The organism is Bacillus sp. AFS041924 (assembly GCF_002577195.1).
Lineage (GTDB): Bacteria > Bacillota > Bacilli > Bacillales > Bacillaceae_G > Gottfriedia.
This window is the reverse complement of record NZ_NULG01000025.1, coordinates 1-57,671: the sequence shown is the minus strand read 5'-3', so window position 1 is coordinate 57,671 and position 57,671 is coordinate 1. Positions and strand designations below refer to the sequence as shown.

General features: G+C 33.8%; 59 protein-coding genes, 1 riboswitch and 4 other annotated features (1 of these 64 running past the window's edge). Of the genes, 50 read left to right on the top strand and 9 right to left on the bottom strand.

Features of this window, described 5'->3' with window-relative positions; genetic code table 11:
• Positions 1-1,022: the 5' portion of an APC family permease gene (locus tag COC46_RS09070; protein ID WP_098809394.1), read on the bottom strand. The gene continues 316 nt to the left of window position 1, outside the view; only the first 1,022 of its 1,338 coding nucleotides appear in the window; its start codon is at positions 1,020-1,022; its stop codon lies off the left edge, out of view.
• A gap of 362 nt (positions 1,023-1,384) precedes the next feature.
• On the opposite strand from COC46_RS09070, the gene COC46_RS09065 reads away from it, so the two are divergent.
• The 4 genes from COC46_RS09065 to COC46_RS09055 all read left to right on the top strand — a co-directional run bounded on the left by COC46_RS09065 (position 1,385) and on the right by COC46_RS09055 (position 3,712).
• Positions 1,385-2,086 carry an MBL fold metallo-hydrolase gene (locus COC46_RS09065; protein WP_098809393.1) on the top strand — a complete coding sequence of 234 codons (702 nt, stop codon included), beginning with the start codon at positions 1,385-1,387 and terminating at the stop codon, positions 2,084-2,086.
• A 173-nt stretch (positions 2,087-2,259) separates the two neighbouring features.
• Positions 2,260-2,457 carry a hypothetical protein gene (locus COC46_RS21900; protein WP_141550887.1) on the top strand — a complete coding sequence of 66 codons (198 nt, stop codon included), beginning with the start codon at positions 2,260-2,262 and terminating at the stop codon, positions 2,455-2,457.
• 95 nt (positions 2,458-2,552) lie between these two features.
• Complete coding sequence (locus COC46_RS09060) at positions 2,553-3,437, top strand: LysR family transcriptional regulator (RefSeq protein WP_098809392.1); 885 nt, start codon at positions 2,553-2,555, stop codon at positions 3,435-3,437.
• 83 nt (positions 3,438-3,520) lie between these two features.
• On the top strand, positions 3,521-3,712 hold the full coding sequence (locus tag COC46_RS09055) for an SDR family NAD(P)-dependent oxidoreductase (protein WP_098809391.1): 192 nt from the start codon (positions 3,521-3,523) through the stop codon (positions 3,710-3,712).
• Between the two features lie 45 nt (positions 3,713-3,757).
• On the opposite strand, the gene COC46_RS09050 is transcribed toward COC46_RS09055, so the two are convergent.
• From COC46_RS09050 to COC46_RS09035, 4 genes are read right to left on the bottom strand one after another with little or no spacing between them, the layout of a single operon-like run.
• Positions 3,758-4,393 (bottom strand): DUF47 domain-containing protein, encoded by a 636-nt coding sequence (locus COC46_RS09050; RefSeq protein WP_098809390.1) that lies wholly within the window; start codon positions 4,391-4,393, stop codon positions 3,758-3,760.
• 59 nt (positions 4,394-4,452) lie between these two features.
• Entirely contained in the window at positions 4,453-5,553 is a 1,101-nt protein-coding gene (locus COC46_RS09045) for a Ger(x)C family spore germination protein (RefSeq protein WP_098809389.1), read from the bottom strand.
• A complete protein-coding gene (locus COC46_RS09040; RefSeq protein WP_098809388.1) occupies positions 5,550-6,641 on the bottom strand; it encodes a GerAB/ArcD/ProY family transporter in 1,092 nt (363 codons plus the stop codon). The genes COC46_RS09045 and COC46_RS09040 overlap by 4 nt, the downstream gene beginning before the upstream one ends.
• Complete coding sequence (locus COC46_RS09035; protein ID WP_255294854.1) at positions 6,638-8,113, bottom strand: spore germination protein; 1,476 nt, start codon at positions 8,111-8,113, stop codon at positions 6,638-6,640. Before COC46_RS09035 ends, COC46_RS09040 begins: the two co-directional genes overlap by 4 nt.
• A gap of 238 nt (positions 8,114-8,351) precedes the next feature.
• Positions 8,352-8,602 (top strand) — a binding site (T-box leader).
• Positions 8,603-8,644: 42 nt separating this feature from the next.
• Positions 8,645-8,897, top strand: a binding site (T-box leader).
• Positions 8,898-9,006: 109 nt separating this feature from the next.
• Here COC46_RS09035 and trpE point away from each other — a divergent pair.
• The 28 genes from trpE to COC46_RS08895 all read left to right on the top strand — a co-directional run bounded on the left by trpE (position 9,007) and on the right by COC46_RS08895 (position 38,304).
• A complete protein-coding gene (gene trpE, locus COC46_RS09030; RefSeq protein ID WP_098809523.1) occupies positions 9,007-10,377 on the top strand; it encodes an anthranilate synthase component I in 1,371 nt (456 codons plus the stop codon).
• Positions 10,361-10,972 carry an anthranilate synthase component II gene (locus tag COC46_RS09025; RefSeq protein ID WP_098809387.1) on the top strand — a complete coding sequence of 204 codons (612 nt, stop codon included), beginning with the start codon at positions 10,361-10,363 and terminating at the stop codon, positions 10,970-10,972. Before trpE ends, COC46_RS09025 begins: the two co-directional genes overlap by 17 nt.
• On the top strand, positions 10,944-11,972 hold the full coding sequence (trpD, locus tag COC46_RS09020) for an anthranilate phosphoribosyltransferase (RefSeq protein WP_098809386.1): 1,029 nt from the start codon (positions 10,944-10,946) through the stop codon (positions 11,970-11,972). The genes COC46_RS09025 and trpD overlap by 29 nt, the downstream gene beginning before the upstream one ends.
• Positions 11,973-12,761, top strand: coding sequence for an indole-3-glycerol phosphate synthase TrpC (gene trpC / locus COC46_RS09015; RefSeq protein WP_098809385.1), 789 nt, complete (start codon positions 11,973-11,975; stop codon positions 12,759-12,761).
• Positions 12,758-13,363, top strand: coding sequence for a phosphoribosylanthranilate isomerase (locus COC46_RS09010; protein ID WP_098809384.1), 606 nt, complete (start codon positions 12,758-12,760; stop codon positions 13,361-13,363). Before trpC ends, COC46_RS09010 begins: the two co-directional genes overlap by 4 nt.
• Positions 13,364-14,563 (top strand): tryptophan synthase subunit beta, encoded by a 1,200-nt coding sequence (gene trpB / locus COC46_RS09005; RefSeq protein ID WP_098809383.1) that lies wholly within the window; start codon positions 13,364-13,366, stop codon positions 14,561-14,563. It abuts the gene before it with no gap.
• Complete coding sequence (gene trpA, locus COC46_RS09000; protein WP_098809382.1) at positions 14,563-15,351, top strand: tryptophan synthase subunit alpha; 789 nt, start codon at positions 14,563-14,565, stop codon at positions 15,349-15,351. The genes trpB and trpA overlap by 1 nt, the downstream gene beginning before the upstream one ends.
• Before the next feature lie 516 nt (positions 15,352-15,867).
• Entirely contained in the window at positions 15,868-17,043 is a 1,176-nt protein-coding gene (locus tag COC46_RS08995; RefSeq protein WP_098809381.1) for a hypothetical protein, read from the top strand.
• 83 nt (positions 17,044-17,126) lie between these two features.
• Positions 17,127-18,074 carry an NAD-dependent epimerase/dehydratase family protein gene (locus COC46_RS08990; RefSeq protein WP_098809380.1) on the top strand — a complete coding sequence of 316 codons (948 nt, stop codon included), beginning with the start codon at positions 17,127-17,129 and terminating at the stop codon, positions 18,072-18,074.
• Positions 18,058-18,996, top strand: coding sequence for a lysylphosphatidylglycerol synthase transmembrane domain-containing protein (locus COC46_RS08985; RefSeq protein WP_098809379.1), 939 nt, complete (start codon positions 18,058-18,060; stop codon positions 18,994-18,996). The genes COC46_RS08990 and COC46_RS08985 overlap by 17 nt, the downstream gene beginning before the upstream one ends.
• Positions 18,996-20,453: an alkaline phosphatase family protein gene (locus tag COC46_RS08980; RefSeq protein ID WP_098809378.1), complete on the top strand. Its 1,458-nt coding sequence runs from the start codon at positions 18,996-18,998 to the stop codon at positions 20,451-20,453. The genes COC46_RS08985 and COC46_RS08980 overlap by 1 nt, the downstream gene beginning before the upstream one ends.
• 1 nt (position 20,454) lies before the next feature.
• Entirely contained in the window at positions 20,455-21,249 is a 795-nt protein-coding gene (locus COC46_RS08975) for a glycosyltransferase family 2 protein (RefSeq protein WP_098809377.1), read from the top strand.
• A gap of 54 nt (positions 21,250-21,303) precedes the next feature.
• A complete protein-coding gene (locus COC46_RS08970; protein ID WP_098809376.1) occupies positions 21,304-22,059 on the top strand; it encodes a hypothetical protein in 756 nt (251 codons plus the stop codon).
• A gap of 46 nt (positions 22,060-22,105) precedes the next feature.
• Complete coding sequence (locus COC46_RS08965; protein WP_098809375.1) at positions 22,106-23,017, top strand: FTR1 family iron permease; 912 nt, start codon at positions 22,106-22,108, stop codon at positions 23,015-23,017.
• A 74-nt stretch (positions 23,018-23,091) separates the two neighbouring features.
• Positions 23,092-24,570 carry a glycosyltransferase family 39 protein gene (locus tag COC46_RS08960; protein WP_098809374.1) on the top strand — a complete coding sequence of 493 codons (1,479 nt, stop codon included), beginning with the start codon at positions 23,092-23,094 and terminating at the stop codon, positions 24,568-24,570.
• Between the two features lie 181 nt (positions 24,571-24,751).
• A riboswitch (TPP riboswitch) is annotated at positions 24,752-24,862 on the top strand.
• Between the two features lie 138 nt (positions 24,863-25,000).
• Positions 25,001-25,807, top strand: a complete 807-nt coding sequence (gene thiD, locus COC46_RS08955) for a bifunctional hydroxymethylpyrimidine kinase/phosphomethylpyrimidine kinase (protein WP_098809373.1) — start codon at positions 25,001-25,003, stop codon at positions 25,805-25,807.
• Complete coding sequence (cytX, locus tag COC46_RS08950) at positions 25,800-27,038, top strand: putative hydroxymethylpyrimidine transporter CytX (RefSeq protein ID WP_098809372.1); 1,239 nt, start codon at positions 25,800-25,802, stop codon at positions 27,036-27,038. The genes thiD and cytX overlap by 8 nt, the downstream gene beginning before the upstream one ends.
• Entirely contained in the window at positions 27,022-27,834 is an 813-nt protein-coding gene (thiM, locus tag COC46_RS08945) for a hydroxyethylthiazole kinase (RefSeq protein WP_098809371.1), read from the top strand. The genes cytX and thiM overlap by 17 nt, the downstream gene beginning before the upstream one ends.
• Positions 27,825-28,460 (top strand): thiamine phosphate synthase, encoded by a 636-nt coding sequence (gene thiE / locus COC46_RS08940; protein ID WP_098809370.1) that lies wholly within the window; start codon positions 27,825-27,827, stop codon positions 28,458-28,460. Before thiM ends, thiE begins: the two co-directional genes overlap by 10 nt.
• Positions 28,461-28,662: 202 nt before the next feature.
• Positions 28,663-29,643 carry a quinone oxidoreductase family protein gene (locus COC46_RS08935; protein ID WP_098809369.1) on the top strand — a complete coding sequence of 327 codons (981 nt, stop codon included), beginning with the start codon at positions 28,663-28,665 and terminating at the stop codon, positions 29,641-29,643.
• Between the two features lie 603 nt (positions 29,644-30,246).
• Positions 30,247-31,392 carry an acyl-CoA dehydrogenase family protein gene (locus tag COC46_RS08930; RefSeq protein ID WP_098809368.1) on the top strand — a complete coding sequence of 382 codons (1,146 nt, stop codon included), beginning with the start codon at positions 30,247-30,249 and terminating at the stop codon, positions 31,390-31,392.
• An 11-nt stretch (positions 31,393-31,403) separates the two neighbouring features.
• Positions 31,404-32,744: an acetyl-CoA carboxylase biotin carboxylase subunit gene (locus COC46_RS08925; RefSeq protein ID WP_098809367.1), complete on the top strand. Its 1,341-nt coding sequence runs from the start codon at positions 31,404-31,406 to the stop codon at positions 32,742-32,744.
• Between the two features lie 11 nt (positions 32,745-32,755).
• A complete protein-coding gene (locus COC46_RS08920) occupies positions 32,756-32,977 on the top strand; it encodes an acetyl-CoA carboxylase biotin carboxyl carrier protein subunit (protein ID WP_056469678.1) in 222 nt (73 codons plus the stop codon).
• 12 nt (positions 32,978-32,989) lie between these two features.
• A complete protein-coding gene (locus COC46_RS08915) occupies positions 32,990-33,901 on the top strand; it encodes a hydroxymethylglutaryl-CoA lyase (RefSeq protein ID WP_098809366.1) in 912 nt (303 codons plus the stop codon).
• Positions 33,902-34,678, top strand: a complete 777-nt coding sequence (locus COC46_RS08910; protein ID WP_098809365.1) for an enoyl-CoA hydratase-related protein — start codon at positions 33,902-33,904, stop codon at positions 34,676-34,678.
• Between the two features lie 4 nt (positions 34,679-34,682).
• Positions 34,683-36,212: an acyl-CoA carboxylase subunit beta gene (locus tag COC46_RS08905; RefSeq protein ID WP_098809364.1), complete on the top strand. Its 1,530-nt coding sequence runs from the start codon at positions 34,683-34,685 to the stop codon at positions 36,210-36,212.
• 330 nt (positions 36,213-36,542) lie between these two features.
• Positions 36,543-37,805: a DUF2157 domain-containing protein gene (locus COC46_RS08900; protein WP_098809363.1), complete on the top strand. Its 1,263-nt coding sequence runs from the start codon at positions 36,543-36,545 to the stop codon at positions 37,803-37,805.
• A complete protein-coding gene (locus tag COC46_RS08895; protein ID WP_098809362.1) occupies positions 37,795-38,304 on the top strand; it encodes a GDYXXLXY domain-containing protein in 510 nt (169 codons plus the stop codon). Before COC46_RS08900 ends, COC46_RS08895 begins: the two co-directional genes overlap by 11 nt.
• 41 nt (positions 38,305-38,345) lie before the next feature.
• Here COC46_RS08895 and COC46_RS08890 read toward each other — a convergent pair whose 3' ends face one another.
• Positions 38,346-38,912, bottom strand: a complete 567-nt coding sequence (locus tag COC46_RS08890; RefSeq protein WP_098809361.1) for a biotin transporter BioY — start codon at positions 38,910-38,912, stop codon at positions 38,346-38,348.
• 331 nt (positions 38,913-39,243) lie between these two features.
• Positions 39,244-39,472: a binding site (T-box leader), on the top strand.
• A 51-nt stretch (positions 39,473-39,523) separates the two neighbouring features.
• Positions 39,524-39,754: a binding site (T-box leader), on the top strand.
• 468 nt (positions 39,755-40,222) lie between these two features.
• Here COC46_RS08890 and COC46_RS08885 point away from each other — a divergent pair.
• The 10 genes from COC46_RS08885 to COC46_RS08840 all read left to right on the top strand — a co-directional run bounded on the left by COC46_RS08885 (position 40,223) and on the right by COC46_RS08840 (position 48,572).
• A complete protein-coding gene (locus COC46_RS08885) occupies positions 40,223-41,959 on the top strand; it encodes an aromatic amino acid hydroxylase (protein ID WP_098809360.1) in 1,737 nt (578 codons plus the stop codon).
• Positions 41,960-42,078: 119 nt separating this feature from the next.
• Positions 42,079-42,447 (top strand): VOC family protein, encoded by a 369-nt coding sequence (locus COC46_RS08880; protein WP_098809359.1) that lies wholly within the window; start codon positions 42,079-42,081, stop codon positions 42,445-42,447.
• 173 nt (positions 42,448-42,620) lie between these two features.
• Positions 42,621-43,610: a GNAT family N-acetyltransferase gene (locus COC46_RS08875; protein ID WP_098809358.1), complete on the top strand. Its 990-nt coding sequence runs from the start codon at positions 42,621-42,623 to the stop codon at positions 43,608-43,610.
• Positions 43,611-43,652: 42 nt separating this feature from the next.
• Positions 43,653-44,195 (top strand): GNAT family N-acetyltransferase, encoded by a 543-nt coding sequence (locus COC46_RS08870; RefSeq protein ID WP_098809357.1) that lies wholly within the window; start codon positions 43,653-43,655, stop codon positions 44,193-44,195.
• A 25-nt stretch (positions 44,196-44,220) separates the two neighbouring features.
• On the top strand, positions 44,221-44,664 hold the full coding sequence (locus tag COC46_RS08865; protein ID WP_098809522.1) for an SRPBCC family protein: 444 nt from the start codon (positions 44,221-44,223) through the stop codon (positions 44,662-44,664).
• Between the two features lie 2 nt (positions 44,665-44,666).
• The gene (locus COC46_RS08860; protein WP_098809356.1) at positions 44,667-45,785 is read left to right on the top strand and encodes a GAF domain-containing sensor histidine kinase; all 1,119 of its coding nucleotides are present in this window, start codon (positions 44,667-44,669) and stop codon (positions 45,783-45,785) included.
• 13 nt (positions 45,786-45,798) lie between these two features.
• On the top strand, positions 45,799-46,446 hold the full coding sequence (locus COC46_RS08855; RefSeq protein WP_098809355.1) for a response regulator: 648 nt from the start codon (positions 45,799-45,801) through the stop codon (positions 46,444-46,446).
• 69 nt (positions 46,447-46,515) lie between these two features.
• Entirely contained in the window at positions 46,516-47,469 is a 954-nt protein-coding gene (panE, locus tag COC46_RS08850) for a 2-dehydropantoate 2-reductase (protein ID WP_098809354.1), read from the top strand.
• Between the two features lie 134 nt (positions 47,470-47,603).
• The gene (locus COC46_RS08845; RefSeq protein ID WP_098809353.1) at positions 47,604-48,152 is read left to right on the top strand and encodes an NADPH-dependent FMN reductase; all 549 of its coding nucleotides are present in this window, start codon (positions 47,604-47,606) and stop codon (positions 48,150-48,152) included.
• Positions 48,153-48,170: 18 nt separating this feature from the next.
• Entirely contained in the window at positions 48,171-48,572 is a 402-nt protein-coding gene (locus tag COC46_RS08840; protein ID WP_098809352.1) for a VOC family protein, read from the top strand.
• Positions 48,573-48,679: 107 nt separating this feature from the next.
• Here COC46_RS08840 and COC46_RS08835 read toward each other — a convergent pair whose 3' ends face one another.
• A complete protein-coding gene (locus tag COC46_RS08835; protein WP_098809351.1) occupies positions 48,680-49,099 on the bottom strand; it encodes a YmaF family protein in 420 nt (139 codons plus the stop codon).
• 175 nt (positions 49,100-49,274) lie between these two features.
• On the opposite strand from COC46_RS08835, the gene COC46_RS08830 reads away from it, so the two are divergent.
• The 4 genes from COC46_RS08830 (at position 49,275) to COC46_RS08815 (ending at position 51,707) form a co-directional block, all read left to right on the top strand.
• Positions 49,275-49,745 carry an Lrp/AsnC family transcriptional regulator gene (locus COC46_RS08830; RefSeq protein WP_098809350.1) on the top strand — a complete coding sequence of 157 codons (471 nt, stop codon included), beginning with the start codon at positions 49,275-49,277 and terminating at the stop codon, positions 49,743-49,745.
• Positions 49,746-49,754: 9 nt separating this feature from the next.
• Entirely contained in the window at positions 49,755-50,369 is a 615-nt protein-coding gene (locus COC46_RS08825) for a LysE family translocator (RefSeq protein WP_098809349.1), read from the top strand.
• Positions 50,370-50,499: 130 nt separating this feature from the next.
• Positions 50,500-50,928 carry an Rrf2 family transcriptional regulator gene (locus COC46_RS08820; protein ID WP_098809348.1) on the top strand — a complete coding sequence of 143 codons (429 nt, stop codon included), beginning with the start codon at positions 50,500-50,502 and terminating at the stop codon, positions 50,926-50,928.
• Between the two features lie 137 nt (positions 50,929-51,065).
• Positions 51,066-51,707 (top strand): NAD(P)-dependent oxidoreductase, encoded by a 642-nt coding sequence (locus tag COC46_RS08815; protein WP_098809347.1) that lies wholly within the window; start codon positions 51,066-51,068, stop codon positions 51,705-51,707.
• 223 nt (positions 51,708-51,930) lie between these two features.
• Here COC46_RS08815 and COC46_RS08810 read toward each other — a convergent pair whose 3' ends face one another.
• Positions 51,931-52,335, bottom strand: coding sequence for a permease prefix domain 1-containing protein (locus COC46_RS08810; protein WP_098809346.1), 405 nt, complete (start codon positions 52,333-52,335; stop codon positions 51,931-51,933).
• Positions 52,336-52,577: 242 nt separating this feature from the next.
• On the opposite strand from COC46_RS08810, the gene COC46_RS08805 reads away from it, so the two are divergent.
• From COC46_RS08805 to COC46_RS08795, 3 genes are all read left to right on the top strand, one after another.
• Positions 52,578-53,882: an NAD(P)-binding protein gene (locus COC46_RS08805; protein WP_098809345.1), complete on the top strand. Its 1,305-nt coding sequence runs from the start codon at positions 52,578-52,580 to the stop codon at positions 53,880-53,882.
• Between the two features lie 20 nt (positions 53,883-53,902).
• The gene (sigJ, locus tag COC46_RS08800) at positions 53,903-54,787 is read left to right on the top strand and encodes an RNA polymerase sigma factor SigJ (protein WP_098809344.1); all 885 of its coding nucleotides are present in this window, start codon (positions 53,903-53,905) and stop codon (positions 54,785-54,787) included.
• A 534-nt stretch (positions 54,788-55,321) separates the two neighbouring features.
• Entirely contained in the window at positions 55,322-56,110 is a 789-nt protein-coding gene (locus COC46_RS08795) for an EcsC family protein (RefSeq protein WP_098809343.1), read from the top strand.
• A gap of 70 nt (positions 56,111-56,180) precedes the next feature.
• Here the strand turns inward: COC46_RS08795 and COC46_RS08790 are convergent, their stop codons facing one another.
• Positions 56,181-56,837, bottom strand: a complete 657-nt coding sequence (locus tag COC46_RS08790; RefSeq protein WP_098809342.1) for a glycosyltransferase — start codon at positions 56,835-56,837, stop codon at positions 56,181-56,183.
• Between the two features lie 226 nt (positions 56,838-57,063).
• Between COC46_RS08790 and COC46_RS08785 the strand changes: the two genes are divergently transcribed.
• A complete protein-coding gene (locus COC46_RS08785) occupies positions 57,064-57,642 on the top strand; it encodes a VanZ family protein (RefSeq protein WP_176545102.1) in 579 nt (192 codons plus the stop codon).
• Positions 57,643-57,671: the final 29 nt, after the last annotated feature.

The following is a 57,671-nucleotide window of genomic DNA, read 5'->3' as shown; positions in this document are numbered from 1 at the left end:
GCTAATGCTAAAATAATTTGAAAGACTGTAGACCCTACTGGCGTGTTAAATTTAGGGTGAATTCTAGATAATACGTTTGAACCAGGTAGGAAATTGCGCTCTGCCATAGCAAATGTAATCCTTGGGAATGTAAGAATTTTGCCATTTAAACAACCAAAGATTGAAACCAAAATTCCGATCGCGAGAATTTTCCCACCAATATCCCCAAATAATGAGGAAGCTGCTGCAGTCGCTGCATTAGGACCTAATTCAACTATTTTACTTGCAGACAAAACATGCAACAAAGCAATATTTACAGAAAGATACGCTAAAATAACAATGACAATACCAGAAATAATTGCTCTAGGAAGAGTTTTTGAAGGATTCTTCATTTCTCCTGCCATAAAACCTACATTCATCCAACCGTCATAAGCCCATAGAGTCGCTAATACTGCTGCTCCCATACTAAGTGCTTGTGTAGAGCTACCGCTCTTGGCGTTAAAAACTGAAACGTCCCCTTGAAGAATACCAAAAACAGCTATTAAAATAATCGGGACTAGCTTTCCTGCAGTTGAAATTGTTTGAATAAATCCACCGAATTGTGTGCCCAATATATTTAGGCCACCAAGTAAAATAATCGTAATAATACCAATAATAACTTTACTATTTTCATGAAAACCGAAAAAATCTGCCATTAATGAGCCGAAATAAAGACTAAGTGCACCCATAACAGCCGGTCCATAGACGAGGGTTTGTACCCAACCACATAAAAATCCCCACATCTCACCATAAACCTCTTCTATGTAAGCATATAAACCACCAGTTCTTGGGATTTTTACACTTACCTCAGCGATCGTTAATCCACTTGCTAGTGTAATAACGCCACCGATAATCCATGCCAAAAGAGCCATAGTGGAGTTAGCAGTTGAGGACAGTACGATCCCGGGTTTCATAAAGATTCCTGAGCCGATTACTGTACCGATTACTAAAGACGTTGATACGAAAAAGCCAATATTTTTCTTTAAATTTAGTTCTTTTTCCACATTTTACTCTCCTTCCAGGATTATATTTATAAAATTAAAAAGATTATAACACACTAACTTTTCTAACTATTTTTTTCTGAAAAGTTAAACTTATCATTTGGAAGACTACTGATGTTTAAATGTTTGTTGATTAAATAGAGATACAAAAGTACTTTTGAAGCCTAAAGTAAACAAACTGCCTAAAAATAGTTTGAAATAAAATAAGACTGGTTTTCTAGTAATTGAAAGGTAAATCTAATAGGTTCTTAATACATATGCAAAGTATTGGGAGGTATCTATTCAAAGATAAAGAATAATATGATATAGGAATTATTTACTAGTAAGCAAAAAAATCCGGTATTTCTATATTAGGAGAGAAGAAAATGGATTATCTTTTTGAAAATATACAAGAAAATATCTATGTATTGGCTATTTGGGATCGCGAATGGAAAACTTATAATAACTGCTATTTTATTGTCCAGGATAAAGGAATTACTTTAATTGATTCTTGTAAAAAAATTCATACAAACTACTTAAAAATAGCCTTAAGAGAATTAGGAAAATCAAAAGAAGATGTAAATCTCTTTTTGGCTACTCATGGACATGAAGATCATATTGAAGGTTCAGCTATTTTTGAAGATGCTAAAAAATTTATCCATTCAAATGAAAATGGATTGATTGAGTCACTGGAAAAAACGCAGTTTAGTAATGACTTGTCAGCATCTGAAGTAATACAGGAGTTTGATTATGATTTAGTTGGATATCATACTTCCGGTTCGGTCATATTTTATCACCGCCCATCAAAAATCATTTTTACTGGCGATTTCTTATGTTTCTTTGGAGATCCTTTATCAAAAGATGGTCTAGTCTCTAATGGGAATGATTTGAGAAATGAGTGGATAAAATATTTGAGAGATGGCGGGGTATCAAAAGAACATTTAGTTCAATTTCTTGGTGGATTACATAAAATAAATCAGTTTAATAGTAGCGTAATGTGTACTGGACATGGTGGTGTCCTAGTAGGAAATATTAATGAGTTTATTAATGATCTAATCGATATAGGAGTTCAATCTAGTAAAGTTTAAGGTCGGCTGATTTACATAAATCAGTCTTTTTTTATAAAAGTTTTGCATAGAGGAAACATAGTTTTGTACTTTAGAAGGGTTAAAATGGAATATTCTAACCAACAATGGATTATATAGACTATAAAAGGGTTTTTATAAAATACTTAAAACCACTTTAATGGGAGTGCATTGTAATGAAGTTCAAGACACTAATTGGTTTATTAATAGGTTCATTGGTAACATTCTTTATTTTAAGTCTTCCAAGCAATAAACTAACCAATAAAGAGTATTGGTTCTATGCATCAATTTATCTCGTATTTATGGTTTTAGCCTACTTAGCAATAAATTTAATTAGAAAAGTTAAGTCCTCAAACAAGACCGATTCACTTTGAATCAGTCTTTTATATTTTTATCAATTCGCTTATGATAAGAAAAATAAATGATTATAATATCGATAATAAGTAAATCTAATACTAGGAGATAGAGTATGGATCAAATTCTTTTAGTTTTTATGGCAGTCGCTGATAAGAGAAATTTTTCAAGAGCAGCAGAAGAACTTCATATGACCCAGCCATCCGTTAGTCAGCAAATTCAGCTACTAGAGAAGCATATTGGCGCGAAGCTATTTATTAGAACGAATAAATATGTTCAGTTAACTAAAGCTGGAGAAATTGTTTATTTACATGCAAAGGAAATTACTAGCTTGTATAAGCGTATGTCGACACTAGTAAATGATTTGATGAATGAAGCTAGTGGTCATCTTAAAATTGGAGCAAGTTATACATTTGGTGAATATGTACTACCACAAATTTTAGCTGAAATGAAGAAGCTATATCCGAAAGTTATCCCATCAGTTCAAATAGGTAATACACGAGAAATTGTGCAAGCTGCTCTTAGCTACCAAATTGATGTTGGCATTGTTGAAGGAGAAGCAACTAACCAAAGTTTAACGATACAGCCTTTTGCGAATGACGAAATGTATATCATTGCTGGAACTAAGAGTGAAATATTCTCTAAAGAAATTGTGACATTGGAACAAATTGAAAATGAGACTTGGATTGTCAGGGAGGAAGGATCCGGAACAAGGGAAGCGACTGAGCGATTATTCGAATTATTAACGATATACCCTAAAAATATCATTGAATTTGGTAGTACACAATTGATTAAAGAAGCAGTAGAAGCTGGAATGGGAATTACCTATCTATCCGAACTAGCAATAAAAAAAGAAAAACGATTAAACACCATTGATTACCTTAAAGTAAATGGAACGCCTATTCAACGGAATTTTTCAATTATCACAGATAAAATCGAACTTCAAACTAAATCGATGGAGATATTTATTGAGTTGGTTAAAAAGTACTTTGATAAGTAAAGTACTAATCCTTTTTTCTGTAAATGAACAGATAGTAAAACGAAAAGTATGTTTCATAAAAAGACAAAAAGGATAAATAAACGATGACTTTCAAAAACCAAAAGCGTCAAACTGTATTAATTACAGGAGCAACAAGTGGAATAGGCTATGAATTAACAAAGTTATTTGCAAAAGATCATTTTAACCTAATATTAGTAGCAAGAAATAAATACAAATTAGAAGATATAGCTAGTTCATTCGAAAACTTGCAAAAAAAACGATTAGAACAAAAATAAAAAATACAGTCTAATTATTAGGCTGTATTTTTTAGTGAGTAGTTATTAAGCGTTTCCCATAATAATCTGTTCGAGTGTATTCGCTACATCTTGTGCGCTATCAGAAACTGCTTCTAGCATTTCATAAATCTCTTTGAACTGAATTATTTTTATTGGATCTTTCTCATTTTTAAATAACTCTTTAATGGAAGTACGTAATAATGCATCACATTGTGATTCGTAATCCTTTACCTGGATTGCATGTACACGCATTTCCAATAATTTTTTTCTAGAGAGTAATTGAACGGCCTTTAAAATTTCATTTGCTGCAGCACGTATATTTTTAACAAATTTCACCATGAAATCGTCTATTTGAATGATGGAGTACATTTCAAATGTTGCCGAACACTGCTCCATACCGTCTAATACATCATCCATCTTATTAGCAAGTTCAAGAATATCTTCACGTTCGATGGGGGTAATAAACGTTTTGTTTAATTCAACGATAATTTTATGAATATATGTATCACCTTTTGTTTCGTAAGCTTTCATTTCTGCTGAAAATGTTTTTAAATCAGTAGCATTTTTTATTTTAAAGTCATCAAAATAAATCGAGCATTCATTTACATTATTTGCAATATTTAAGAGCATTTCAAAGAAAGTGTCATTTTTTTTGCCGAGTTTCAATATGGTTCCTCCTATAATACGGATCGTTTTTTTATTCTTACTTTATGTTGCACTAAATATTATAGAAATTATCCTTAAAACACAGGACCAGTTCGTTCAATTTTTGCCTTTACGGATGTTTTAAACTTAACATCCTTATAACTCTTTTCCCAATTTATTTTTTTCCATAAATCTGGATAAGAACTAGATAAAATTCCTCCGATTCCTAATGCGTCACAATTAGCTTCCAGTAAAGAATTAGTAATTTCGTCAGACTGTTTAGTAAGGTTTTGTGAGATTTCCTTATTTAACTTTTCTTTGTTTAGTTTTTCGCCGACCTTTCCTGAATAACTAATAACTGTTAAATCAAGGGTTAAATTTAACTTACATGTTATTTTTTTTGTCTTTTTATCTACTTTTATATCTAAATTCCTTTTCTCTTGTTTAACTCTAAAAGAAATTGATTGCTGTTCGTCTAACTGTACAACCATTTCGCTATACTTCGTTAATCGATCCATTAGTAGCAATAAAAGACTTCCCTTTTCATTAGGTAAGCTAATTCCTGAAAATTTGTCCCCATTAAATAAGTCTATTCCACCGATTGTGATTTTATCAGTTTCATCCTTTTTTACAAAAGGTAAAACGATATCTCGACCTGTATCTGTAATTTGCGTCCAAGCTGTAAAAGCAGTTTCTTTCGGAATCTTTGTTGTTTCTTCAGCAGTTTCTAGTCCTTTTAATACGACAAATGCAATAGGGCTTGTTCCAGGGTCGGTAGTAATAATGTCTGAAGCCTTATCTTCTGCTATTACAACTCTAGTAGAAATATAGGCTTGTCTAGGGCGATAAAAGAGCTCTAAAAAAGGATAAATTCCTTTTTTAGCAAGGTCTCTCCCGATTAAGATAATATGTGCTTTACTTACATCTATTTGGCCAGGAAGCTTACTGTTAATGTCAATTTCCATTCCTGATAAAGTTGGTCGCTTTACTTTAACAAGTTCGTCCTTAACTTCAAACTGTCCGCCACCTTTATTTTCAATATTTAATGCTCTAACTGTAGCTAAAATATTATCGTCTTGATCTAAATCGAAGCTAATGCCATTAACCATTTTTTTATTTACTAATAGATTTTGATCCCAGCAGCTAGCTAAAAAAAATGTAAACAAGCATAAAGTGACTAAGAAGGCTTTTCTTATAGCTGTTCACTCCTTTCAGTTTTAGAAATGAGGAAGGATAAGCAAAACAGAATGAGTGGGAGACCAAATACAACCACGTAGCTTAAATAAGTTACATATTTGTCAAAGAGAACGAGTTGATCCTCATCAAATGGTAAAATTGTAATGATAAAAATTAAGATTCCGCTTATAAAAACATTTTTTTTATATGTTTTTTCATTACTAATACTTTTAGCTGATAAAAATAAATAATTAATGACTGATGTTGTCATTGGTACGATCCAGACCGATAAAAAAATTAAATCTAAACGGTCTAACATTTCAAATGAAAGTACTTTAAATAAGTATAAAACTGGTTCACGAATTTGCATAAGTTGCGTTGGACTAAAGCTAATTAGACAAAGAAAAGTGAAAAATGTATAGAAAATTGTCACAGAAAAATTGGCAAAACTCATTGTTTTTAATATTTCTTTTTCTGAATCAAGTACGAAAGGAAAAATTAGTAGAAGACTTTCGAATCCCAACATTGAGAGTAATGATTTATGACTTCCAAGCAGTATATTTTTCACCCCAGAATGTCCGACTGGTAGAATGAAGCGAAATTCTTTTGGTATATAAAAAGTAAAGAATGAAAGTAAAAATAATAGGATGATTAAAACTGATGCTAAAACAAAAAATCTTGATATGATCCTTAAGTCACTAATTGTCAAATAAATGCTTGATAAAATAATAATTAATGAAAGTACCCACATTGGAGTAAGGGGAAGTAGCCATAACGTTATACTTCTTATAAAAAGAGCACAAGCAAGACCCCCAATCATAATGAAATAGAGATATATAAAAACATTACAGAACTTCCCTACATATTTTCCTAAAATTTTTTTTGTGATTTCTGTATAGATCGCATTTGGGTATTTTTTTAGTAATAGCCAATAAATGATTAATGTAATTTGAACGGCCATTCCTGCGATAAGTGTAGAAATCCACCCATCACCTTTAGCGGTGCCTTGAACTACATTCGGTAATGCGAGTAGTCCAATACCTATTTGACTCTGGATAATAAAAAAATAAAGCTGTAATTTAGAAATCGAATTTATATTCGTTATCATTTTTTCTTCCACGTCCTAGACATTCTTTGCCGATCAAGTTTTTGGGGTAGTGCATCAGTAGGTCTTGTACTTTGTTTCCACATAGGAAGCCTGATAAACGTATCCTTTATATCTTCCTTTCTAAAAGGTGCCATTGGTGAAAAGTATGGCATACCAAAAGATTTTAATTTACACATGTGCATAAAGATTAACATTAAACATAAAGTAATCCCAAAAAATCCTAGGATCGAAGCCATAATCATAGTTGGAAAACCTAATAATCTCATACTAGTTCCCATTTCACTGACAGGGGCTACAAATGATGCAATTGCTGTAAATCCAATTACAACAATCATCGTATTTGATACTAAATGGGCTTCAACAACTGCCGTTCCAATAACTAGTCCGCCTACAATCCCAATTGTTTGAGCAATAGGAGATGGAAGTCTAATAGAGGCTTCCTTCAATAGCTCCAATATTATTTGCATCATAAACGCTTCTACGAGGGGTAGAAATGGTACAAACTCTAAGGAGACCCTAATTGAATAAAGAATACCAATTGGTAGTACCTCAGAATGGAAAGACACAATCGCAATGTAGATTGCAGGCAGACAAATTGCAATAATAAAGCTAAATACTCTAATAATCCGAAAAAACGATCCAATCAACCATCGGTGATTATAATCATCTGGAGCTTGATAAAAAGCAAAAAAAGTGATTGGTACGATTGACACCATAGGGGTTCCATCTACTAGTAAATTTACTTTTCCGTCTAAAAGATAGGATACAGCTCGATCTGGTCTTTCTGTATTCAATACTTGTGGAAATGGTGAAAAAGTATTATCCTCGATTAATTCTTCTAAATGTCCTGTAGATTGAAGGCTGTCTACCTCAATACTAGTAATTCTTTCTTCTATTACTTCAACAAGCTTTCGATTTGCAATTGAATCGAGGTAAACCAATGCAACCTTTGTATTCGTAATTTTACCAATCGTAAAATACTTGACCTTTAATTCAGGTGAATGTATTCGTTTTCTCAATAATTGTATATTTGTATTGATATTTTCGACAAAACCATCATGAGGCCCCTTAATATTTTGTTCATTTGCTGGTTCTTGAATTGCTCGTTCTTTATCATCAGCAGCAGCAGCTAAAATCCCGATCGAATGATCTTCTTCTAAAATAAGACAAAATCCGTCTAATAAACTTTCTCCTAATTCGGAAATATTTGTTGAGTTTTTTATTTCATACGATTTGACGATGTTACCTGTTTCATCTTTTTTTTCTCTTAAAATGGGTTCAATAATGAAAGCTTGCAGTGCCTCTATTTTTACCATCGATTCAAGAAACAAAATAGCAAAAATCTGAGCATTTTTATGTATAATCTTAACAACCAAATCTTCTGTATGACATAAATATTCTTGAATCATTTCAATATTATTTTTTAGATTATTTGTCAAAACTTCTTCTTTATTTGTTGTATTAGTACTCAAATTGATACCTCCTAGATGGACGGTCTAATTGTGTTTATTCTTTCCACAATTTGGTTACATATGCAAGGAAGATTCATTTGAAAAACATTGTCCGAATTCAATTTTTTTAGATTAAGAAAAACGTAGGATGTCAGTTTGTGGATAGCAGAAAAATCGAATCTTGTAGAAAGAAACCTGTTGACTTTTTATTTTTCGCATAATAATATAAGGACAATTAATTTAAATGAACATCCATATTTCCTTTGCGTTGACGAAGAGTAGTAACGATTACGGAAACTTAAGAGAGCTGATGGTTGGTGCGAATCAGTGTGAAAGTAATCGCGAATGGACTTCCGAGCATTCAAACCGAACCTTAAAAAAGTAGTAGGCTTTGGCGAGTAGTCTTCTCGTTACAAAAGACGGGTATTCAATCTAAATTCGATTGGATACTGACAAAGCGAGCTGTTAATCAGCTAATGAAGGTGGCACCACGGGTCTCTCGTCCTTTTTAAGACGAGGGGCCCTTTTTGTATTTCTTTTTAATTAAATAATCTTAAATCGTTGAGTAAGAAGAGTAAATATTGGTGAATGTTACAGAGAGTTAGACAATGGTGGGAGTCTAATACAGGAACCTATATCGAATGGGCTTACGAGAGGCATCTTGAACATTAAAGTAGGGATGCACGGATTTCCACCGTTAAAAGGATAGGATATCGGAATTAATTCCCGTATCTGAAAAGTGGGATTCAGATCAATCTGAACCAAGCTGAGGTGGCACCGCGGTAGCAAACTAATCGTCCTCTATATGCACAATCTTTGTGCGTATAGGGGACTTTTTTATATTCATCACTAAATTTTTGGGGGCGAACAAATTGTCAGTACAAAACAAAGCAGAAATAATCATTGAAACAATAATGGGGGATCTGTTTACACCGATTTCAATATTTAAGAAACTGACTGGCAGTAAGAAGTTTTTATTTGAAAGTTCGTTTAAGCATCAAGATTCTGGGCGGTATTCTTTTGTTGGTTCAAAACCTGCTTTTGAATTGATTGGAACAAATCTTGGTGGCCAAATCATTCATAAAAGTGGTCGCAAAGAGGAGTTTGTTGGAAATCCACTTTTAAAACTTAAAGAAATCATGCCAGAGCAGAAACATTTGGCAGCAGTGGATATTCCTTTCATTGGAGGAGGAATTGGCTATGTTGGCTATGATATGATCCGCCAATTTGAAGACATCGGTGAGGAGTTAGATGACGCTCTTGGGATGCCGGATCTCCACCTGATGTTTTTTGAAATCATTATTGTATTTGATCATTTGGAACAGAAAATTTATTTAATTGGAACTAAACTTTCGGATGAAACAACAATAGAAGGCCTGAAATTAGAAATTCAGAAGCTTAAAGAAGTGATTTTAGCCGACTCAAATCAAGAGGATGTAGTGAAACCGACAGTATTTTCTACTTTCAAGTCTGAGGTTAGTAAAGCCGACTATATGTCAAAGGTAGAAAAGGCAAAAGCATTTATCCAAAAAGGAGATATTTTTCAAGTCGTTCTCTCTCATCGAATGGGAGCAAAATTTGAAGGGAATCCATTTGATTATTATCGAAAATTACGTATCCAAAATCCTTCCCCGTATATGTATTATATCGATTTTGGTGATGGTGCTGTTGCTGGCACTTCACCTGAAAGCTTGATAAAAGTGAAAGGCAATCAAGTCATAACAAATCCAATTGCCGGTACAAAGAGAAGAGGGAAAACAAAGGAGCATGATTTAATCATCGAAAGAGATTTATTACAGGATGAGAAGGAATTAGCCGAACATAAAATGCTAGTTGATTTAGGAAGAAATGATCTAGGAAAAATTTGTGAGTTTGGAACAATCAAACTAGAAAAATATATGAGCGTTGAAAGATACAAATACGTTATGCATATCGTATCCGAAGTTAGTGGGCAAATAAAAAATCCAAATACATCACTTGATGCTCTAATTGCTTGCTTACCAGCTGGAACTGTATCAGGTGCACCTAAAATTAGGGCAATGGAAATCATTAACGAATTAGAGACATCAAAACGAGGTGTATATTCTGGTGCTGTTGGTTACGTATCAGTAAATGGAAATCTTGATTTTGCACTAGCGATTCGAACGATGATTTTAAAAGATCAAATGGCCTATATTCAAGCCGGCGCGGGAATTGTATATGACAGTAAACCAGATCAGGAATATGAGGAAACCATTAATAAACTAAAAGCATTTTTGGAGGAAAATCATGATTTTATTAATTGATCACTATGACTCATTTACTTACAATCTATATCAATTTTTAGGCGAGCTTGGCGAAGAAACGAAGGTCGTTAGATACGACAAAATTTCAATTGACGAAATAAAGGAAATGAATCCTAAAGCAATTATTCTTTCTCCAGGACCAGGTAAGCCAGAAGAGAAGCAAGAAACAAACGAAATCATTCGAACTTTTTATAAGGCTGTCCCAATATTAGGTATTTGCTTAGGACATCAAGCAATCGGGTATGCATTCGGTGCAAATATCATAAAAGCTAGGCAAATTAAGCACGGAAAAACATCAAAAATTAGACATGATGGTAGCAATTTATTTGCTTATATGTTACAGCCATTAAAAGTGATGAGATATCACTCATTAGTAATAGAAAAAGAAACGATTCCTCCGTTATTTGAAACATTAGCATTTGCCATGGACGATCAAGAAATTATGGCCATTAAACATCGGAAATTTCCAGTTTACGGGATGCAATTTCATCCAGAATCAATTGGAACTGAGTACGGAAAGCAGCTGTTAATAAACTTTTTAAATGAAATTAAGGAGGATTTGAAAAATGAAAGAGTATTTACAACGTTTAGCTAATCGCGAGTCCTTTACTGCAGAAGAAATGCATATAGTTGTCGGGCGTATTCTACAGGATGATCAAATAACAGATAGTGAAATCGCAGCATTTCTAGTTGCATTGAAAACAAAAGGTGAAACAGTAAATGAAATAGCTGGACTAGTAAATGCAATTCGAAATCACACGTTGGGTTTTACTAGGAGGTTTCCAAACGTAATTGATAATTGCGGGACAGGTGGAGATAACTCATTGAGCTTTAATGTGAGTACAACTTCAGCATTTGTTATTGCCGGAAGTGGAATACCAATTGCAAAACATGGAAATCGCAGCATGTCTAGTAAAACAGGTAGCGCAGACGTATTAGAACAATTAGGTGTGGAGTTATCAATTCCAACTCAAGGCTCTGAGGAACTCTTAGATGAAATAGGAATTGCCTTTTTATTTGCACCATATGTTCATCCACGATTGAAAAAAGTAATGAAGGTTAGACGTGAGCTACAAATTCCAACCATTTTTAACTTAATTGGACCTCTAACAAATCCCGTTGAATTAGAAACTCAATTATTAGGAATTTACCGAAGAGATTATCTAGAAGTATTTGCAGAGGTGCTAAAAAAATTAGGACGCAAACGAGCGATTGTATTAAATGGTGCAGGACATTTAGACGAAGCATCATTAGCTGGTGAAAATCACATTATTCTACTTGAAAACAATGAGTTGAATAAAATGACTCTTCGTCCGGAAGAAGTTGGATTAGGTTATTACCCAAATTCGGAAATCAAAGGTGGCGACGCAAAAAGAAATGCAGATATTCTTCTTCAAGTTCTACAAGGAGAAAAGGGAGCTTTTAGAGATACTGTTTTATTAAATGCAGGTTTAGCAATCTATACTTCAGGTATTGTTGATCAAATTGAAGATGGAATTAAAAAGGCAAAGGAGAGCATCGATTCTGGAGCTGCTTACGAGAAATTAATAAAACTAGTTGAAAAAACTAGCAAACTAAAAAGAGAGGTCATATAAATGGAAACTATTTTAGATCGAATTATTTCTCAAAAACAAATCGAAATCAAACATTTAAAAGCAATTGGAAGACAAATTTCGAGTTATTCACAAAATTTATCATTCATCGAACAGTTAAAAGCCGCAGACCAATTATCGATTATTGCAGAGTTTAAACGAGCTTCTCCTTCAAAAGGTGATATTAATATCAATCTGAATCCAGTAGAACAAGCGAAGAAATATGAAGAAAATGGTGCGGCGGCAATATCTGTATTAACCGATACGACTTTCTTTAAAGGTTCCTTTAAAGATTTGAAAATGGTACGTGAAGCAGTTAATATTCCGATTTTGTGTAAGGATTTTATCATCGATCAAGTTCAAATTGATATCGCAATAGAGCATGGAGCAAATATTATTTTACTAATAGCTGCTGCTTTACCTTATACAGAACTTAATGATCTATATCACTATGCTAAGCAGCAGAATCTCGAAGTGTTGATGGAAGTCCATGATGAGGAGGATTTAGAAAAAGCATTAAAAATTGGTCCACAATTAGTTGGTATTAATAATCGAAGCTTAAAAACATTTGAAGTGAATCTAAACGTAACTGAAAGATTAGCTCCACTTATTCAAGCAAATGGAGGTTTCATTATTAGTGAAAGTGGAATTTTCAATCAGGCTGATGCGAAACGTGTAAGAGATGCTGGGGCAAATGGAATTTTGGTCGGAGAGGCATTAATGAGGAGCAATGAATTATCAGCAAATATGAAAGAGCTAATGGTTCCTATTTTTAAGGAGGCTAAGCAGTGAAGGTGAAAATTTGTGGTATCACAGATTTAAAAACAGCTCAGATTGCAATAAATGCAGGAGCGGATGCAGTTGGATTTGTATTTGCCGAGAGTAAACGTCAAATCGAAATTGCTGAGGCGAAAAAGATTATCAAATCACTACCAGATTCGATCTTAAAGATTGGTGTTTTTGTAAATGAAACGAAAGAAATAGTAGAGTCCATATTTCAGGAAGTCGGTTTAACACATTTGCAATTGCACGGAGATGAAACGCCTGAATTTTGTCGTTCATTATCCTTTCCAGTAATTAAAGCGTTACGTGTTCAATCTGAAAAGGACGTTGAAAAAATAGCAGAATATGATTGTGATTATATTTTAGTAGATAGCCCAAGTGGAAAATATCGTGGCGGAAACGGAACAACTTTTAACTGGGAGCTTTTAAACTCAAAAAAAATTGATAACTTGATATTAGCTGGTGGATTGACGATTGATAATGTCATACCTGCTAGTAGCATTGTAAAACCAATAATGGTTGATGTTAGTAGTGGAGTTGAAACGAACGGTAATAAAGACGAAGAGAAAATAAAAAGTTTTATAAAAAAAGTAAAATTAGGAGGAATTTAAATGTCTACGTACACACTTCCAGATTTGAAAGGTCACTTCGGTATGTATGGAGGAAAATATATACCTGAAACGCTTGTTCAAGCCATAACTGAATTAGAAGAAGCATATTCAAAAATGAAAGACGATCCAACATTTATTGAGGAAATTAAAAGATTGTCAAAGGATTATGTAGGTCGCCAAACACCTCTTTACTTCGCAGAAAATTTAACTAAGTATGCAGAAGGAGCCAATATTTATTTAAAACGTGAGGATTTAAATCATACTGGTGCTCACAAAATTAACAACGCGATTGGTCAGGCTTTGCTTGCGATTCGAATGGGGAAACGAAAAATCGTTGCTGAAACAGGAGCGGGGCAACACGGTGTAGCAACCGCAACAGTTTGTGCCCTATTAAATTTAGAATGTGTTATTTTCATGGGTGCTGAAGATGTTCGAAGACAAGAACTGAATGTTTTCCGAATGGAATTACTAGGCGCAAAAGTGATTAGTGTTGAATCAGGAAGTGCGACATTAAAGGATGCGGTAAATGAAGCGCTTCGTTACTGGGTTGCAAATGTAGACGATACACATTATTTATTAGGATCAGTAATGGGGCCACATCCTTTTCCTATGATCGTACGAGATTTCCAAAGCGTAATCGGAAAAGAAACAAGACAACAATTTTTAGCGAAGGAAGGTAAACTTCCGGATGCAGTAGTTGCTTGTATTGGTGGAGGAAGTAATGCGATTGGTATGTTCCATCCATTTATTACAGATGAAAGTGTAAAATTATTCGGAATAGAAGCAGCCGGACATGGTATCAATACCGATAAACAAGCAGCTTCATTAACAAAAGGAGTACCAGGTGTATTACACGGTGCATTAATGTACTTACTTCAAGATGAAGATGGTCAAATACAAGAAGCCCATTCTATTTCTGCAGGGCTTGACTACCCGGGGGTAGGTCCTGAGCATTGTTATTTGAAGGATATCAAGCGAGTGAAATATGAATCGATAACTGATAAAGAAGCACTTGATGCATTCCAATTACTAGCAAGATTAGAAGGAATTATCCCAGCATTAGAAAGTGCACATGCAGTTGCATATGCAATAAAGTTAGCAGCAACGATGAACAGAGATGAAAATTTAGTGATTTGTTTATCTGGTAGAGGCGATAAAGATGTTCATACTGTTCGTGAGCTATTAAAGGAGGCTAAATGATGAATCGAATTGAATTCCAATTTTCAGAACGACTTAAAAAAGGTGAAAAGCTATTTATTCCTTATGTAATGGCAGGAGATGGTGGTCTTGAAGTATTAGGTGGAAGACTAGCTTTACTAGAAAAGTTTGGCGCATCAGCAATTGAAATTGGTATTCCATTTTCTGACCCAGTAGCAGACGGACCAGTCATTCAACAAGCGGGAATTCGAGCATTACAAGCTGGCACAACTTTAAAAGCTGTACTTGAAAAAATAAAAGCAGTACGTAAATTAATCTCTGTACCTTTAATCGTCATGACATATATGAATCCCATTTTAGCTTATGGAATTGACAGATTTGTATCTGACCTTAGTCAAGCAGGAGTAGATGGCTGTATTATTCCTGATCTACCAATCGAGGAAGAAGGAATGATCATTCATCAACTTGAAGGATTTGGAATAGAACTAATTCGATTAGTCACAATGACTACACCAAAAGATCGAATGATAAAAATAGCTGAAAAAGGAAGAGGTTTCTTATACACAGTAACCGTAAAAGGGATTACTGGCGTTCGAAATGAGTTAGACGCAAGCCTGTCATCCTTTTTGCAAAGTGTTAAAGAAGTTAGTAATAAACCCGTAATAGCTGGATTCGGTGTATCGAACCCAGAACAAGTAAAGGAATTAAGCCAAGATTGCGATGGAGTCATTGTTGGAAGTAAAATTGTTGATTTATTTAATCAAAATAAGATCAATGAAATTAAACTTTTAATGGAATCAAGTTTAGTAAGTGAAGAAGTCATTAAATAAATAGTGAATCAGGCTATTACAGTGGCCTGATTTTTTACGGTATGTTATTGATCATCATCCTGTTTAGCTCTGAAATAAAGTAAATAGTAGTTGAAGATATATTCGTTTCTAACTTAAAAGTAGGAGATATTTTTCTCATTAGTTATTAAGGTGCATATGGTAGGGCGATTGCTCATCATGATTTTCTAAGTAACTCGCATCCACAACTTGTTTACATTGAACATAATCATGGATAAAACATGTCGAAAGCAATTAAGAAAGTAAAGAAATAGGTTAATAGAATATTAAAAAGTTGGGGAAGTGTTCCTCAACTTTTTTTGGTGATTACTCTAGTGTGTTCATATCATTTTTATTACCTTGCAGTGATCTTAACCATTAATAGTTCTTAAAAGAACATTAAAATTTCATGTGAATACTACAAAAAAACATTGACAGTGAGAATCATTCATTATTATAATCTTATTGGAAATGAAATTCATTATCAATGAGAAAGCTTATCTAATTGGGGGCATAATAATGAGAAAAAAAGATTTGTCTATAGTTTTTGCTAGTTTCTTAATGGCAGGTTCTATTCTAACTGGTTGTAATAATGAGGAAAAAACATCAAGTAGTGAAAACAAACAAGAGCAAACTGAAAAGAAAGAAAATACTGCTAAGGAAGAAAAAGTAGACTATGCAGTGTCATTTAAAGAAGCAGTTACTGAATTAGAAAAAGCTAAAGAAGGTAAAGAAGTAGATTTTGATAAAGTAACAGAAATTTACACAAAAGATTTACAAGAGTTAACACAAAAAAGAGATACTGAATTTGAAGATAAAATTGATCAGCACATTACAAATGCCCTACAAGCAGGTAAAGATGGATCAATGAATCCAGTTGTAGTAAAACAAATTTTTGATAAATTAATGCAAAAAGTATTCTATACTTCAATTAAACATGATTTCAAAGAAATTGAAGAGATGTGGTCAGATAAAGAAGTCGTAAAAGAAGAATTAGAAGAAGCAAAAGGATATTATGCAATTCTTCAATCAACAGTTGAAAAACGCGATGCTGCTAATGGTACTAAATTAGTAGATGCAATTGCTGGCGGATTTAGTGAAATTGAAAAAGCTATTGAAGCTGATGATCTGTTAGGATTCCAGCTTGGTAAACAAGTCGTAGACAAAACAATGATTAAAACTTTCTATTTAGCAACAGGAAATAATCCTAATGGATATGCTTACAAAGCTGCTGAAGCTGCTAAATCTGATAAAGATGAAGCGATTGTAGAGCAAGCTGAAGGTTGGGCATTCTATCAGTCAATTTATAGCTACTTAAATGGTCATGCACCTGAACAAGCTGCTTTAATTTTAGAGCAATTTGATTTGCAAAATGATGTTTCAAAATTAGATGCTGAAAAAGTAAATAAAGCTTTCGTAAGTGGATATGCAAAGGTAGCTCTTGATGAGTATGCAGAAAGCCAAGAATTATGGGGCGAAGATAAATCTGTTATCACAGCTTTAGAAGGTGCTTTATTTATTGATACAATTGATAAGGACTTAATTAAATTACTAGGTGAAGAAGGATTCAATAAGTTACATGAGACTGCTAGTAAATACCTTGAAGCTGCAAAAGCAAAAGATAAGGCTACTGGCGAAACATTAATGAAAGAGCTTCAATCAACTTTACAAACAGTAATTGAAAAGGCAAAATAAGGATAATATATACATGGAAAAAACCTTGTAAAAAACAAGGTTTTTTCCCATGTATATGTATATTAATGATTGAGGTGTTTTAAATGAAGATAATCGTTACTGGTGGTGCGGGGTTTATTGGTAGCCATCTCGCAAAAAGATTAATAGAGGAAAACCATGATGTATATATTATTGATTGCTTACATACTTACTATTCGACCGATAGAAAACAGCAGCAATTAGATTGTATTAATCAATACGGTTCTTTCCATTTCTTTCAAAAAAATTTATTAGATGAAAAAGAAATAATGAATCTTTTTAAGGAAATATCACCAGATGCAGTCATTCATTTAGCAGTTCTACCAGGCGTTTCATATTCAATTGAAAAACCACTATTATATGTAGATTATGATATAAAAGCTACTATTAATGTACTTGAGGCCTCAGGTAAAGCAGGTGTATCAAAAGTAATTTTTGCTTCTTCCTCTTCTGTATATGGCAATCAAGAAGGTCCATTTAAAGAAGAGATGGCTAATGGAAATGTCATTTCACCATACGCAGCCTCAAAATTTTCAGCAGAATCATTCTGTAAAGTATATGAATATCTTTATGGCTATCAAATAAATATTTTAAGATTTTTTACTGTGTACGGGCCATGGGGAAGACCAGATATGGCTATTGGAAGTTTTATAAAGAAGTTAATACGGAATGAGGAAATTACGATTTTTGGAGAAAATAGCGCCAGAGATTATACCTATATAGATGACATTATTAATGGAATATACTTGTCACTAGTAAAATTGGAAAAAAGTGAAATTATTAATATTGGAAATGGTAATCCGGTTTCAATGAGTGAGTTATTAAATGAATTTAAGAATTATTTTCCGACTATGAGAATCAAAAAAGAAGATTCACGTGTTGGAGATGTAGGAGAAACTTGGGCAAACATTGAAAAAGCGAAAACTCTACTAGGGTATGAACCAAAGATTCATATTAAACAAGGTCTATCTGAGACAATAAAATGGGCAATAGCAAATGAAAAATTACTTTAAAAAAAGTATTAAGTTAACAATTGGAATAGTAGTCATCTTAAACTTTATCTTTTTAACTCTTAACTATTTTGATTCTGAAAGAATATGGAATAGTATAGTGAGAATTTTTCATCATCCAATTTTATTACTATCAATTTTTTTTATCTATTTTCTGTCGTTTTATTGTAAAGCATTTGCTTGGAAGCTTTATTTACGAGGAAGAGCACGGCTATCGACATGTCTGATTGGTATCTTCTATAGCTTGTTTGTTAATCATTTACTGCCGATTAAGATTGGTGATTTGCTACGTATTAAGATCATGATCACAAGGGATAAACAGATTACAACTGGTGAGGTATTTCAATCCGTATTTCTTTTAAGAGTATTGGACATGATGTCATTAATTTTTATGGCATTGATTGGATTGATCAGTTTGAGAGTTAAATTTATCTTCCCGGTTTGGACGGTACTTTTTAGTGCAGTGGTTTGCCTTCTAATTATTTTTATGCTTAAAAAATATGCTCCAATATTTTTGAATGAGCATATTTCAATATTTAAAAATGCTCTTTTAAATAGAAATGGCCTAGCGATTGTTTTATTTACTTTTATGAGTTGGGTGTTAGAAGCAGGTGTGATTTATTTTACTGTAAAGTCCCTTTCAGGTGATCTTACGATATTAGAATCTATATTTGCTAACAGTGTAACAATTGCTGGGCAGATTTTTCAAATTACACCTGGGGGATTAGGGAATTACGAAAGTTTTCTAGCATTTGCATTAGGTGTAGTTGGATTTACGATTAAGGAAGGTTATACGATTGCAATTGTAACACATTTTATTAAATTTTTATTTTCTTATATAGTGGGTGTTGTCATTTTAGTAAGCTATCCAATCTCAGTACAGACATTTAAAGATTGGATTAGGGTTAGAGGAGTGAAAAGTTAATGAAAAGTGCATCTAAATTTGAAAAAGTTGCTGCACGTTGTTGGAATTTATTAAATGAAGGAAAACCATTTACCCCTATATTTATATTTGGTACGATGTTAATTTTTCATTTTACTAGTTTAGGTACGATTTCTGGAATAATAGATCTATTTAAGGCTTTTATCTACATTATTCCTTTATTAGTAATCTATTTTAAATTTGATTTTCCATTATTCTTAAGAAATTATTTATGGATACCTTTTATTGTCTACTTAATCGTCTTTAAAGAAGTTGATATTGCTCTTCTATTGTTTTCAATAGGTTTATTCTTCTTCTTTACTGTATTTTTTTGGGGAACTTTTTATTATCACTTAAGAATAGGTACTTCATGGTTAAATTTCACTAGATTTTGGAAGCTTGTATTAAAAAATAGCGACTCTACAAGTGGAAACGCTCAAGAACAACTACCAAAATTTCTGTTGATTTTATCAATTTGGGAAATGGTTTTTGAATCAAATCGTGCTGGAGTAAGTTTTGAACTTCTTAATCTAATATGGTTTTATGTATTTATCATTATTTTTGCAGTCATTCTTCATCGAAACTTATTTGACTGGAAGCCAAATATGTATACTCATTATACGAAAAATGATTTTGAAGAACCAAAGGAAGCTATTTCTGAAAAAGTTGTTGTTATTGTTGTAGACGGAATGAGGAAAGAGCGCTTTTCTGAGGCAGATACACCTTTTATGGATTCTTTGAAAAAAAATGGAACAGAATATACAAATATGGAAACGGTGTATCCTGCTAGAACGGTAGTATGTTTTACGTCAATGTTTACTGGTACATATCCATTTGAGCATGGAATAACATCTAATATGGTATGGAAATTAGGAATAAAAGTAGAAAGTATTTTTGATTCACTGAGAAAAGTCGGAAAAAAAGGAAGACTACTTGGAATTGCTCATTTAGTTGATTCGATGGGTAGTGATGTAGAAACAGTAACAGCAGTCATGCATAATGACAAAGCTGATCCTAACATTATGCAACGAGCTAAGAAAATTATGAAAGAACAAGATCCTGATTTATTTATTGTTCAAATGATCGCAACTGACCAAACTGGACATAGTCGTGGTGTTTTATACGATGAATATTTACAAAAAATTCATGAGGCTGATTTATTGATTGAAGATTTTGTTAAATGGTTAGAAGCAGAAGGTAAGATGAAAAATACAACTTTAGTCATCTGTGCGGATCACGGGCAAGCAGATGGAATTGGCGGACATGGACATTTAGATGAAGGTGAAAGATTCGTGCCTTTTATTGTTCACGGACCAAATATTGAAAAAGGGAAAAAGGTCGAGGAAAAACATAGCCTTGTGTCGTTAGCACCTACCTTAGCTTACTTATTAGGAGCACCTTTCCCTAGTCATAGTCGTGGAAAAATTCTGTTAGACGCAATAAAGAGAGAGGATTCGTAAAATGAAGCAACAAGTCATCGTGTTCCTACCTGCATTTAATGAAGAAGCATCTATAGGAGAAGTAATAAAGGAAATCCCAAGAAATTTTCATTATCTAGTTGATGTGAAAGTCTTGGTTATTGATGATGGGTCTACGGACAATACAGTTAAAGTGGCAAAGAAAGCAGGAGCTGATTATATTGTTAGCTTTGAAAAAAATAAGGGATTAGGGGCAGCAGTTCGTGCTGGATTAGAGGAAAGCTATAAAAGGGGAGCAGATATTGCAGTAATGATCGATGCAGATGGTGAATATCCTGCTTGTGAAATCCCAGATTTAATCAAACCGATTTTTTTAGGTGAAGCCGATTATACGATGGGTTCGAGATTTTTAGGCACAATTAATGGAATGAAGCTTCATCGCCGTTTAGGTAATTACTTTTTTACCTTCTTACAATCAATTTTGTTAAAAAAATGGATCTATGATGGTCAGTCAGGGATGAGGGCTTTTTCTAGACAGTCTCTAGAGTATGCAGAAATTGTCCATGACTATAACTATGCCCAAGTTATCACTTTAAACCTTGTTCGAAAAGGGTTTAGGGTAAAAGAAATACCTATTAACTATAGAGTCCGTTCAACTGGTGATTCCTTTATAACCTTTAAAGGCTACCTTACATCAGTGTTTCCAGCGATTTGGAAGGAAATAAAAAAACCTATAAAAACAGTGAATGTTCAAGTTGATGCTCATGTTTTGCACAATATGGAAGCATATGGAGCGAGCTATAGTCATAATGAAAATGATATATTATTTGCAAAATAAAAATTGACATCGTTATTGATAATCATTATCATTTTAGGTGGAGGTATAATTTATATGAAAAAATACATTATTGTTAGTTTTTTATTTCTTTTTGCAGTAAGTAATCTAATTGCTTCCCCTGCTAGTGCTTATTCGTATGGGAATCCTAATGAAGAACAATTAGCCGAAGTATACAAAGATATGCTAGTTAAGTTAGATAAAAATCCACCAGATTATACATCTGCGAAAAAGCTTTTTGGAACATTACAAAAAGAAATCGAAATGCATATGGGGCCCGATTCTACGAAAACTATTATCGGAAATCTTGATAATAAAGACAAAGAAGCAACAATTGATAACATGAATAAGCTTTTAGTATTAAATATTGCTAGACGTCTTGAAAATATTGAAAAAAACTTTAAAGATTATGAAACAAGCAAGAAACTACTTGCAAAAGGTTATGCTACATATGATGCGTTATCACCAATCGTAGAAGCTAAAAATCCAACAACTCACAATGAGTTAAAAGCTGAATTTGATAATGCATTAAAAGCTTTAGGTAATCCTGGACTATTTGGAGTAGGTAAGAAAGAGCCGGATCAAAAGGCTTTTAGTAAGAGTAAAGATAAAATTCTTTCTACTCTACAAAAGGAATTTAAATTAAAGAGTTTAGAAGTTGGACATTTTTCTGAAAGTGTAACTGAATCTACTGTTAAGAAAAAAGAATGGACGGATATTTCGAATTTACGTAACTGGATTCCAATCGTTTTAATTGTTGGGGTAATGACCTTAGTCGTTATGTTTGCTATTCGTAAAAATAGAAAGAAATAAGATTGTATTTTGATGATCTACAACATGGAGAGAGGAGACATCATCTGTGGAGATTCAAGCTTTGCTAATTACCTTTCGTGAAGTCCTAGAAGCATTATTGATTGTTGGAATTATTACGACATATTTAAAGCGAATGGATCATAGCCATTATACAAAATATGTTTGGTTTGGTGCTGGGCTTGCAGTAGCAGCTAGTGTTGGTATTGCGATGTTATTTCAAGTTGTATTTACTGGCTTTGCTGCGATGGGTAGTGAAATATACTTAAAAGTAGGCATTATGGTTGTATCTACCATTTTGTTGACACAAATGGTTTTTTGGATGGCTCAACATAGTAAAGATATTAAAGGAAATATGCAAGGGAAAATGGATAAATATATCACAACTGGAAATGTAGTAGGTATGGTTATTCACTCATTTTTAGTTGTACTGCGTGAAGGGGTAGAAACAGTATTTTTCTTTGCGGCAATTACTGGTGGAGACATTGGAGCTGCCATGAAAGGATGGGGCGCGATTACAGGTGTAATCATCGCGGCTATAGTAGCATACTTGTTCTTCAAAGGAACGATGAGAGTCTCTCTTAGTACATTTTTCAAGGCAACAGGAGTATTTATTATATTAATTGCAGCTGGTTTATTAGTTCAAGCAATTTCAATACTTCAAGATATAAATGTTATTGGTAGTGTGGCACCACATTTATACGACTTAACTTGGTTTTTACCTGAACATCCAATTGATTATGACCATTATTTACGTGATACAGGAGTAGCTCCTTTATTATCTGGTGATATTGGTATTTTCTTAAAGGCTTTATTTGGATACTCTTCAATGCCTTCTTTAGAAGAGGTTATCGCCTATATTGGTTATTTTGTTGCAATCTATTTATTGACATCAAACAGATCACATACAGTTAAAAATAAGCATGAGAGTGATACAATGCCGAAGTCACAAGCGAAATAAGGAATTCTTATTATAAAGTACAAGGTATTTCCTTGTACTTTTTCTCATTTAGTATTAAAGAGGAAGGTGACTTAGTGAAAGATATCAATATAGATGAATCAATTCTAGTGAAACGAATGATCGTTACCTTTAGTGTTTTATCGATTATGTTCATCTTATGGTCACAATTGACCCATCTAAATTCTTATGCTGCATCATATGATCAAGTAGACTTTGCACTAGCTTTAGATCGATTTGATTTAATGGCAATGCAACCTCATTTTCCTGGTTATCCATATTTTATTTTAGGTGGGTTAATTGTTCACCTTTTCGTAAATGACCAAGTAAGTTCATTAACTTTATTTAATATTTTATTTTACTTCAGTGCCTGTATTCCAATGTATCTACTAGTTAGGGATTATCTATCAAAGACACACGGAATCTTACTAACTGCGATCTGTTACTCATCGACTTATCTTGTTATATCTGTTAACCAACCAATGTCGGAGGGGGCTGCACTAGCTGCTTTTTCATGGTATTTTTGGTCCCTAGTAAATAGTCTTAAGAAAAATGATTTACTTTCAACAATACTACCACTATTTCTATTAAGTGTATTGCTTGGAATTAGACTATCTTATCTTCCTTTTACAGTTGGCTTGCTTATTTTACTTTATAAGAAGCGAAAAAGTAGACAATTCAGTAGTAAAAAAGTTATCTATTCACTACTAATCGCTGGCATTTTCCAATTTATATGGGTCTTTGCGCTTGTTATTTCTGAAGGTAATTTAAAGGGATTTATAAAATTATCATTAGCCTTTACTTCAGGACATTTTAATAATTGGGGAAATACAGTGGTTGCAGATAATCAATCCATTTTTGAAAGGATAAAGATCGTAGCTTTTGATAATCTATTGTGGACAGGTTTGACAGCTCAAACAGTAGTCATTGCAGTGATATATATACTTCTATTTGGTTTGTTTATTTTCAGATTAAAGAGATTTCATTTTATAACGGATCATACGATGCAATTTGCTATTTTAATGGGTGGGGCATATTTTATATGGGCTTTATTTGCCCAAAATAGTGACAAACCAAGACATATTCTCCCGGTTATTCTATTGTTAATATTTATTTTATTCTATAACTTGTTAAAGGAATCTCGCAATATTCTTACTTATTTACTGTGTATCATTCTATTAATCGCACAATCTTATAGTTCTTTTAAACTTCTAAAACGCCAAATAAGTGAAGTGCCAGCTACTATTCAATTAGCTAATTATTTAAAGAAAAATGAGCAATCTTCAATCGTTTATACATGGGAAGAAACAAGAGTCTTTGATTATGAAAATGTTCAAGTTCCTCATAAGCAAATTGAAACGTATGACTTCTTTTTACATGATCAATCATATTATAAGAATAAAAAGATTCTACTGACTAATAAAGTAGTAGAAGGATTCAAGGAACAAGGTAACGATCTTTCTGGGAAAATAAAAGTAATAAGAGAATTTAAGTCAGACCCTATTTTTGATCCAGTTTACGATGAGGTAGTGTTGTATGAATGGGTTAATCAATAATTTTTTCAAGAAAACCGATAGGGCAGGACACTTTGTTGTTCAACTGTTGTATGACTGAGCATACATGGCTTAAGGAATTAAGCACGTAGATACAAAAAACTGTTTAGAGGAAATGAGTATAATTACTTGAATAAACTATATGTATTCATTAAGATAAAATAGTAATGAAAACTAACTAATTGAATAGTACTAGGGGTGCCGTAAATGTTCGGCTGAGATTAAGACACTATAGTCTTTGACCCTTTAACCTGATCTGGATAATGCCAGCGTAGGAAAGTGAACGGTAGAATACATATTTTTTTGTATTCATAACATTGATTTGTTCGAGCACAGGTCCTTATGGGATTTGTGCTTTTTTGTATTTAAAATCAAGTCTCATCTTCTATCTGTAAGATCAAAGAGTTCTATTCATGAAATAGGGGGAAGAAAATTGAAGAAAGTATTAACGATAGCAGGCTCTGATTCAAGTGGTGGTGCAGGAATTCAAGCAGATTTAAAGACATTTTCAGCTCATGGTGTTTTTGGAATGAGCGTAATAACAGCAGTAACAGCTCAAAACACGCAAGGAGTATTTGCCGTTCAAGATATGTCACCAGAGATTATTGCCAGTCAGTTAGATGCAATATTTACGGATATTGAAGTAGATGCTGTAAAAATTGGAATGGTATCACAAATCGATACAATTAAAGTGATAGCTGAAAAACTAAAGGAATATAGACCAAAGCATATTGTAGTTGACCCAGTTATGGTTTCTAAGAGCGGGTTCGACTTACTAAGTCCGGATGCAAAGGAAGCTTTAATCCAGGAATTAATTCCGTTAGCAACCGTTATCACACCGAATCTTCCTGAAGCAGAAGTTATTACTGGAAGAAAAATTACGACGATTGAAGAAATGAAAGAAGCTGCTATTCAAATTCATTCATTAGGTGCAAAGAAAGTCCTTGTAAAAGGTGGACATCTTGAAGGGGAAGCAACGGATATTTGCTTTAATGGTGAGGAGTTTACTAGCTTTACTAGCGTTAGAATCAATACAATTAATACCCACGGTACTGGATGTACTTTATCTTCAGCCATTACATCTAATTTAGCCAATGAACTTGATTTAAATGAAGCAATTAGAGAAGCAAAAAATTATATAACATTAGCGATTAAACATTCCTTCTCAATTGGAAAAGGGGTAGGTCCTGTCCATCATTTCTACTCATTGTATGAAAAGGCAGGAGTTCAACATGTCTAATCAAAATGCAAAAATGACAAAGTGGAATTTTACAACACTTTGGTTTGGTGCTGCGGTATCAGTAGCAGAAATCATGACGGGGGCATTGGTAGCTCCATTAGGTTTTACTAAAGGTTTAACGGCTATTTTAGTAGGACATTTAATAGGAACAATTTTGCTTGTTTTAGGTGGTGTAATTGGTTCTCAGCAAAGATTATCTGCAATGGAATCAACGAAAATTTCATTTGGTAGCTATGGTAGTTACTTGTTTTCAATTTTAAATGTACTTCAGTTGCTTGGTTGGACGGCAATTATGATCTTAACGGGGGCTCGTTCAATTAATATTGTCACAAAAAATGATTTTCATTTTAATCACCTTTGGGTTTGGTGTTTAGTAATCGGAGTGCTAATAGCAATTTGGTTGTACTTTGGACAAAATGCTTCAAAAAAGCTTAATAGTATAGCCGTTTGTTTACTATTTGTTTTAACGATAGTTTTGTGTTTTGTAATCTTTAAGAGTGATAAAATCCTTACTCAGCCAAGTACTCCAGGATTATCTTTTGGTGAAGCCGTTGAATTGTCAGTTATTATGCCACTATCATGGATCCCATTAATAAGCGACTATACACGATTTGCAAAGACTACAAAAGATGGAGCAATTGGTAGTTTCATAGGGTATATGTTTGGAAGCTCATGGATGTATATTATTGGCCTAGGGGCAGCGCTAGCATTTAACGAAGTAGATCCGGTAGCTGTTTTAATGAGTGCAAATCTAGGTTTATTTGCAGTAGGTATTGTCGTTTTGGCTACTGTAACAACAACCTTCATGGATGCTTACTCTGCTGGAATATCGGTTACAACCATTTTTCCAAAGCTAAATGGAAAACATATAGCACTAATCGTTACAGCTATTGGAACACTATTGGCTGTTATTTTCCCAATCGAGAAATATGAAGGATTCTTATATACAATTGGATCATTTTTTGCACCGTTGTACGCAGTGCTATTAACAGACTACTTTATTCTAAAAAGAACAGATAGAAGAAATACGTTAAAAATTGACTTGATTGCATTTATTACATGGATTTTAGGAGTTTACATCTACCGTAAGTTTGTACAACTAGATTTATTCCTTGGCGCAACTGTTCCAAGTATGATTTTAATTTGTATTATTTATATTGTTGTTCAATTTATTTTAAATAAGTTTGTTCCAAAGGAAATAGGAGGAGAAAAAAATGTTAACTATGAATGAAATGAGTCAAATACTAGCAAGCGTAAAAGAGAAAAAGCCTTTAGTTCATCACATTACGAATTATGTAACGGTAAACGACTGTGCAAATATGGTGTTAGCTCTAGGTGGATCGCCAGTTATGGCAGATGATTTAGCCGAAGTAGAAGAAATGGTATCATTTGCTTCAGCTCTTGTTATTAATATTGGAACATTAAATGAAAGAACAATTCAATCAATGATTCAAGCGGGTAAAAAGGCTAATCAATTAGGTGTACCTGTAATATTAGATCCTGTAGGAGTCGGGGCTACAACTTTACGTACAGAAACAACTGCTAAATTATTGAAAGAAGTACGTTTTGCTGTTGTACGTGGAAATATGTCAGAAATTAAAATGATTGCCGGCTTAAATGTTCAAATAAAAGGTGTTGATTCTGTAGCTGATGAAGAAGATGGAGTAGAAATTGCAAAATCACTTTCAGCTAAATTAGGAGCTGTAGTAGCCATTACAGGTGCAATCGATATTGTCGCAGAACAAGACCGAGTATGCACAATTTCAAATGGAGATAAAATGCTAGCTGATGTTACCGGAACGGGATGTATGACAACATCATTAATTGGGACTTATGCTGGTGCAACAAATGATTATTTCCTTGCAGCTGTTTCAGGTATTACTACTATGGGGATATGTGGAGAGCTCGCTAAATCTCGCCTAACTGAAGAACAAGGTATCGGGACATTTAGAGTGAATTTATTTGATGAAGTATCTAAAGTTTCAGTTAATACACTTCTAACAGGAGGTAAAGTTGAATGGCTATAACAAAAAACAAAATTGATTATAAGCTTTATTTAGTAACTGATCGTGATGTATTAGGTTCTAGAGATTTAGTTCAATCTGTTGAGGAGGCAATACAAGGCGGAACAACAATCGTTCAAATAAGAGAAAAGAACTGTAGTAGTCTAGATTTTTACAAAATTGCTATGCAAGTAAAAGAAGTTACTTCAAAATATAATGTACCATTAATTATTAATGATCGTTTAGATATCGCTTTGGCAATTAAAGCGGATGGCTTACACATCGGACAAGAAGACTTACCTTTAACAGTAGCAAGAAAGATTGTTGGAGAAAATATGATCATTGGTGTTTCTGCAAGGACATTAGAAGAAGCAATGCTTGCGCAGGAACAAGGTGCGGATTATGTTGGAATTGGCTCGGTATACCAAACAAGTACAAAATTAGATGCGAAATATTTAACGCTAGACGAATTACAAAGAATACGTGAAGAGGTAAAAATTCCAATCGTAGGAATCGGTGGTATAAATGAAGAAAATGTTTCAGAATTAATGGAAACAAATATTGATGGTGTTGCGATTGTTTCTGCGATATTAGGGAAAGAAGATATTAAATCAGCTGCTGAGAAATTAAGTATGTTGGTTAATAAATAATAAATTCTAGGGGTGTCTATTTCATCGTTATTTGATGGATAGATGCCTTTTATTTATTTCAAGTTATGTTCTTACTTTATAGTTGCCAATCATTTTAACTAATAAGTCTCTCTTATTGGAACTCATAATAAATTGATATTTTTCATTACTTTACTCTTACAGGTAAAATAATAGTAATGACGCGTTATGTGAGGTGGAGTTTGTGAAGGCAGTTGTTGTGACCGAGTTTGGAAAACCAGAAGTTTTAAAGGTAGTTAATATGGAAGTACCAACAATTAATTCTAAACAGGTATTAATTAAAGTGGAAAAAGCCAGTGTAAACTTTGCAGATGTAAAGGCAAGATACGGAAAAAAGGGTAAAGGAAAGTTCCCGTTTATCCCTGGTCTAGATGTGGCTGGAACAATTGAAGCAGTAGGCGCTGATGTGCAACAGTTTCAAGTTGGACAACGAGTTGTTGCTTTTCCTTTAGGTGGTTCATATGCTGAATACGTTGTAGCAAATGATAATTTAACATTCGATATTCCTGATTCAGTAAAATTTGATGTGGCTGCAGTTTGCCCAACTGTATCATTTCTTTCATATAAACTCTTAGCTGATTTAGCTAGAATTGAAAAAGGGGAAACGGTATTAATTCATTCAGCTGCTGGTGGCGTTGGTACAACTGCCATTCAAATGGCAAAGATTTTAGGTGCCGGCAAGGTTATTGGAACAGTAGGAAGTGAACAGAAAATAGCGTATGCATTAGACGCTGGTGCAGATCATGTAATTTGCTATGAAAAAGAAAACTTCTCAGAAAAGGTAAATAAGTTAACGGACGGTATCGGAGCTAATATTATTCTAGATTCAGTTGCTGGTAGAATCACAGAACAAAGCATAAATTGCTTGGCTAAATACGGGCGCCTAGTTCATTTTGGAAATTCAAGTGGTGAAGTTGGCCATTTTAAAACAAGCGAATTACACTCAAGCTGTCGATCTGTCCTTGGTTTTAGTTTAGGTACAACAAGAAAAGAAAGACCCGAGTCATTGAAGGAAACAGCAAAACAAGTATTTAGATATATTGATGAAGGACTACTAAACATAAAAATAGGGCACAGTTTCCCGTTAGAAGATGTTGTTAGTGCTCATAGATTAATAGAGAGTAGACAAAGCACCGGTAAGATTTTATTAAACATAAATAATTGAACGAGAAGGGGGTATCTCTGAAAATGGGGGTATGCCTTTTTTGTATAGTGGGGTATCTTGAAGGCAAATTTTCATTTTTAGCTGAAATCATGGTTGCTATTATAGATATTTACGGGATTTGCACCAATTTATTGGTGGGTTAAGTGCAAATTTGCTAACTTTCCATTTGAAAGTATCAATTATTCTCTATTTTAAGCGGGAAATACCATTAGGGGTATGTGCGTTTATTGACTTTAATTGCGATACTTGGAANNCCCAGAAATTAATTGCGATAGCTGGAAATTAATTGCGATACCCATAAATTAATTGCGATAGCTGGAATTTAATTGCGATACCCTGAAATTAATTACGATTCTCAGACATACCCTCATCTTTTACCTATCATCTATCCTATGCTTTCCTATCCTTGCCTCTTTTGTCTCAATTTGTCGAACATAGATTAAAGGAAAATGGTAGAAAATATCGAATATTATCAATTGTAAGACTAAAATATTTGTTTCTTTATACTTGGAATATGAGGACTCCACTGCTATTTGCCGCAGTTGGAGACATTCTTACGTTTTTTAAAACGTACCTAAATATTAAAAGGAGAGTGACTAACACATGGATTTTTTATTATCTAAAGAACAGCAAATGATTCAAGAAATGGTACGAGATTTCGCAGCGAAGGAAATTGAGCCTTTTGCAGAAGAGCTTGATCGTGATAGTAGATTCCCGATTGAAACGTTCAAAAAAATGGGTGAATTAGGTTTATTAGGTATTCCGTTCCCTGAAGAATACGGCGGTAGCGGTGGGGATACAATTAGTTATGCGTTAGCTGTAGAAGAAATTGGGCGTGCATGTGGTGGAACAGGCTTAAGCTTTGCGGCAACATGTTCATTAGGTGCTTCTCCAATTTACTATTTTGGTACAGAAGAACAAAAGCAAAAATATTTAGTCCCTATGGCGCAAGGAAAAACACTTGGTGCTTTCGGTTTAACAGAGCCAAACGCAGGTTCTGATGCTGGTGGAACACAAACAAAAGCAGTTTTAGAAGGCGACGAGTACGTTATTACTGGTGAAAAATGCTGGATTACAAATGCTCAGTATTCTAACACATTAATCGTAACTGCTTATACTTCAATTGATGAAAAAGGAAAGAAAAATATTTGTGCGTTTATCGTACCAACTGACTCAGAAGGATTAACAATTACAGATCCTTATGACAAGATGGGTGTTCGTGCTTCGAATACGACTCAAATTGTATTAGACGGTGTACGAATTCCAAAAGAAAACATTCTTGGTAATCCTGACAAAGGTTTTGGCCAATTCTTATATACTTTAGATGGTGGAAGAATTTCAATCGCAGCACTTGCTGTAGGTATTGCACAAAAAGCTCTTGATAAAGCATTAGCATATGCTAAAGAACGTAAACAATTTAAACAACCTTTATCTAGTTTCCAAGCTATTCAGTTTAAGTTAGCTGATATGGCTATGGGAGTTGAATTAGCACGAAACATGGTGCATAAAGCTGCATGGTTAAAAGACAATGGAAAACCGTTTACGAAAGAAGCGGCGTTCGCTAAGTTATACGCATCTGAAATCGCTTCCAAAATTGCGAATGAATCATTACAAATTCATGGTGGATATGGCTACATGAAGGAATATGGTATTGAGCGTTTAGTTCGTGATGCTAAGTTACTTGAAATTGGTGAAGGTACTTCAGAAATTCAACGTATAGTAATCGCACGTCAATTAGGATGCCGATAAGGAGCGAGAATATGATCAAAATACTTATTGCAAACCGTGGGGAAATCGCATGTAGAATTATTGAAACATGTAAAAAGCTTCGCTATCAAACTGTGGCAGTTTATTCAGATGCTGATAAAGAAAGTTTGCACGTTAAGTTAAGTGATGAAGCTTTTTCTTTAAAAGGAAATCATACAAAAGATACGTATTTAAACGCAGATTTAATTATAAAAATTGCAAAAGAAAATAATGTAACAGCAATTCACCCAGGATATGGTTTCTTATCAGAAAATAGTGATTTTGCTAGAAAATGTAAAGAAGCAGGCATCTTATTTGTGGGTCCAAAGCCAGAGCATTTAGAGATGATGGGTGAAAAAATTAGAGCTAGACAAATAATGGAGCAATTAAATATTCCAGTAATTAAAGGGAATTCTCACCCAATTCAATCTGTTGAAGAGGCAATAGAAATTGCAGAACAAATTGGTTATCCTGTTATGTTAAAAGCTTCTAGTGGCGGCGGCGGAATTGGCATGAAGCTAATTGAAAACGAAGCACAGCTAGAAAAAGAATTTTTAACAACACAAACGAGAGCTCTTCAATTTTTTGCAAATGATGATGTATTCATTGAAAAAGCAATTATTAAACCGAGACATATTGAAGCACAAATTGCTGCTGATACTCATGGTAATGCTGTTTTCTTATTTGAAAGAGATTGCTCAATTCAAAGAAGAAACCAAAAAGTTGTTGAGGAAGCACCATCACCATTCCTTTCAGCGCAAGGTAGAAAAAAGCTTGAGGAATATGCTCTTACAATTACTAATCAAATTAAGTATGTAAACGTAGGAACAATCGAATTTTTAGTTGATGAAAAAGAAAATATTTATTTCTTAGAAATGAATACTAGATTACAAGTTGAGCACGGTGTAACGGAAGGTATTACAGGAATTGATTTAGTTGAATGGCAATTCCGCATTACATTTGGTGAAACACTTCCAATGCGTCCTACTCATGTAGAAATGAATGGTCACTCGATTGAAGTGAGGGTTTATGCTGAAGATCCTAAAACATTCTTCCCATCTCCAGGAACAGTTCAACATTGTAACTTCCCAGAAGAGATTGGTGTACGTATTGATACACATCTATATGATGGATGGGTAGTATCACCATTTTATGATCCGTTATTAGCGAAAATAATTGTAACAGCAAATACAAGAAAAGAAGCAGTAATTCAACTGCACGATTATCTTAAAAAAGTAGAAATTGAAGGCATTAAAACAAATGTGCCATTTTTGATTGATATTCTTTCAACGATTGCATTCCAAGAAGGCGACTATACAACAAGCTTTATTAGTGAATATCAAAAAGTGAAATGAGGTAATTAGATATGGAAAACTTAACTGCAATGATGGCTGGAAGCGTATGGAAATGTCTTGTTTCTGTAGGAGATGAAATTAGTAGTGATCAAGATTATGTAATCTTAGAATCTATGAAAATGGAAATCCCACATACTGCTCCTTATAAGTGTAAAGTCGTAAATGTATTCGTAAACGAAGGCGATTTTGTAAATGAAGGCGACTCTTTAATCCAAGTTGAAAAATTAGGATAGGAGTAAAAAATGATGAAGCTACCTCAATCGGCTCTAATAAGAGAAGTAGGACCACGTGATGGTTTACAAAATGAAAAACAGTTTGTTTCAACCAACCAGAAGCTTGAATGGATAAATTTATTAGTCGATAGTGGTTTGTCTTATATTGAAGTTTCTTCATTTGTGAGACCTGACTGGATTCCTCAATTAAGTGACTCTGTAGATCTGTTTACAAAGCTTAAGAAAAAAGATGGGGTTACTTATGCAGCTCTAGTTCCTAATAAAAGAGGTTTAATGAGCGCATTTGAAGTAGATGCAGATGAAGTTAATTTCTTTGTATCTGCTAGCGAAACACATAATTTAAAAAACAAAAACGCGAGTATCGAACATTCAATGAATGATATTCGCTCAATGATTACAGAGTGTAAAAATAATAAAAAGACTACTAGAGCCTATATTTCAACTGTATTTGGTTGTCCATATGAGGGCGCAGTTGACCAGATGAAGGTTATCAATCTTGCAAACCAATTACTTGAATGTGGCGTAGATGAAATCTCTTTAGGAGACACGATCGGAATTGCAAACCCACTTCAAGTGAATAGCTTTTTAGAAAATTTAGTGAAAGAAGTACCAGCTAATCGAATTGCAATGCATTTCCATGATACATATGGTCGCGCAATTGCAAACGTATATACTTCTTTACAATTTGGTATTGAAAAATTTGATTCTTCAAATGGTGGACTAGGTGGTTGTCCATATGCACCAGGAGCTAGTGGAAATGTAGCTACTGAAGATGTTGTTTCATTACTTCACAGTTTAGGTATTACAACGAATGTGGACGAAAAGAAACTTCATCAAGCTACTTCATATATCTCTGAACAAATGAACTTAAAACCAGTTAGTAAACTATTTTCCGTATGGAATGGTTCAAAGGAGAGTATTTAAATGGAATCAAGTTTATTAGTGAGCGATATCGGTCATATTAGAATTCTAACTTTAAATCGTACAAGTGCAGCTAATTCATTATCACGTGAGTTATTAGATGCTCTTCATAATCAAATGGAAGAGCTAAAGAAATCATCTATACGAGCTGTTGTATTTACGGGTAGTGGTTCATCGTATTTCTGCAGTGGTGCTGATTTAAAAGAAAGAAGAGGCATGACTGAGAGCGAGGCCAGAGAGACTGTTGAAAAGATCGGTACACTTTTTGAAAAGGTTGAAAGATTACCAATGCCAACAATTGCTGCAATCAACGGTGTTGCCTTAGGTGGAGGACTAGAGCTTGCTTTAGCCTGTGATATAAGAATTGCACATAAAGAAGCAATCGTTGGTTTACCAGAAACATCTTTAGCAATTATTCCAGGTGCTGGTGGTACTCAAAGACTTCCACGTTTAATTGGTCTTGGAAGAGCGAAGGAACTAATCTTTACTGGCAAACGCTTAAGTGCAGTTGAGGCAGAGGGATATGGCATTTTAGAACATGTTGTTGAAATAGATGAATTACAAAATAAGGCGCTAGAAATGTGTGAAACAATTGCAAGTAAAGGACCTCTTGCAATTCGTGCAGCTAAAAAGGCTATTCAACGTGGTTTCGATCTACCTTTAGACTTAGGATTAAGATTAGAAACATATGAATACGAAACTTTATTGCATACAAACGACCGTATGGAAGGTTTAGTAGCATTTCAAGAAAAGCGTAAACCGCAATATAAAGGAGAGTAATTGCATGTCAAACGAAGCAACATATCAAGCTCGAAAAGAACAAATACTTTCTGGTGGGAAAGAAAAATATCATGAGAGCAATGCCAAAATTGGAAAGCTCTTTGCAAGAGAAAGAATAAATCAACTTTTAGATGAAGACAGTTTTGTAGAGGATGGTTTCTTTGCAAACTGTATGAATGAAGAATTTCCAGCGGATGGCATTGTAACAGGGATCGGTAAAATTAATGGCCGCACTGTTTGTGTAATGGCAAATGATTCAACTGTAAAAGCAGGTTCATGGGGCGAAAAAACAGTTGAGAAAATTATCCGTATCCAAGAAACTTGTTTAAAAATGCTAGTACCTCTAGTTTACTTAGTAGACTCTGCTGGAGCTCGTATTACTGATCAAGTATTCATGTTCCCAGGTAGACGTGGTGCTGGACGAATATTCAACAATCAAATTAAGCTATCAGGCCAAGTACCTCAAATTTGCTTATTATTTGGACCATCTGCTGCAGGTGGAGCATATATTCCTGCATTTTGTGATGTTGTATTTATGGTTGAAGGTAACTCTTCAATGTACTTAGGTTCACCTCGTATGGCTGAAATGGTAATTGGTGAAAAAGTTACACTCGAAGAAATGGGTGGAGCTAGAATGCACTGTTCAGTTTCAGGCTGTGGAGATGTTTTATGTGAGTCAGAAGAAGAAGCAATTACTAAGTTAAAAGATTATTTATCTTACTTACCAACTAATTTCAAACAAGGAGCTCCTGTTGTTGAGGCTAAAAATCCTGTACAAAAGGAGAAATCTTTATCAGAAATTATTCCAAGCAACCAAAACGTACCATTTTCAATTTATGAATTTATTGACCGAGTAGTTGATGAAGATTCATTCTTCGAAATTAAAAAGCTATTTGCTCCTGAACTAGTAACTGGTTTTGCTAGATTAGATGGACGTAGCGTAGGAATTGTCGCTAACCAACCAAGAGTTAAAGGTGGCGTATTATTCCACGATTCAGCTGACAAGGCAGCTAAATTTATTAATTTATGTGATGCATTCCATATTCCTTTACTATTCTTAATGGATGTACCTGGATTCATGATTGGAACAAAAGTAGAGCGTGCAGGAATTATCCGTCACGGTGCAAAAATGCTTTATAGTATGAGTAATGCATCGGTTCCAAAAATTTCTGTAATTGCTCGTAAAGCATACGGTGCTGGACTTTACGCAATGGCAGGCCCTGCATTTGAAACGGATTGTGTAATTGCATTCCCAACTGCTCAAATCGCTGTAATGGGTCCTGAAGCAGCAGTAAATGCTGTATACGCGAAAAAAATAGCAAGTTTACCAAAAGAAGAACAAGCTACCTTTATCCAAGAAAAACGTAAAGAGTACGCTGAGGATATCGATATTTACCGCTTAGCATCTGAGCTAGTAGTAGATGTAGTCATCCAACCAGAAGAACTACGTGCAGAGTTGGTTAAACGCTTTGCATATTACTCAGAATCATATGAAACGCCAACTACAAAAAAACATGGAGTTTATCCGGTATAATTTTTAATGAAGCAGCCCTACAGAAGGGCTGTTTCAGTTTGTAGACAAAGTCTCAAAAANNGAAGAAAGCGAGCGTTTGGCGGGCAGTCTGAAGCAGCCCTACAGAAGGGCTGTTTTTTTATGATCTCAGTTGGTAAATGGTTAATATACGATCGTCCAAAACTATTTTGAGCTGGACAATTGGTTTATGAATTAAACAAACGTTTGATTTATTGAGATTAAAAGGTGTTTTTAATAATATTTTAGATTTAAAGGTAATTTATGTTTTATTAAGAAATTATAATAATAGAGAAAAGATTTGAAAGCTTTTATAAAAGGGGGGCAAACAAAATGAGTAAATATGCTCAAAAGCTGAAAGAATGGCATAAGCAGAACTTACTTGATGAGTCTACAGTAAATCGAATACTAGAGTATGAAAGTCATCGAAATAAAGCTGAGAGGCAATCGTTTTTAGGGAATATTGTGCCGTTTTTAATTGCATTACTTGTGGCATTTTCGATTTTAGCACTAGTCGGTAGTAATTGGAACGAGTATAGCCAAACCATAAGATTAGTTATCATTTTTGTAACACTATTTATTTTCCATGCAGTTGCATTTATAAGTTATCAAAAAGGCAAAGAATTATTTGGGAATTGTTTAAACTTTATTAACGTAATCGGTTACGCATGTGCATTCGTTTTAATTGTTCAAATGTATCAATTTTCTAGTGACAGTCCAGTATTTCTTATCACTTGGACGATATTAGCGTTTCTTTATTATTATGTGTTAAAGCATAATATGTTTTATTATCTTTTCTTAGGGATTGGATTTTTTAGTCTGAGCTATAGTGCTGGAATAGGAACTGCACATGTTTATCTACTTCAAATTCCTTTGTTACTTTGCTCAATTTATTTCTTGAAAATCATGAAGAATCGATGGAATGCTAGCTTTAATTATACATTTCTAGGATATATAATCATTATGTTTTTCGAAACAATGTCAGATCGTCAATATTTCACACCAATTATTCTAGTTGTGTTTATCCTTTGGTACTTAAATGAACGGGGTGTAATCGACTATGTTCTACTACCTGTATTTACCATGTTTGTATGGATAAGCACATTTTTTATTTCAATTTCTGGAGAAGCATATAATGTAGTTGTTGAGCTACAGGAGGAGTTTTCATATGGTTTTTTAAAACCGATAGCAGTGCCATTTTTTAATACTATTATTCTATTAATCCTTTTGTTAGCTATCTATACTGCTTACAAGAAGTGGAAGGATAAAGAACCAATAAAAAATTATCTCTGGATTTTCTTATTTCTATTTTTATTACCAATAATAGGTGTTCAATATGAATTAGCCAATATAATCGTAGGCGTATTAATTTTATTTGCTTATTCTTGTATCCGTTTGTTTAAAGGAGTCTCAGGTCAGGAAAAAGGAAGCATTATTATAGGTTTCATTGCATTTACTTCACTTGTTATTGGCATCTATACAGGGGTTGGTATTTCATTTATAAGTAAGTCAATCGTGTTTATCGTCCTTGCAGTCGTTTTATATTTAGTATTTCTACAGTCGAAAAAAGCAAGGGGTGATATACATGCAAAATAAAAAGAAGTTACTTTTGCTATCAATCATCCAATTTGTTCTATTAATAGCTTTACTTGGAAACATCATGTACTTTAAGCAGTCGGCTGATACTTTTAGTATAGAATCAAAAAGCGTGGATCCAGTAGAACCCTTATTAGGTCATTATGCAGCTCTTTCTTATGAGTTTGACACAATAACGATGAAGGATTGGAAGGGTGGGTCTAAACCAAAAGAAGGAGAAAAAGTATATGTTGTCTTTCAAAAAGGAAGTAGCGATATTTACTTATTCGATTATGTAACAGATCAACGTCCAAAACACTCAAAATACATTACAGCAACTATCCAATACTCATATTTTGAGGAGGAAGAAGAGTTTGTTCTCAAGCATAATTTAAGTCGCTTTTATATTCCTGAAAGTCGGATGGACGAATACAATCAAGGTGGCACTGAGTATATCGTTACTGTCCAACAAAAGGGAGAGCGATCAGTTGTGAAAGACGTTGATATTTCAAATAATTAAATGGAAAGAAGCTCATTCGTATGAATGAGCTTCTTTTAATATTATGCTGATATTTCATCTCGTTTTAATAATTTTGCTTTTACTAAACGGTTACCTACAATAACTCCTAAAGCTGAGGCAATATATGCTTTAACTAATCCAAGAATAATGAAAGGATAAAAACCGAAAGCCATTGCATCTTGCCAGCTTAGAGAAGCTGCAATTTTTAACCACACAGTACCAAAAATTAGCGTAACAAACATTCCGATTGTGTTTGCAATCATCGCATTTAAGACTGTGAACTTAGTTTTTTCAATATAGTAAGCAATTATAAACATAGTTGGAATAAATCCGATTAAATATCCACCAGTAGTACCAACTAAAACACCAAATCCCGCAGCACCACCTGCGAAAACGGGAATTCCGATCGCACCAAGTGCTAAATAAAGAAGTAGTGAAATTGTGCCGTATTTTTTACCTAAAATCGTTGCTGCCAAACCAATTGCTAATGTTTGCCCCGTGATTGGAACAGGAGAAAAAGGCAAAGGAATAGAAACTTGAGATAGAATACCAATAATTGCTGCAAATAAAGCTGAATTAATAAGCATTTTTAATCGTTCTTGTTGCATTAAATAATCTCCCTTTCTTTATGTTAACTTATTTATTTTGTTAGTTAACATATTATAAATTAATTATATTTTATATAAGAAGAATGTCAATATGGTTAAATTTAAAGGGGATAAAATGCATTAGGTTGAATAAAAAAATTAGTTGTTTTTATTTTAATTGAAATACCATTTTTTTCATTTAGTTTGTGGACTAAATAAATAGACTTTAGTCATATTTTACTAAAGATAATCACTGAAACTATATTAAGATAGTAAAAAAACTATAAAAATAAAAATAGAAAAGTGTTGACATATACGAAGAATAGGAATAAAGTATGTATTAATTAAATCACGAAAAGCAATGATAGGAATTTTAGTAGTGGAGTTTTCCCTGTAACAGAGAGCTGGTGGTTGCTGCAAACCAGTACATAGAACACATGAATTACGATCCTAGAGCATCTTCTTCGAAACGAATAGTGAGGGGAAGACGGTGAAGAGCCGTTATGAAATGAAGATATTAGTATAGCTTTTAATACTAATAATTTAGGGTGGTACCGCGAATAGACTATTTCGTCCCTACTGTGTGAACAGTAGGGGCTTTTTTATTTTAAGAAAACAATTTAATTAAATAATGATAAGCAATGAATGGAACTTAGTAGTGAAGTTTTCACTGTAATAGAGAGCTGATGGTTGGTGAAAATCAGTACATAAAACGACATGAATTACAATCCACGAGCATCTTCTTCGAAACGAATAGTGAGGGGAAGACGGCGAAGAGCCGTTATGAAATGAAGATATTAGTAAGTTTTAGTAAAACAGCTAATAACTAGGGTGGTACCGCGAATGTAAAGTTCGTCCCTACTGTGCAAACAGTAGGGATTTTTTTATGTTCAAAAATCTATGATACATGTATTTATGTAGCGGAATAAGCTATAAGTGTGGGGAAACAATGAAATCATTGAAAACCCTGCATTTTATGGTGTCTAGTTCCAGGCGTTAGCCCCTCGAGGTCATAGGCCAAAGACCAATAAAGGTAAATACCGACCTTTATTAGCCTTTGTCCTATGCTTGTCGGGGCTGAGCAAACGCCTTCCACATTTCGGGTTTGAAAGGAGTGATGTGTTTGGTTGATTATGACTATATATACCGAATAAAAAAAGATTTTGTAGAAAGAAGGAGTAACTTGGAAAAAGTAGAAATGGATAAATGATGGAAACTGGCTTAGAAATGCTCAAACAAGCTTTTAGCAAGAATAGATAGAACGGGTATTTTTAAGAAAGTAAAGTAATAGATTTTTAATGAATTAATTTTAAAAAAGGGGATTTGATGACATGAAAGAAGCAGCTTTTGAAACAAAAATAATACCACCTCATTTGAAGCAATACTTATCGGAACAAAATTATGATCTATACACGCCAATTGATCATGCTGTATGGCGTTATGTTATGAGACAAAATCATCACGCATTAAAAGATAAAGCACATGAGGCATTTGTTGATGGATTAAAAATGTCAGGAATTGAAACGGAAAAAATTCCAAATGTAGCTGAAATGAACGAGTGCCTTTCAAAAATTGGTTGGGGTGCAGGGATCGTTAATGGATTAATTCCAGGCGCTGCATTTTTTGAACTTTTAGCAAATGGTATTTTACCAATCGCAACTGAAATTAGACAAATAACGAATATAGAATATACACCTGCTCCAGATATTATTCATGAGGCTGCAGGACACGCGCCTATTCTTTTTGATCCTGTATTTAGAGAATACGTTCAAAAAATAGGTTCAATTGGTGCAAAGGCATTTGCTACGAAAGAAAAACAAGAATTATTTGAAGCAGTTCGAAATTTAACGATTGTAATGGAAGATCCAAAGTCGACTCCAGAAGAAAAAGCTGCTGCACAAAAATTAGTTGAAGAAAGACAAAAAGCGATTGTTGGAATCTCAGAAGCTGAAAAAATTTCACGCGTATTCTGGAGAACAGTTGAATATGGTTTAATTGGTGAAGTAAATAATCCAAAAATTTATGGTGCCGGTTTATTATCATCAGTAGGTGAAAGTACACATTGCTTTACAGATGCAGTAGAAAAACTTCCTTTCTCTATTGAAGGTGCTACAGAACATCCGAAAAATATAACTGAAATGCAAGCACAACTATTTGTATGCAAAGATTTTGATGAGCTAATGCAAGGTGCAGAAGAATTAGCAAGCACGATGGCATTCCGTGTTGGTGGTACTGAAAGCTTAGATAAAGCTCTTAAATCGAAAAGTGTTGCTACATTTGAATTAAATTCTGGATTAAGTGTAACAGGTATTGTTCATGCAATCTTAAAAGATGAAAACGGTGAAGCGATTTACGTTAATACAACTGGTGAAACAGCACTTTCTATAAACAATAAACAGTTAGATGGTCACGGAAAAGACTACCATGCAAAAGGATTTGGTACACCAATCGGGTTACTTAAAGGTGATATTGAATTAGCAGAATGTGACGATGCTGCACTTGAAAATTTAGGTATTGTCGTAGGCAACTTTGTTGATTTAGAATTCTCTAGCAATGTAAGCGCTTCCGGTAGAATTGTGAATATCATTAAAAATGACGATAAGATTGCATTAATCTCATTTGAAGACTGCACTGTTACGTACGAAGGAAAAGAATTGTTCAAAAAAGAGTGGGGAACTTTTGATATGGCAGTTGGTTCACGAGTTGAATCAGCGTACCCTGGAGCAGCTGACCCTACATCTTACTTTAGTGATTCAATTAAAGACATAGAGTTCGTAATGGAGACACCTGCTCCATTAACTGAATTAGAAAAATTATATAAAGAAGTTAGAGTAATTAGAGAAAAGAATACATTCTGTGACGATTGTATTTCGAAATTAATTGCTGTGCATAACAAGCTTAATAATGAACACCAAAATGATTGGTTATTACGTTTAGAATTACTTGAAATTGCAACAGTTAATCCTAAATTAGAACAAATGATTGAACCACTTAAAGCTGAATTGGAAGTATTAAGAAAAGAGGAGTCTTTTAAGAATCTTATTACAAATGGCATAAATCTAGTTTGATAAATTTGAATAGCTGGAAAAGTGTTACTTCATAAAGAAGTAATGCTTTTTTTATTTTTTAGTTCTGGTAATCTAAACATATAAATAGGAATTTATTCAGAATGAGAGAGGTGTTTTCGATGACATTTGAAATAAAAGGAATTGATCATATCCAATTGGTTTGCCCAAAGGGTGGAGAGGAAGAAGCTAGAAAATTTTATAGTGGAATTTTAGGTATGAAGGAATTGCCAAAGCCGGAAAACTTAAAAGGCAGAGGTGGATGCTGGTTTATTTGTGGTAATCAAGAAATTCATATTAGTATTCAAGAAGACTTTGTAGCCCCGAAAAAAGCTCATCCTGGATTAATTGTTACTAATATTGAGGCTTTAAGAGAGCAATTACTTCATCTTAACTTCGAAATCAAAGAGGAACCGCCAATTGAAGGGAGAACTCGATTTTTTGTTAATGATCCATTCGGAAATAGAGTCGAGTTTTTAGAATTTCATTAATAAACATTGACCTATGTACTTAGAGTTTTTGCTGAATATTAGACGAAAGAGCATTATCCTCCTTTAAGCAGGAAGTAATGCTCTTTTTATTGAAACTAGTAATGAAGACAAAAGCAATATTTAAAAAGTTTCAGTTATTGTTAAAGTCTATGTAATGCTTTAGGAGGTTTGTTATGAAATTTATCGCGTTTGAAAATACACATATAGATGAAGCGGCTAGTCTTTTGGCTATCCGTCATATGTATGAACGAAATAGTAACCACCCTGAACTGCCTTCAAAATTTGAAGCTGTTGAATATGCCAAAAAGGCCATTGAGGTGCTTTTTAATGATAAAAATAACTTTGGCATCGCAGCAATGAGTAATTCCAAGTTAATTGGTTATATGATCGGGTCAATTCATACAGATAAAAATCGAGAACGCCATACTTGGATTAAGTATGCAGGGACGGCGATAGCAAAAAACGCAAGTGTAGAATTATATCGTGAATTATATGCTGAGTTTGCTAAGAAAATGGTAGAGCATGGTTCGTTTAATCATTATGTGATGGTACCAAGTGGAAATAAATTTGCTTTAGACGCTTGGCTACATTTAGGATTTGCCTACGAGCAGGTTCATGGTATACGTGATCTGTCTATTTCAGTAGATAAAGTTAATGAAGATGTTCAAATTCGAATAGCAAATAAAGAGGATGATAAGAAAATTCGTCAACTAGCAACTGTCATCATGGAGCATCAAGCAAAATCACCTGTATTTGCACCTGGTTTTATTGAAGAAAGAGAAGACTATCAAGAGGGGTATGCAGAATTAATCGATGATGAAACGGCTACTTTGTGGTTAGCAATCGTTCAAGATGAGATTGTCGGTTTTCAAGTATTTGATCGAGCACTAACATCAGATGAGAATTTACTAACGCCTGAATCTTGCATTAGTTTAGTAGTAGGAGCAACAATTAAAACATCTCGTGGTAAGGGCGTTAGTACTGCCTTATTACATCATGGACTCAAATTTGCAAAAGAAGAAGGCTATAAATTTTGTGAAACGGATTGGAGAATAACCAATTTAGAATCTTCAAGATTTTGGTCAAAAAATGGGTTCAAACCAATAGCATATCGATTAACACGCAAAATCGACCCAAGAATATTATGGGCAACAGGGATTTAATATTGCAGAAAAAATAGGAAAAGCAGGGAGTGCAGTAAAAATATGAGATTAGTTGGAGATAATATCTATTTAAGACAGCTAGAAGTTTCTGATGCTGCGGAAGTATTGGAGTATGAGGTTAGAAATAGAGAGTTTTTTAAACCATTTACATATATAAAGGATGAAAGTTTTTATACTTTAGAGGCACAACAGAATCGTATTAAGTCAAATAAAGAAAAAAGTGTCAATGATATGTATTATGGATTTGGGATCTTTTTAAAAGAAACGAATGCTTTTATAGGTTTTACGATGCTTTCTGAGATTTTAAGAGGCGATTTACAAGGTTGCTTTATTGGCTATTCTTTAGATGAGCACCAAAATGGAAAAGGCTTTACGACGGAAGCTGTAAAGCTAGTCGTAGAATATGCCTTTAATGATTTGAAATTACATCGCATCGAAGCGGGAGTTATGCCGCATAACATTGGATCAATTAGAGTTTTGGAAAAGTCAGGCTTCCACAAAGAAGGGATTGCCAAGAAAAACGTACGAATTAATGGGAAATGGGAAGATCACCAAGTACTTGCAATTATTAATGAAAATGAATGATTTTAATAAAATTGGAGGTATTAAGATGGATATTATAAGTTACCCAGATTTATCGAGCAGACCTATTAGTTTAACAGTAGAGCGCGTGATGGAAACTTCATTAGAGGTATTGTATGATGCGTGGACTAATCGATTTGGAGATTGGTTTGCTGCACCAGGTTCAGTCATTATGAAGGCAGAGGTTAACTCTGTATTTTTCTTTGAGACACATTTTGAAGATAAACGTCATCCTCATTACGGACGCTTTTTAAAGCTTGAGCACAATCAACTTGTTGAGATTACTTGGTTTACTTCAGGTTCGAAAACGGAGACTGTTGTCACTGTTGAATTTTCTAAAAATGATACTGGAGCAGCTATCATTACATTAACACACGCAGGATTTCCAGACGAATTATCAAGAGATCAACACGAGCAAGCTTGGCCGATGGTCCTTGAACAACTTGATCGACGAATGAAGGAACTAGCGTAAGCATGAAAAAGGAATCATTTCTTTTAGAGCTACGAGTATTAAAGGAAATAGCTGAAATATTGAATGAGGGTACTGATTTAAATAGTACCCTCAATTGTGCATTAGCTAAATTAGTACAAGTAACGGGTCTTGATACTGGATGGATCTTTTTAATTGATAAAAATGGAGATTTTGAATTGGTCGCTTCGCATGAGTTACCACCGGCTCTTATGAATGAAGAAGTTAAGCCAATGTGTAATGGAGATTGTTGGTGTGTAAGTAAATATAATACTGGCAGGCTCAATAAGGCTTCCAACATAATGGAATGTAAGAGATTAGAAGAATCGATTATTCATAATTGGGGAGAAACAAATGGCGTCACGCATCATGCAACCGTACCACTTCAAGCTGGTGAAGAATCATTTGGTCTATTAAATGTAGCAGCCTCTAATAAATTGAAATTTAACCAAGAAGAATTAAATTTACTAGGTGCAGTTGCCTTACAAATTGGAACAGCAATTAAAAGAATTCAACTAACTGAAAAGGTAAAAGAATTTGAGTTAGTTCAAGAAAGAAATCGTCTGGCAAAAGATCTACATGACTCGGTCAGTCAATTATTGTTTTCGATCAATATAACTGCTAAAGCCGGAGCAAATTTGACTGATCGTCCGAAGTTAAAAGATACGTTTAACCACATTCAACAAATTGCCCAAGAAGCACAGGCAGAAATGAAAGCTTTAATTTGGCAGCTTAGACCACAGGGCATCGAAAAAGGCATAGTCAGTGCATTAATTAATTATGGTGAAATGCTAGGTTTAAAAGTAAATAGTCATGTAAAAGGTACAACAGTATTACCAGCTAAAATAGAAGAAACTTTATGGCGCGTAGGTCAGGAAGCGTTTAATAATTGTAGAAAACATTCAGGGCAGAATATGGTGGATTTACAGTTATCAATCAGTACAAAGAAAGTAAAAATGACGATTCAGGACCAAGGGGTAGGATTTATATGCCCAAAAGATGTACAAATTCCATCATTAGGTTTGAAGAGTATGAGGGAAAGAGTCGAATCGATCAAAGGGTCTTTTTTAGTTGAAAGTGATTTAAATAAAGGAACAAAAGTTACGACGAGTATTCCTTTTTGAGAAGGAGAATTTTATGTCTATAAAAATATTAATTGCTGATGATCATCATGTAGTTAGGAGAGGGCTTATTTTCTTCTTAAATACACAAGATGATATCGAGGTCATTGGAGAAGCATCGAACGGTGAAGAAGCATTAAGTTTAATGAAGGAATTAAACCCTGATATTGTCATCATGGATTTAGCGATGCCTGTTCTGGATGGTATTGAAGCAACTGCGAGAATTAAAAGTGAGGGATTACCTGTTAAAGTAATGATTTTAACAAGCTTTTATGATCAAGATCATATTTTACCTGCTATTGAAGCGGGGGCGTCGGGTTATTATTTAAAAGATAGCGATCCAGATGAACTTGTTACTGCTATACGAAAAATACATGATGGAGAAAAGCAATTCCACTCAAAAGTAACAACTCAACTAGTTTCTGCACTTACTGGTAAGAGCGAAATGAAACAAGAACAGTCATTTCAAGATAAATTGACGAAACGGGAATTGGATGTCTTGAAGGAAATTACAAGAGGAAAGAGTAATAAAGAAATAGCTGCGTCGCTTTTCATTACTGAAAAAACAGTAAAAACCCATGTTTCGAATATATTGGCTAAAACTCAGCTTCAAGATCGTACCCAATTAGCGCTTTATGCAATCCGAAACGGAATTTCCAAGTAGACGGACAGTTCTTTTATCAGACTTTAACATGCTTTTGTATTTAAATTTAATTTAGAAAGGAAGAGATTGATGCGAATTCTTGTATTAGGAGCTGGAGGAGTTGGCGGCTATTTTGGAGGACGTCTAGTAGAAAAAGGTGAGGATGTTACTTTTCTAGTACGAGCTAATCGAAAAAAACAGCTAGAGGAAAATGGCTTGGTCATTCATAGTGTTCATGGTGATTATTCATTTCAACCAAATTTAATTACTGCTGAGAGTTCTGCTGAGGTTTTTGACATCGTTCTTTTCTCGACTAAGTCATACCACTTAAATAATGCTATTAATGATGTAAAACCATTTGTAGGTGATCAAACTGTTATCATACCTCTTTTAAATGGGATTGCCCATCTAAACCCGTTAAAGCAGGCGTTTGGTGAAGAACAGGTAATAGGTGGGTTATGTTTTATTGAAACTACATTGAATGAAAACGGGGAAGTTGTTCAAACGAGTAAAGCAGCAAGACTTGTATTTGGTGAATTTCATAGTAAGGAAACCGAACGTATTAAAAGAATTGCTAATGCCTTTAATGGGTCAAAAGCTGACTTTGTCCATAGTAACCAGATTGAACGTGATATGTGGCATAAATATTTATTTATTACGGTGATGTCTGGCGTTACGTCTCTTATACGTGTCCCAATAGGTCCAATTAGAGAAAGTGATGGGGGCAGTGCTATTATCCGCGAATTATTTGAAGAATGCGCTAATATTATGAGAGCCTATGGTGCACCAATTTCGGAGAATATCGTTGATGAGCATATGAAATCAATCGATGCACTTGGGTATAAAATGAAGTCTTCTTTACAGAGGGATATGGAAAAGGGGTCATTAGTAGAAGGGGATCATTTGCAAGGTTATTTACTAGAACTTGCAGAGAAAAAAGCTATAACTGCTAAATTACTTAAATTAGTTTATCAAAATATAAAAGTTTATCAAAAAATGCAGCAAGATCATCGTAATGAAAAAAGTGAGCGTCTCTCAGTCTGAAATCTACAACTTTAGTTGTAGATTTTTTTTATTTTTATATACTCCTAAACGTGTAGAAAAGTTCTATCAAACGACTGAAGTTTGCACTTATTTAATTGACTATACTAAAAGTACAAATCAAAGGAGTGGAAAACATGAAAATTATTATGATTAATGGAAGTCCAAGAACAGAAGGTCGTACCGGTAAATTAACTTCAATCATCTCGAAAAAATACAATGTAAAAACAGTTGATTTAAGTGAACTAATATTACCGATTTATAACGGACAAGAAGAGCAAAATGAAATAGTGAACATCCAAAAACTTAGGTCACATTTGGAAAATGCTGATGCTATTATCGTTGCAACACCGGAATATCATGGTGGAATGAGTGGAGCATTAAAAAATGCCTTTGACTTTTTAGGGAGCAAGCATTTTAAAGATAAGCCAGTTGCACTATTAGCTGTGTCTGGTGGAGGAAAGGGTGGAATTAATGCGCTTAACAATATGAGAATTGTTTTAAGAGCATTGTATGCAAATGTTTTATCAAAGCAAGTTGTAATCGATCCTTCAGACTTTATTTCAGAAGGTACTGGGTTAGTAGAAAACACATCTTATTTAGTAGATGGCTTAATACAAGAATTGAAACTCTACACAGAAATATCAAAACAGCTAAACGAAGAATGGACAGCATCAAACTATTAAAGGAAAAAGGTGATTACAGTGAAAAACTGGGTTCAGTTTAGAATTGCAAGACCTACAAATCAACTAGCTGAAATAAGAAAGTTCTATGGAGAAGGGCTTGGATTAAAATGTGTAGGTAGTTTTCAAAATCACGATGGGTACGATGGAGTTATGTACGGCTTGCCCGACGTTGAATACCATTTAGAATTTACACAACATATTGATGGAAGCCCTTGTCCTGCTCCAACAAAAGATAATCTTTTAGTATTTTATATACCTAATAAAGCTGAAATTGATATAGTTAAAATACGATTAAATACTTTGGGGTATTTCGAGGTTGAGCCTGAAAACCCATATTGGCTTGGAAAAAGCATTACATTTGAAGATCCTGATGGCTGGAGAATAGAGTTAATGAATACTGAAGGGCTGAGGAATTCTTAGAATTACGATTGTTGTAAATAAGAAACACAATGAAAGGACCTTCTAAATGGAAGGCCCTTAATTTATTATATACATGAAATATACATAAATTGAAATTTACATTCTTACTAAACTAATGGTCGATCTATTAAAGTCGCGAATTCAAGATCATGTTCATGATCGTCATTAATTGTTGTCATTCCTTTTACGAAATGAACATGCTTTCCATTGCCTACAGGAATAGGGGGGCCAGTTTCAATAATTACCTCGTGATGATGATCTAGAAAATCTGTATTTACTACAATTCGGTGTACATGACTATGTCTACCTTTTGGAATGACTTCACTTGTAACTCCGGCGAAGCGATGGTTATGTCGATCGTCATTTTCTTCTGCTAATTTAGTGCTAGCTACAAATTCATGTACATGTGTTTGAGGCTTTTCTTCTGTCTGTTTTACTTCTGCCTCTTCGTTTGACACTTTTTCAGCTTCTTCTTTAGACTCTCTTTCTCTTATTCTTTTCCGATATTCAAACGGGTCTCTTTTCATTCAACGGCTCTCTCCCTCGATCAAGATTGTCTTCATTCTCCATCTTATTAGTACTAGTAAATAAATATGATTCTTTCCAGTGGAAAATAAGAAGGTGTTTTTACTGAGGTACATTGATTCTTCTTCGTTAAAAAAGTAAAATAAAATAAAACTTATGAAAAGAAGGTATTTTACATTGGATACTTACGATTTGAAAATTATCAATCGTTTAATGGATAATTCTAGAATAAAATGGGCGGATTTAGCTAGTGAGGTTGGGTTGTCAGCACCGGCTACTGCTGAACGTGTAAATCGGTTAAATGAACAAGGGGTCATTAAAGGGTTTGGTGTTTTAATTGATTCTGAAAAAGTTGGGAGCGAATTAACAGCGTTTGTAGCTGTTTCACTTGAGAGACCTGAAAACAGAGCACCATTTTTAGAGCTTGTTAATCAATTAGAGGAAGTACAGGAATGTCACCATATTGCTGGTGAAGATGATTATTTACTAAAAATAAGAAGTAGAAATACAAAGGATCTGGATCGAGTAATTAGTTATGAAATAAAAGGATTAAAAGGTGTAACGAGAACAAAAACAACAATTGTTATGGATACGACGAAAGAAACTTTTCGACTACCATTGCAAAAACATAAATTTTCTATGGAGTAGGAGGGCAATATGAATCTGGAGCTTTATTTTAAAGGTTTATTAATTGGATTATCAATAGCTGCACCTGTTGGTCCAATTGGAGTGCTGTGTATTCGTAGAACTTTAGCACACGGAAGAATGGTTGGTTTAGTTTCTGGACTTGGGGCTGCAACAGCAGATGGTATTTATGGTCTAATTGCAGGATTTGGATTAACTGTCATTATGAATTTTTTAATTGGTCAGCATTTTTGGATTCAGTTAATCGGTGGCTTTTTCCTATGTTATTTAGGTGTAAAAACACTTATATCTAAATCGAGCTATACTCAATCGGATACGCAGAAGAAAAACATTATTAATGCGTTTTTATCGGTTTTATTTTTAACGCTAACAAACCCAATGACAATTTTATCATTCATTGCCATTTTTGCAGGATTAGGTATTTCAAATTCAAATAGTAATATTGTATCTTCTGTCATTTTAGTATTTGGAGTTTTTTGTGGTTCAACCTTATGGTGGGTGATTTTAAGCAGTAGTGTGGGGCTGTTTAGACATCGAATTAATGATAAATCTTTAACGGTAATTAACCGTTTATCAGGTATTATTATTATTATTTTTGGTGGCGTAGCTTTATATGGATTAACGTGAGGGAGTTTTCGCTATAAGTGTTCCTAGATAAAAAATTTTTAGAGTAAACTGTTGTTAAAGTTTTAAAATAAATATTGTTGACAAATAATTATTGTTGTAACTATAATGGTTACATCGGAGGTTGAATTTTATGAAAATCAGTAGTCGTTTTACCGTTGCTGTTCATATTTTATCTTTGGTTACAATCGAGAATAGTGCACTTTGTACTTCAGAATGGATTGCAGAAAGTGTAAATACAAATCCGGTCGTAATTAGAAGAGTAATGGGAAAGCTTAAGAATGCTGGATTAATTCAAGTCCGCCGAGGTACAGGTGGAGCTACACTTCAAAAGTCTTTAAATGAAATTACTCTATTAGATGTTTACAGAGCTGTCGAAGTAGTAGAAGAAGGAGAACTTTTTCAATTCCACGAGAAACCGAATCCTAATTGTCCAGTCGGTGCAAATATTCAAGCAGTGCTAGAACTGATCTTAAATCGAGCACAAGAAGCAATGGAAAAAATACTAGATGAAGTTACTATGGAAGAATTGGTTACAGTATTAAGTAAAAAAATTGGATAATATCATTCAATTTTTTTTATTAAAGATGTAACCATCATTGTTACATCTGTATGTTATTTATATTTTTTTAACCTGGTTGTAACTAATTTGGTTACGACTAAGTGCAACAAACTTAAAAATTTTAGGAGGAAGAAAAGATGAAAATTGGAATTATTGGAGCAACTGGAAAAGCAGGAAGTCTTATTTTAACAGAAGCAGTTGAAAGAGGGCATGAGGTAACAGCAATTGTTAGAAATGCTGAAAAATTATTAAATAAAGAAGTATCAGTATTGGAAAAGGATTTATTTGATTTAAATTCAAATGACTTAAAGCAATTTGATGCTGTCGTAAATGCATTTAAAGCAGCTGATGGCCAGGAGCATCTGTATATTGAAGCTGGCAATGTCTTAATAAATACTTTAAAAGATGCTGAAAATACTAGATTAATCGTAGTTGGTGGAGCGGGAAGTCTTTATATTGATGAAGAAAAAACAACGCAATTAGTTGACACGCCTGAATTCCCAAAAGAATATTTTGCTACTGCATCGAATATGACAAAAGGTCTTCATGACTTACAAAAATCAACTAGTATCAAATGGACGTTTATTAGTCCAGCGGCATTTTTTGATCCAAATGGTAAACGAACTGGAGCTTATCAAAAAGGAAAAGATAATTTTATTGTAAACAAAAAAGGCAATAGCTACGTAAGTTATGCTGACTATGCTATTGCATTACTAGATGAAATTGAAAATGCTCAACATATAAATGAGCGATTTACTTTAGTTTCTGAAGCAGAATAAAATAGTAAAAGCGATTCTTACTTAAAGAGAATCGCTTTTTTTATAAAATTGCTCTGTTAATATTAATTGTNNTGAAATGGAAGGTGCGAAGAATAAAAAAACATGGATAAATGAACCAAATCGTGCCATGAGATGTAATAAAGTTTACGATCATAAAAAAAATCATCGTCACAATGTAGCCTGCAGTTGCAAAACCGATATAATTTTACATCGTTTATTCACCTCACTTTTTACGTTGCCAGTAGAAATACATTGAAAGTGGCCACCAAATTAATCCGAACATTGGATATACAAACCAAATTGTCTGTGGAGTATAGTAAAAGTTAATAAATAGGGTGAAAGCGATTAAAAGTCCACTACCCCAAATTGAATAAGTTAAATTTAACTTTGCAAGATTTGCTTTTTTGCTATCTAGTTTTTTTACGCCAAGTTCTTTTTTTAATTCCTCGATGTCTCCAAATTCTACGATTGCTTTGTTTATCGCATCTTCTTCTTCCTTGCCATTGTCCATTAAATACATTACTTTTTCTTCTAAGTTTTGAATGATCTCCTGCTTAACTATTTCTGCTTGTTCTGTCTTAGGGACATCCCTGAATAGATCTTCAATATGATTTCTAATTTTCTTCATCGTATTTCCTCCATGAATAAATTAAATATTTCTTTTATTTCCTGCCATTCTTTTACTAATTCACTTAAATATGCTTTACCTACTATTCGTGAGATTTACACCAAGCTCGTCCGCAATGAAAGTGAAGTTGATTCGCTTTTTCATCTTCTCAATTATTTTTCTTAGTCTTGCTCTACTATATGTCACGTTTTTTGTTTTTCATTCGTCTTAATTAGAGAAGAGAGGAAAGGAAGCGATAAAATATGAATTTAGATAAAATAGATACAAGTCAAAAATGGGATGTTGTTGTATTAGGCGGTGGCATTGCAGGGTTAACTGCATCAATCTATTTAGGTCAAACAGGAAAAAAAGTACTACTATTGGAAAAAGGATCTAAAATAGGTGGGAGAGGTAGTTCTAATACAATTGGAGATGCCAAGTTAAATCTAGGTGCACACGCATTATATACGAACTGTATTGAGATTTTAAATGAAGTAGGTGTCAATGTTTCAGGTAATCTTCCAAAACTGGGCGGTTCATTTATTCTCGGAGAACATTCTAATCAAATGAAAGTAATCGACGCATTTAATTTATTTTTAGGTAATCATTTAAAATGGAAAGAGAAAATGGAATTTATTCGTTTTTACCGACATATCCGTAAAATGGATGTAGATGAAATTAATTCAATAACTTTAGAAAACTATCTATATAAAAAAATAACAAGTGATCGTGTGAAGAATTTAGTATTGGCCTTTATTCGTCTAGCAACCTTTACAAGTAATTCTGAAATGATCAGTGCCGGAGTGGCGATTGGTCAGCTACGCAATGCAAAAGTAATGTATATAAACGAAGGTTGGCAGACTATTGTTAATGACTTAGTTAAAAGGGCCAAACAGCTTGGTGTTATGATTCAAAATAGTACGGTATTATCTAGAATCACTGGTTCATATCCAACTATAAATCTCGACGTAAAAAATGGATCCAGAATCACCACCAGCTGCTTATTATCAACAATTAATCCAATTGATTTAATTCAGCTAATAGATGTGCCAATCTCAGATTCGTTTTTTAAAAAATGCGATCAAATGATTCCAGTAAAGGCAGCATGTTTGGACCTTGTGATGAAGGGTGTACCAAATCCGAAACTCAACTTTGCTTTAGGTATTCAAAAACCATGGTATTTTTCAAATCATTCTGCAGTCGCTAAATTATCAAATAAAGAGGGGGAAAATGTAGTCCATCTAATGAAATATTTAAACTCAGCGGAAGAATCAGATCCATCAAAAGACGAGGAAGAGCTAGAAAGCTTACTTGATTTACTTCAACCGGGTTGGAGAGACTATGTAATTTCACGTCGCTATCTTCCAAAGCTTGTTGTTTCTAACGACATAAAAAAGCCATATAAAAAGGTAGAAAACAATTTAACTAATAATGAAATAGGCGTAGAGGGCATTTATGTTGCAGGAGATTGGGTAGGGGAAAAAGAACTGTTATTGAATGCTTCACTAACTAGCGCTAAAATTGCTACTAAACTAATTAATGAGAAGCTAACACTTCAATTAATTTAAAATAAGGGAGAAGAGTTTTAATGGAAGTAGATTATCTATATTCTCAATATAAACCACTTCTTTTTTCAATAGGATATAGTATGCTAGGCTCAATCGAGGATTCAGAGGATTTGGTGCAGGATACTTTTCTAGCAGTTCAAAAAATGAATCAATCCTCCGAAAAAGAAGAGCCGAATAATATAAAAGCATTTCTGTGTAAAATTATGACAAATCGTTGCTTAGATTTATTAAAATCATCAAAAAATAAACGGGAAGTCTATATAGGCCCATGGCTCCCCGAACCCATCATCCAAAATCTATCTGAAGATTTACATGATGATCCAATGGAGAAGATGATTTTAGATGAAACGATAACTTATGCATTTTTAGTTTTACTTGAACAGTTAAATCCTACTGAAAGAGCTGTATTTGTTTTACGCGAAGCCTTTGAATTTGACTTCCGTACAATAGCACAAATTTTAAATAAAACCGAATTAAATTGCCGTAAAATTTTCAGTAGACTTCAGCGCAAAATTCAAAAAAAGGATGTTGAAGAAAAACGAGATCTTAATCATGAACTAGTTATTGCTAAACGATTTATTGAAGCTGCTGAGACAGGTAATTTAGATATGCTAATTTCACTTTTAACAGAAGATATCGTACTAATTACTGACGCCGGTGGTAAAACGAAGGCAGCCCTGCGTCCGATCAATCTACAGAAAAATGTTATTGCATTCCTTATTGGAATTAGAAACAAACTAAAAGTGCCATCCGAAATGCAATGTGCTTTGATCAATAATCAAATTGGATTAATCGTTAAAAGCGAAGGCGAGGAGCCGACAATAATTTGTTTTGAATTAGAGGGAGACCGTTATCGAAGTATTTATATGGTTAGAAATCCAGATAAAATTAGATTTTTAGATTGAAAATGGAATAGATTTTGAATGTTAGCAGAGGGTGAACCTATTTTATGGGAACCCTTGTTTTTTTGGGGAGAGGAGGAAAAAATAAGGGGTTCATGGGTAAGGAAAAGAGCGGAGATTTGAGGATTTAGTAACTCATGAGGGGTCCATGAGTAAGGAAAAGAGCTGAAATAAGAGATTTAGTAACTCATGAGGGTTCATGAGTAAGGAAAAGAGCGAAAATAGTGGATTTGGTAACTCATGAGGGGTTCATGAGTAAGGAAAAGAGCTGAAATAAGAGAATTAGTAACTCATGAGGGGTTCATGAGTAAGGAAAAGAACGGAAATTTGAGGATTTAGTAACTCATGAGAGGTTTATGAGTAAGGAAAAGAGCGGAAATCTGAGATTAATTTACTCATGAGGGGGTATGAGTAAGGAAAAGATCAGAAATATGAAATTAACTAACCAATAATTGGTTCTTGGGTTAGTAATTAGCAACAAAAAGCAGTATAGTTTTAGTAGTCACTAAGTTCATAGTAAAAATTTTAGGAGTGTATATGGAAACGAAAGAGTACTTGATTACGCAGCTTAATGAAATTGAAAAATGGGAAAAAGATCAAAAAAGCGTATTTTTTTGGGAGAAAATCGGTAGAATTCCATTTATGCTTTTGGATAAAATTACACCGAAGTTTATTCACGATAAAATTGGAGTTATTTTAGATGAACTATCTAAATATGTTAATGCTGGTGGTCAGTATTTAGTTAGTGTTCCAGCAACCCTTTCTAGGATGAGTAAAGAGCTTTCTATTCAAGAATTAAATGAAATTGAACTGGTAAATCAACTTAGTCTTGAACAAATGGATCAAGTTTCGAATAGCTTTGTTGTTAGTCGTAAACAATTTGCAAAGGTCCAAGGAGCTACGACAGGGATCGGTGGGATGTTTACAATTGCGATCGATATCCCAATTTTATTAGGTCTTACATTAAAGACACTTCAAGAGATAGCAATTTCTTATGGTTATGATCCGAATGATAAAATGGAGAGAGTGTTTATTATTAAATGCTTACAGTTTACATCGGCTGATATAGTTGGGAAAAAGGCAATCTTAGAGGAGCTAACAAATATTGAAGGAAAAAAAGCATTTTCCCAAATTGAGGGGTGGAGGGAAGTTTTCTACACCTATCGAGACAATATGGGATGGAAGAAACTGTTCCAAATGGTTCCAATCGCTGGTTTAATATTTGGTGCATATGTAAATAAACAAGCAATTGAAGATGTAGGCGAAGTTGGAAGAATGCTCTATAAAAAGAGACGGATCATGGAAAGATTACATGAGTTAGAATAAGCAAAAAAAGATGAATTTAGTTTAAAGCTAAATTCATCTTTTTTAATAAATTCATAAATCAAACGTTTGTTTAATTTTTAAATTTATTTGGGAATTGCTTCATAATACCTGAAGAAAGTGCATCTGCTAGAACGATAATATGGTCAAGACCTTCGTCAAATGCTTTTACATTTCCGTCCCAATCCATTTTTAATCTAGTAACAACTTCATTTGTGACCATTTTTAAATGTACATGCAATAAATCCTTTAAAGCTTGGTTAGTCCAATTTGGATTTGCTTTGCTTAGGAATGCAACAATATCGTCTGCATTTTTAAACCATTCATCGTTTAATGTTTTTAAGGTTGCCATATCATTAGCTTTGGCAGCGTCAATTATTTTACCTGCAATTACGATATGGTCGGTTAATAATTTCGCGAGCTGATCCCCAGCGGCAGCACCATAATAAGGTTTAACTGCATTGCCAGTATCCTGCTGATTTCTTAAAAGTCGAGCAAGTACCTTGTCCTTATCTGGTAATCCAGCAACGGCACTTACAATATATTTACTAGTCCAAATTGTATGATCCATCCAAAGCTTTCTCATGTCACCTTGGAATTTACATGCGGATTTGCTTACACATTGTCCGTGAACCCGAGTATCAATTTCCTCTGCACCTGATTTAATTGGAGATAAAATTAGGGCAAAGCATAAGAAAAGAGTAGTCAATTTTAGTAAACGTTTCTTCATTTAGTTGTCCCCTTTGAGATTATTTCAAAATGTACAAATATTATTTTGGTTTTATTTACTTTTTAATATTCATAAAATTTTTTCACTGATCTTATTGTGAAAACATCAAAAACGATTACATTTTTTTATATAAAAAATAATGATTTTAATATAAAATAAAAATGGATAAAAATGGTAAAGAGCATTGTTTTTAAGAGTAATAATGGAAAGTGAAAGGGGGGCCACAATGTTAAATTACTTATATCCTAGTATTTTTATTATGACATTTTTCGTATTATTCTTTGGTTATAGGTTCCTAAGGAGTTATATTACTTTACAAAAATATTTATATTGGTTTATTTTTGGAATCTACATTACATGCCTCGTTGATATTACTTTGTTCCCATTTCCTTATCAAAAATATTTAATACAAATCATGATTGAGGACAACTTGGGTTATTTGAATAATTTTGTTCCCTTTAAGGGAATAGTAGAGTTCATAAGAAATGGCTCATTTACGATTGCTCTAAAACAACTTGGAGGAAATATTGTATTATTTATTCCTTTTGGATTAGCATTGCCGATTCTTTTCCCGAAGATTATGAAACACAAAATGATCCTAATTGGTTTTTCAGTGAGTTTAGTAATTGAATTAACACAAGGGATTGCTGGATTATACATTGGTTACAATTATAGGTCCTGCGATATTGATGATTTATTATTAAATACACTTGGAACGGTATTGGGAGTCTTAATCTATTGTTTTAGTACGAATACTTATATAAATTCAAACTTAGTTAAAGAGAAAAAAAGACAAGTTGCATAATAATGCTACTTGTCTTCATGCTGTTGAAA

Bases quoted from the DNA above. Each gene is read 5' to 3' on its own strand.
- COC46_RS09065 (WP_098809393.1), top strand. From the start codon at position 1,385: ATGGATTATCTTTTTGAAAATATACAAGAAAATATCTATGTATTGGCT.
- COC46_RS21900 (WP_141550887.1), top strand. From the start codon at position 2,260: ATGAAGTTCAAGACACTAATTGGTTTATTAATAGGTTCATTGGTAACA.
- COC46_RS09060 (WP_098809392.1), top strand. From the start codon at position 2,553: ATGGATCAAATTCTTTTAGTTTTTATGGCAGTCGCTGATAAGAGAAAT.
- COC46_RS09055 (WP_098809391.1), top strand. From the start codon at position 3,521: ATGACTTTCAAAAACCAAAAGCGTCAAACTGTATTAATTACAGGAGCA.
- COC46_RS09040 (WP_098809388.1), bottom strand. From the start codon at position 6,641: ATGATAACGAATATAAATTCGATTTCTAAATTACAGCTTTATTTTTTT.
- trpE (WP_098809523.1), top strand. From the start codon at position 9,007: ATGGGGGATCTGTTTACACCGATTTCAATATTTAAGAAACTGACTGGC.
- COC46_RS09025 (WP_098809387.1), top strand. From the start codon at position 10,361: ATGATTTTATTAATTGATCACTATGACTCATTTACTTACAATCTATAT.
- trpD (WP_098809386.1), top strand. From the start codon at position 10,944: ATGAAAGAGTATTTACAACGTTTAGCTAATCGCGAGTCCTTTACTGCA.
- trpC (WP_098809385.1), top strand. From the start codon at position 11,973: ATGGAAACTATTTTAGATCGAATTATTTCTCAAAAACAAATCGAAATC.
- trpB (WP_098809383.1), top strand. From the start codon at position 13,364: ATGTCTACGTACACACTTCCAGATTTGAAAGGTCACTTCGGTATGTAT.
- trpA (WP_098809382.1), top strand. From the start codon at position 14,563: ATGAATCGAATTGAATTCCAATTTTCAGAACGACTTAAAAAAGGTGAA.
- COC46_RS08995 (WP_098809381.1), top strand. From the start codon at position 15,868: ATGAGAAAAAAAGATTTGTCTATAGTTTTTGCTAGTTTCTTAATGGCA.
- COC46_RS08990 (WP_098809380.1), top strand. From the start codon at position 17,127: ATGAAGATAATCGTTACTGGTGGTGCGGGGTTTATTGGTAGCCATCTC.
- COC46_RS08985 (WP_098809379.1), top strand. From the start codon at position 18,058: ATGAAAAATTACTTTAAAAAAAGTATTAAGTTAACAATTGGAATAGTA.
- COC46_RS08980 (WP_098809378.1), top strand. From the start codon at position 18,996: ATGAAAAGTGCATCTAAATTTGAAAAAGTTGCTGCACGTTGTTGGAAT.
- COC46_RS08975 (WP_098809377.1), top strand. From the start codon at position 20,455: ATGAAGCAACAAGTCATCGTGTTCCTACCTGCATTTAATGAAGAAGCA.
- COC46_RS08970 (WP_098809376.1), top strand. From the start codon at position 21,304: ATGAAAAAATACATTATTGTTAGTTTTTTATTTCTTTTTGCAGTAAGT.
- cytX (WP_098809372.1), top strand. From the start codon at position 25,800: ATGTCTAATCAAAATGCAAAAATGACAAAGTGGAATTTTACAACACTT.
- thiM (WP_098809371.1), top strand. From the start codon at position 27,022: ATGTTAACTATGAATGAAATGAGTCAAATACTAGCAAGCGTAAAAGAG.
- thiE (WP_098809370.1), top strand. From the start codon at position 27,825: ATGGCTATAACAAAAAACAAAATTGATTATAAGCTTTATTTAGTAACT.
- COC46_RS08930 (WP_098809368.1), top strand. From the start codon at position 30,247: ATGGATTTTTTATTATCTAAAGAACAGCAAATGATTCAAGAAATGGTA.
- COC46_RS08925 (WP_098809367.1), top strand. From the start codon at position 31,404: ATGATCAAAATACTTATTGCAAACCGTGGGGAAATCGCATGTAGAATT.
- COC46_RS08920 (WP_056469678.1), top strand. From the start codon at position 32,756: ATGGAAAACTTAACTGCAATGATGGCTGGAAGCGTATGGAAATGTCTT.
- COC46_RS08915 (WP_098809366.1), top strand. From the start codon at position 32,990: ATGAAGCTACCTCAATCGGCTCTAATAAGAGAAGTAGGACCACGTGAT.
- COC46_RS08910 (WP_098809365.1), top strand. From the start codon at position 33,902: ATGGAATCAAGTTTATTAGTGAGCGATATCGGTCATATTAGAATTCTA.
- COC46_RS08905 (WP_098809364.1), top strand. From the start codon at position 34,683: ATGTCAAACGAAGCAACATATCAAGCTCGAAAAGAACAAATACTTTCT.
- COC46_RS08900 (WP_098809363.1), top strand. From the start codon at position 36,543: ATGAGTAAATATGCTCAAAAGCTGAAAGAATGGCATAAGCAGAACTTA.
- COC46_RS08895 (WP_098809362.1), top strand. From the start codon at position 37,795: ATGCAAAATAAAAAGAAGTTACTTTTGCTATCAATCATCCAATTTGTT.
- COC46_RS08890 (WP_098809361.1), bottom strand. From the start codon at position 38,912: ATGCAACAAGAACGATTAAAAATGCTTATTAATTCAGCTTTATTTGCA.
- COC46_RS08885 (WP_098809360.1), top strand. From the start codon at position 40,223: ATGAAAGAAGCAGCTTTTGAAACAAAAATAATACCACCTCATTTGAAG.
- COC46_RS08880 (WP_098809359.1), top strand. From the start codon at position 42,079: ATGACATTTGAAATAAAAGGAATTGATCATATCCAATTGGTTTGCCCA.
- COC46_RS08875 (WP_098809358.1), top strand. From the start codon at position 42,621: ATGAAATTTATCGCGTTTGAAAATACACATATAGATGAAGCGGCTAGT.
- COC46_RS08870 (WP_098809357.1), top strand. From the start codon at position 43,653: ATGAGATTAGTTGGAGATAATATCTATTTAAGACAGCTAGAAGTTTCT.
- COC46_RS08865 (WP_098809522.1), top strand. From the start codon at position 44,221: ATGGATATTATAAGTTACCCAGATTTATCGAGCAGACCTATTAGTTTA.
- COC46_RS08860 (WP_098809356.1), top strand. From the start codon at position 44,667: ATGAAAAAGGAATCATTTCTTTTAGAGCTACGAGTATTAAAGGAAATA.
- COC46_RS08855 (WP_098809355.1), top strand. From the start codon at position 45,799: ATGTCTATAAAAATATTAATTGCTGATGATCATCATGTAGTTAGGAGA.
- panE (WP_098809354.1), top strand. From the start codon at position 46,516: ATGCGAATTCTTGTATTAGGAGCTGGAGGAGTTGGCGGCTATTTTGGA.
- COC46_RS08845 (WP_098809353.1), top strand. From the start codon at position 47,604: ATGAAAATTATTATGATTAATGGAAGTCCAAGAACAGAAGGTCGTACC.
- COC46_RS08835 (WP_098809351.1), bottom strand. From the start codon at position 49,099: ATGAAAAGAGACCCGTTTGAATATCGGAAAAGAATAAGAGAAAGAGAG.
- COC46_RS08825 (WP_098809349.1), top strand. From the start codon at position 49,755: ATGAATCTGGAGCTTTATTTTAAAGGTTTATTAATTGGATTATCAATA.
- COC46_RS08820 (WP_098809348.1), top strand. From the start codon at position 50,500: ATGAAAATCAGTAGTCGTTTTACCGTTGCTGTTCATATTTTATCTTTG.
- COC46_RS08815 (WP_098809347.1), top strand. From the start codon at position 51,066: ATGAAAATTGGAATTATTGGAGCAACTGGAAAAGCAGGAAGTCTTATT.
- COC46_RS08810 (WP_098809346.1), bottom strand. From the start codon at position 52,335: ATGAAGAAAATTAGAAATCATATTGAAGATCTATTCAGGGATGTCCCT.
- COC46_RS08805 (WP_098809345.1), top strand. From the start codon at position 52,578: ATGAATTTAGATAAAATAGATACAAGTCAAAAATGGGATGTTGTTGTA.
- sigJ (WP_098809344.1), top strand. From the start codon at position 53,903: ATGGAAGTAGATTATCTATATTCTCAATATAAACCACTTCTTTTTTCA.
- COC46_RS08795 (WP_098809343.1), top strand. From the start codon at position 55,322: ATGGAAACGAAAGAGTACTTGATTACGCAGCTTAATGAAATTGAAAAA.
- COC46_RS08790 (WP_098809342.1), bottom strand. From the start codon at position 56,837: ATGAAGAAACGTTTACTAAAATTGACTACTCTTTTCTTATGCTTTGCC.
- COC46_RS08785 (WP_176545102.1), top strand. From the start codon at position 57,064: ATGTTAAATTACTTATATCCTAGTATTTTTATTATGACATTTTTCGTA.